We start from the raw sequence: 41,828 nt of genomic DNA on the forward strand, positions 1-41,828 counted from the left end.
AAAGCTTGCAAAGGACGCTCAAGAAAAAGAGATTGATTATCACAATCAGTTGAATGACAACATGGGTCAAGGTGATTTTTATAAAAACCGACCGTCACACGTGACGATCCACGTATTAAATCAAACCGGTTTAAAGAATTTGTACAAGCTCGTTTCACTTTCGCACATGCATTACTTCCACCGCACTCCGAGAATTCCCCGTTCTAAATTAAAGCAACACCGAGAGGATTATTTATCGGTTCTGGATGTGAGAAAGGCGAAGTGTTTGAGACCGCGATGCAAAAGTCACTTGAAGAGGCGGAGAAGGTCGCGCAGTTTTATGATTACATCGAAATCCAACCACCTGCGTTGTACATGCACCTCGTCGAAAAAGAAATCATTCGCACAGAAGCGCAGTTGTATGATGTGTTGCGTAAAGTGCACAGTCTCGGAGAAAAGTTGGATAAGCCGGTCATTGCAACGGGCAACGTTCATTACTTGGAACCGAGAGATTCGGTGTACCGCAAAATTTTAATCGGTTCTCAAGGCGGTGCGAACCCCCTTAACAACCAAACGTTACCGAGAGCGCATTTTAGAACGACGAATGAAATGCTAGAAGAACTTTCGTTTTTAGGTGAAGAAGCTGCGAAGCGAGCCGTCATCGTCGAGCCGAACAACCTCGTTGATCTTGCAGATGATGTTCAGCCAATTCCGAGCGAGCTGTATACACCGACAATTGAAGGTGCCGAAGATGAAATGCGTGACATTACGTACGGCAAGGCGAAAGAAATCTATGGTGAAGAGTTGCCTGAAATTGTTGAAGCGCGACTTAAGAAAGAACTCGATAGCATTATCGGACACGGTTTTGCGGTCATCTATTTAATTTCCCAAAAGCTCGTAAAGCGTTCGCTTGAAGATGGTTACCTTGTAGGTTCAAGGGGTTCAGTCGGATCATCGTTCGTTGCAACGATGTCAGAGATTACAGAAGTGAACCCATTACCGCCGCATTACGTCTGTCCGAAATGTACGCATTCGATCTTCTTTGATGACGGTTCAGTCGCATCTGGGTACGACTTACCGAAAAAAGAGTGTGAGAAATGCGGAGCGAATTACGACCGTGATGGGCAAGATATTCCATTTGAGACGTTCCTCGGATTTAAAGGAGATAAAGTTCCCGATATTGACTTGAACTTCTCAGGAGAGTATCAACCACGGGCACATGCGTATACACGGGACTTGTTCGGTGAAGAAAATGTCTATCGTGCCGGTACAATCGGTACCGTAGCGGAAAAGACCGCTTACGGCTACGTTCGCGGATACCAAAACGATCACGGCCTTTATTATCGTGGTGCAGAAGTTGATCGACTCGTTTCAGGCTGTACAGGAGTTAAGCGAACGACAGGACAGCACCCAGGTGGAATTATCGTCGTTCCTGAAGAATACGATGTGCATGATTTTAGCCCAGTTCAATTCCCTGCAGATGACAAAAATGCGACGTGGAAGACGACGCACTTTGATTTCCATTCCATTCATGATAACTTGTTAAAACTCGATATACTCGGTCACGATGATCCGACCGTTATTCGTATGTTGCAAGACTTAAGCGGGATGGATCCAAAGGACATTCCACTTGATGACAAAGAAGTTATGAAAATCTTTGAAGGCCCAGAAGTGTTAGGCGTTACGAAAGATCAAATTATGTGTAAGACGGGGACGTACGGAATCCCTGAGTTTGGAACACGCTTCGTTCGTCAAATGCTTGAAGAAACAAAGCCGAAGACATTCTCAGAACTACTGCAAATCTCAGGTCTTTCACACGGCGCAGACGTGTGGCTAGGAAATGCTGAAGAGTTAATCCGTGACGGCATTTGTGAGTTAAAAGACGTTATTGGTCTTCGTGATAACATTATGGTAAACCTGATCTACAAAGGGCTTGAGCCCGGTCTTGCCTTTAAGATTACCGAGTTCGTACGTAAAGGAAAAGGGTTGCAAGAAGAGTGGATTGAAGAGATGCGAAAGCATGACGTGCCAGAGTGGTACATTAACTCTTGTTTAAAGATTAAGTACATGTTCCCGAAAGCCCATGCTGCGGCCTACGTACTCATGGCAGTACGTATTGCCTATTTCAAAGTTCATCATCCGATTCTTTTTTTACGCAGCGTATTTCAGCGTACGAGCGAGTGATTTTGAAATTGACACGATGCAAAAAGGCGGAGCTGCAATTCGAGCGCGAATTGAAGAAATTAACGCCAAAGGTTTTGACGCATCGCCTAAAGAGAAAAACTTAGTTACCGTGCTAGAACTTGCCCTTGAAATGTGTGAACGTGGTTTTGAATTTAAAGATGTTGACTTGTATCGCTCTGAAGCGACGGCATTCCTCGTAGAAGACGATGGGTTGATTCCACCGTTTGGCGCACTTGAAGGTGTCGGTGCAAATGCTGCCAAGTCCATTGTTGAAGCACGAGTAGACGGCGAGTTTCTTTCTAAAGAAGATCTTCAACAACGAAGCAAAGCGACCAAAACGGTCATCGAACACCTCGATCAAAGCGGAGCGCTTGAAGGCTTGCCAGATTCTAACCAGCTGTCACTGTTCTAATCCGTAACCCTTAGGCATTTGCAATGTCTGGGAATATGTGCTATCGTTATTATCGGTGACAAACGGATAAGTTTTTATGAAAGAGTGGGGCTTCCCCACTCTTTCTTGTATGTAATAAGTCGATTCCGATAAAGTAATGATTGTCGCAGCAAGGAGGGAAACGATGTCACAAAACATTCAAACCGCCGTTTCAGAAATTACCGAACCGATCCTTCAAGAACTTGGAATGGAACTCGTTGATATCGAGTACAAAAAAAGAAGGTAAAAACTGGTTTTTACGTTTGTTCATCGACCATCCAGACGGAATTGGACTCGATGAATGTAGCCTCGTGAGTGAGCGAGTGAGCGAAGCGTTAGACCGTGAAGATCCAATTGAAGGATTTTATTATTTAGAAGTAAGCTCGCCAGGTGCTGAACGACCGCTCAAAAAAAGACAAAGACTTTGTCGAGGCGGTTGGCAAAAACGTTTACGTAAAAACGTATGAGCAACTGGACGGTCAAAAGGAATTCGAAGGCAATTTGACAAGCTATGAAAATGAAACATTAACAATTGCGATTCGTGTGAAGGCACAAGCGAAAACGATCACGATTCCACGAGAAAAAATTGCTACTGCAAGGCTATCTGTACTCTAAGCCGTAGTACTACTTGAAGGGGGATATGTACCGTTATGAACAGCGACTTTCTAGATGCTTTAACGACGCTAGAAGAAGATAAAGGCATCGAAAAGGAAATCGTGTTAGAAGCGATAGAAGCAGCACTTATTTCTGCATATAAACGTAATTTTAGCCAAGCTCCAAATGTCCGTGTTGACATTAACCGAGACAATGGTGAGATTAAAGTTTTTGCAAGAAAGCAAGTCGTTGAAGAAGTGTTTGATCCAAGACTTGAAATTTCAATTGAGTCAGCAAAGGAAATTCGTGTTTCCTACGATTTAGATGACATCGTTGAAATTGAAGTAACACCGAAGGACTTCGGTCGTATTGCGGCCCAAACCGCAAAACAAGTCGTCACACAACGTGTGCGTGAAGCAGAGAGAAGCATCATCTATTCTGATTTCATTGACCGTGAAGAAGATATTATGACAGGGATTGTTCAACGCCAAGACCACCGTTTTATTTACGTTGACCTTGGGAAAGTTGAAGCGATCTTGCCTCAAAATGAGCAAATGCCAAATGAGGAATACAAACACAACGACCGAATTAAGTCGTATATTACGAAAGTAGAAAAAAACGACTAAAGGTCCACAAATTATGATTTCAAGAACACATCCAGGTCTTCTAAAGCGTTTGTTTGAATTAGAAGTTCCAGAGATTTATGATGGAACTGTAGAGATTCGTTCCGTCGCTCGTGAAGCAGGAGATCGTTCTAAGATTTCAGTGTTTGCACAAGACCCAGAAGTTGATCCTGTCGGTTCGTGTGTCGGCCCAAGAGGTGGACGTGTTCAGACGATCGTAAACGAACTTAAAGGCGAGAAGATCGATATCGTTGAATACTCAGAGAGCCCGGTTAATTACGTAGGTAACGCATTAAGTCCATCAAAAGTGCTTGATGTTCAAGTGAATGAAGAGGAAAAAAAGCACACTCGTCATCGTGCCAGACTACCAACTTTCACTTGCGATCGGTAAGCGTGGACAAAACGCACGTCTAGCAGCGAAGCTAACAGGCTGGAAAATTGACATTAAGTCTCAATCAGAAGCAGAAGAACTTGGTATTTACGATCCGAGTACGGCTCGTGTTCCTGGAGAGTCTGTGGATGAAGAGTCTGAAGTCGTCGGTCACGTTGAGGAGCAAGAAGAAGAATGAAGCAACGCAAAGTCCCGATGCGCAAATGCATCGTCTCCAATGAGATGAAGCCAAAGATAGAATTAACACGCATCGTGCGTGACAGTGACGGTCACGTTTCTGTTGACCTTACGGGCAAAAAAAATGGTCGAGGTGCTTATATTACGAATGACCATGAAAGTTTTAAGAAGTTAAAAGATAAGGATTTATTATCTCGTCATTTAAAAGTGAAGATCACAACAGAAGATTACGAGCGATTAATTGAAGAAAGTGGAGGGAACGATTCATGACCGATGAAGCTTTTTATCGCTTTTTAGGGTTGTGTATGCGTGCTGGTAAACTTGTCAGTGGGGAAGATACCGTTCTTCGACTCGTTCGTGATCGCAAAGTCGATTTAGTACTCATCTCAAACGATGCGTCTAACAATACAGAGAAATTGTTTCATGCGAAGTGTCAATCATACAACACACCGATTAAAACAGCAGGAACAAGAGAACATCTAGGTAGAGCAATCGGAAAGCAGGAGAGGGTTGTACTTGGCATAACAGACAAAGGGTTCGCCAAAAAAACTGACATCGATGATCGATGATTAGAAGCTGGAGGTTATGTCTATGCCGAAAATGCGAGTATATGAATACGCTAAAACCGTTAATAAGTCCAGTAAAGATATTGTCAACGCCTTAAAGGCCAAAAATATAGAAGTTAACAACCATATGTCCGTGATTGATGATCATGCCATCAAACAGCTAGAGAGTGAATCAGCGGAGAGTAAGGATGGGAGTATGCAGAAAAAAAGATAATCAGCAAGGGCAATCTGCCAATGCAAAGAAACCAGCGAAGAAAGTGGATAACTCTACGAGAAATCGTAAGCAATCACCACAACAAAACCAACGTCCACCACATTTAAGAGGTAACCGTGGACCAGGTAGACGTGGAAAGAGCAAGAAGAATCGTCCGAAAGAAATGGCTAAGACGCCAGACAAAATCAAGATTTCAGGTAGTTTATCTGTTGCTGAACTCGCTGAAAAGCTAAGAAAAGAATCAGCGGAAATCATTAAGAAGCTTATGGGTATGGGCGTAATGGCGACAAAGAACGAAGAGCTTGACGTCACGACAATCCAACTCCTTTGTGAAGACTTCGGTGTTGAAGTTGAAGAAGAAGAAATCGTCGATGTCCTTGATATGGATCTGTACGAAGAAGAAGACGCACCAGCTGACTTAGGCGTTCGTCCTCCAGTCGTAACAATTATGGGACACGTTGACCACGGTAAAACGACGCTTCTTGATGCGATTCGTAAAACGAAAGTAACGGACACTGAAGCAGGTGGAATTACGCAGCACATCGGTGCATACCAAGTTGAAGACAACGGCAAGAAAGTAACGTTCCTCGATACACCTGGTCACGCCGCATTTACGACGATGCGTGCGCGTGGTGCACAAGTAACTGACATTACGATTCTCGTTGTTGCAGCAGATGATGGTGTTATGCCACAAACGGTTGAAGCACTTAACCACGCTAAAGCAGCGGAAGTGCCAATTATCGTAGCGGTTAACAAAATGGATAAAGAAAACGCCAATCCTGATCGCGTTATGCAAGAGTTAACAGAGCATCAGCTCGTTCCTGAAGCATGGGGTGGAGAAACGATTTTCGTTAACGTTTCTGCCGTTAAAGGCGAAGGCATTGACGAATTGTTGAGATGATTCTACTCGTTTCTGAAGTAGAGGAATTTAAAGCCAACCCTGATAAGCGTGCGCAAGGTACAGTCGTTGAGGCTGAACTTGACAAAGGACGTGGACCGGTTGCTACGTTGCTCGTTCAAAACGGTACGATGAACGTCGGTGACCCGATCGTTGTCGGTAACACATTCGGTCGAATTCGTGCGATGGTCAACGACTTAGGACGTCGCGTGAAAACTGCTGGCCCTTCTACACCAGTAGAAATTACAGGACTAAGTGATGTGCCTCAAGCAGGAGATCAATTCCTCGTCTTTGAAGATGAGAAAAAAAGCTCGCCAAGTCGGTGAAGGCCGTCAAGCAAGAGCAAAAGAAGCTGAACGTAAACAGTCTTCTAAAGTTAGCCTTGATGATCTGTTTAATCAGATCCAAGAAGGGGAACTTAAAGAAATCAACGTCATCATTAAAGCCGACGTTCAAGGTTCTGCTGAAGCAGTTAAAGGCTCATTAGAGAAGATTGACGTTGAAGGTGTGAAAGTAAACATCATTCATACAGCAGTTGGTGCAATTTCAGAGTCTGACGTTATTTTAGCATCGGCTTCAAACGCAATTATCGTCGGATTTAACGTTCGCCCAGATGTGAACGCGAAACGTACAGCTGATTCTGAGAAAGTAGACGTTCGTCTTCACCGTGTGATTTATGACGCAATCGAAGAGATTGAGTCAGCGATGAAGGGAATGCTTGATCCAGAGTTCGAAGAAAAAGTACTCGGGCAAGTGGAAGTTCGTCAAACGTTTAAAGTATCGAAAATCGGTACAATTGCCGGAAGTTACGTTCTCGAAGGAAAAATCACTCGTGATAGTAGCGTTCGTGTAATTCGTGACGGTGTGATCGTTTACGACGGTAAAGTTGATGTATTAAAACGTTTCAAAGATGATGTTAAAGAAGTTGCAACAAACTACGAATGTGGGGTTACACTTGAGAACTTTAACGATGTCAAAGAAGGCGACATCATTGAGCCTTACAAGATGGTTGAAGTTCCAAGAACGTGATAGGCGTCATTCATCTTGAATGCTCGTTGCCAGACTCACATTCTCTAAAAGAGAAACGATCGGTGTTACAAAGCATTCTTACGCGAGCAAGAAAGCGCAATTTGTCTGTATCCGAAATGGATAAACAAGATGCATGGCAACGTACGGTGTTGTCTGCAGCTTGTGTGAGCAATGATAAAACCGTCATTGAGAAAGAATTGCGTTTGCTAGAAAACATGATTGAGATGCACGAAGATATTGAGTGCATCTCAATATCGTTTGAATGGTTATAACACCTAATCGAATAACGATTGAGGTGGAAGTATGAGTCAAATGCGTGCACAACGTGTCGGTGAACAAATGAAAAAAGAGTTAAGCGACATCTTAATGCGAGGCGTCAAAGACCCACGCGTACAATTTGTTACCGTAACAGGTGTAGACGTAACGGGTGACTTACAACAAGCAACCGTTTATGTCACCGTATTAGGTTCAGATGAAGAGAAAAGCCAGGCGCTAGCCGCATTGAAAAAGGCGAAAGGGTTTGTTCGTTCTGAAATTGGCAAGCGAATTCAGCTACGTAAAACGCCTGAGCTTGACTTTGAATTTGATGAGTCGATTGCCTACGGTAATCGCATTGAAGAGCTATTGAAAGATATAGATAAAGGGGATTAGTACGCCTATGCAAAGCGGAATATTACCTTTGTACAAGCCAGCAGGCCATACGTCACACGATATGGTCGTTAAAGCTCGGAAATGGCTACAAACAAAAGAAGTCGGTCACACAGGAACGCTTGATCCTGCTGTGACTGGCGTTTTGCTTCTATGCATTGGAAGAGCGACAAAGCTCGTTCCAATGTTAATGGAGCGCCCGAAAGCTTATGAAGGTATTGTGTCACTCGGAGCAACAACGACGACTGAAGATGCTGAAGGCGAGATTCTTGACAAGGTCGAGCTTCACGACACGCCAACAGAAGAAGCCGTCGATCACGTTTTGAAGCAATTCAACGGCGAGATTACACAAATTCCTCCGATGTATTCGGCTGTAAAAGTAAAAGGAAAGCGCTTATACGAATACGCACGAGAAGGTATTGAAGTTGAAAGGCCGAAACGTCAAGTGACGATTTACGATGCAAAGCGTACGGGAGAGATTAGCCTAAACGGAACATCTGCACACTTTCCAATCTCTGTAATGTGTTCAAAAGGTACGTACATACGAACGTTTGCAGTTGATGTCGGGCAGGCGCTTGGGTTTCCGGCACACTTGCATTCTTTAACACGGACGATGAGCGCCGGAGTTAAAGACTCTCAATGTGTAACGGCGGAGCAAATGGAGGCAGCTTCTCTTGAAGAGCGGATGTCTTATCTTCTACCCATCAGTGAAACGCTTCAACATCTTCCACATATGGAATTAAGTGACACGCTGTTTAACTTGGTGAAAAACGGTGCGGTGCTTGATGAATCGGATGTATCGGTTCCGTTTGAGCAAAAGCTTGTGTTTACGTACCAAGGCACACTCGTTGCGATCTACGAGCATCATCCGAACAAACCTTCGAAGATGAAACCAAATGTAATGTTACGAAGACCTTCTTAAAAAGAAAGAGTGACGCGTATGCAAATCCATTACCTAACAAAAGGGCGAAGTGAAGAAGAACGTAACGACAACCCTGCGGTTAGCGTTGCGCTTGGATATTTTGATGGTGTTCATCAAGGGCATCAACGAGTCATTCAAGAAGCGAAAACAAAAGCAAAAGAACGAGGCGTCGAAAGTGCGGTGCTTACGTTTCACCCTCACCCAAAAACGGTACTCGGAAACAACCCTGTCGATGTATACGATGAGATTACCCCGCTTGAACAGAAGATCAAAGCGATCGATCAGTCGGTGTTGATCATGTGTTTGTTGTCACGTTTGACCGAGAACTTTCGAGTTTAACTCCTCAACAATTTGTCGATACTTATCTTATTCCAATTCATGCTGTGCACGTTGTCGCGGGTTTTGATTATTCCTATGGCAAGTTCGGCAAAGGTTCTATGGAAACAATGCCAGAGCATAGCAAAGGACGCTTTACGACGTCTGTCGTAGAGAAATGGGAACAAGAAGGTGAGAAAGTAAGTTCGACTCGCATTCGTCAAGCGATTAAAGACGGTCAGATGAGGCTTGCACAATCGTTACTCACGAGACCGTATCAAATCGATGGGAAAGTTATACGCGGAGACCAACGTGGACGCGAACTCGGCTTTCCAACTGCGAATCTCTCATTAGACGTACCGTTCATTACGCCAAGTACTGGTGTTTACGTTGTAGATGCGGTCGTTAAAGGTCGTGTGTACCCTGCGTTATGCAATGTCGGCTACCTACCAACGTTCTTTGATGATCGTACAGAAGTGAGTATTGAAGTGTACTTGCTCGACTTTGACGGAGATCTGTATGAGGAGACGATGATCGTCCAATTTTATGAGAAGCTTCGAGATGACGTGAAGTTCTCATCAGCGGATGCACTCGTTGCCCAAATGAAAGATGATGAAAAAAAAGCGTTAGAATACTTTAAAATCAGCTGAATCTCTTGCATTTTTGTTTGAAAACAGGTATTCTATCACATGTAGTCTGTCACTTAGATGAGACGACACACCTTATTCTTGGCAAGTACGCTCCACCGGCGATTTGCGAGGACTAAGGATATAGAAGAAAAGGAGGTGGAAAGGATGGCACTAAGTCTAGAGCGTAAACAACAAATCGTTGAGGAGTTCAAAACTCACGATACGGACACTGGTTCACCAGAAGTTCAAATCGCTATCCTAACTGAGCAAATTAACGAGTTAAACGATCACTTACGTACACACAAGAAAGATCACCACTCACGTCGTGGTCTCTTGAAGATGGTTGGTAAGCGTCGTAACTTACTCACGTATTTGCGTAACAAAGATGTCACGCGTTACCGTGAGATCATTCAAAAGCTAGGATTACGTCGTTAACGAGAAAAGCGGGGATATTTCCCGCTTTTTTTAAAATCTATAAGATATGTAACTAAATTCGTTTTAAAGGAGGGAACCGTTTTTTATGACAGGTGAACCCCAAACATTTTCACTCACCGTCGGTGGGCGTGAAATGTCATTTGAGATTGGTAAATTTGCAAAGCAAGCAAGTGGAGCAGTGCTCGTACGTTATGGTGATAGCGCCGTTTTAACAGCAGCAACAGGCTCTAAAGAACCAAAAGACCTTCCATTTTTCCCACTAACGGTTAATTATGAAGAGCGTTTGTACGCAGCAGGTAAGATCCCAGGAGGTTTCATTAAGCGTGAAGGCCGCCCATCTGAACATGCGGTGCTTACAAGTCGTTTGATTGACCGTCCAATTCGTCCTCTATTCCCAGATGGATTCCGTAATGATGTACAAGTTATTAACACCGTAATGAGTGCAGACCCAGATGCGTCATCTGAGATGGCTGCTATGATTGGTTCTTCACTTGCACTAGGAATTTCAGACATTCCGTTTGCAGGTCCAATTGCAGGTGTACAGATTGGATTAATTGATGGTGAATTTGTCGTCAATCCAACACATGAACAGTCGAAAGAAAGCATTATGGATTTAACGGTTGCAGGTACGAAGGAAGCATCAACATGGTTGAAGCCGGAGCAGACGAAGTGTCAGAAGAGAAAATGCTAGAAGCAATTCTTTTCGGTCACGAAGAAATCAAAGCGATTATCGCTGTCCAAGAAGACATCATTGCCCAAGTCGGCAAAGAGAAAATGGACGTCGTTTTAGCAACGGTTAACCAAGATATTGAAGCACAAGTTCGTGCACTATCTGAAGGTAAACTTAAAGATGCTGTACTTGTTAAAGAGAAGCATGAACGAGAAGCAGCTCTTAAAGTCGTTGAAGCAGACATTCTTGAGCAATATGAAGATGAAGAGTTGCACGGAGATGTAAAAGAAATTTTACATAAGCTAACGAAAGAAGAATTCAGAAGGCTGATCACGAAAGAAAAGATTCGTCCAGACGGTCGTGGCCCTGAAGAAATTCGTCCGCTAGCTTCAGAAGTACAACTTCTTCCGAGAACGCACGGTTCAGGTCTTTTTACTCGTGGACAAACACAAGCGATGAGCGTTTGTACGCTCGGTGCATTAGGTGAAGTTCAAATTATTGATGGATTGGGACAAGAAGAATCGAAACGTTTCATGCATCATTACAACTTCCCGCAATTTAGTGTCGGAGAAACTGGACCAATTCGTGCACCTGGTCGTCGTGAAATTGGACACGGAGCACTTGGAGAACGTGCATTAGAACGCGTGATTCCAGATGAGCAATCGTTCCCGTACACAATTCGCCTCGTATCTGAAGTGTTAGAGTCAAACGGTTCAACGTCTCAAGCAAGTATTTGTGCAAGTACACTTGCGATGATGGATGCCGGTGTACCGATTAAAGCTCCAGTTGCAGGGATTGCAATGGGCCTTGTCAAAGAAGATGACTATGTAACCGTGCTCACTGACATTCAAGGAATGGAAGATGCACTTGGGGACATGGACTTTAAAGTTGCCGGTACAGGTGAAGGAATTACCGCTCTTCAGATGGACATGAAGATTTCAGGTATTAACCGCGACATTCTTGTTGAAGCATTAGAGCAAGCAAGAAAAGCAAGGTTACACATCTTAAACAGCATGCTTGATGTCATCCAGACATCTCGTCCTGAGCTATCTGCTTATGCGCCGAAGATTATGACGATGTCAATTAAGCCAGACAAGATTCGTGATGTGATTGGACCGAGTGGTAAAGTGATTAATCAAATCATCGAAGACACTGGTGTTAAGATTGACATTGAACAAGACGGTACAGTGTACATTTCTTCTACAGATGCTACTGAAAACGAAGCTGCGAAGCGTCTTATTGAAGACATCGTTCGTGAAGTTGAAGTTGGAGAAATTTACAACGGTAAAGTTAAACGCATCGAGAAATTTGGCGCGTTTGTTGAGCTATTCAAAGGCAAAGATGGTCTCGTTCACATTTCACAGCTTGCAAAAGAGCGTGTAAATAAAGTCGAAGACATCGTCAAAATTGGGGATCGACTTGAAGTGAAAGTTACGGAAATTGATAACCAAGGCCGTGTGAACCTTTCTCATAAAGTTCTTCTGAAAGATGAAGAAAAAGAAGAAACAAAAGAGAAGCCGGTTGAAAATAAAAGCGAATAACTGAAAAACTTGGTCCACTACCAAGTTTTTTTTATTTTCCTTGCGCGAATGAGCGCATACATAAGAACGATTAATTCCAGTCATTCTCGAAGCCCTTGTGCATAAAATAAGGACAAGGGAGGAATGCACGGATGAAACGTATACGATTTATTCAATTTATCGTCGGAATAACGGTCATATTTATAGGCTTTACCGCATTTCAAATTCCTCATTTTACCGATGAAACGGTAGACACGTGGAATGAAGAAGTGGAAACGATGACAACGACAGAAACGAATGAAGAGATCATAGAAAAGATTAAACAAGCAAAAGCAGAATTCGATGAATTGCCAATTGATGCGGTAATTGATCCGGTCTGGAAAGGCATACCAGGTTATAACGGTCGAGTGGTGGACGTTGAAGCATCGCTCAAAAACATGGAAGATGAAGAACGCTACATTGAAGAGTTACTTGTATTCGATGAGGTAGCCCCGGAAATTGGTATGGCTGATCTTGATGTGACACCATTTTACAAAGCACATCCGAACAAGCCTCAAGTTGCCTTTTTAATTAATGTGGCGTGGGGAAATGAGCATCTTCCAGAAATCATAAACAAGTTAAACGAACACGACGTAAAAGCAACGTTTTTCCTTGATGGATCGTGGACGAAAAGTCAGCCGCGGCTAGCACGTATGATTCAAGAAGAAGGTCATGAGATCGGGAATCACGCGTACAATCATCCAGACATGGCAACGTTATCTGAAGAAGAAATCAAAGATCAGTTAGAGCGAACGAACAACATCATTAAAGCGACATTGGACGTTACCCCAACGTGGTTTACCCCTCCGTCTGGAAGTTTTAATGATAAAGTTGTCGAAATTGCTAGTGATATGGGAATGTATACCGTATTATGGACAGTAGACACCATTGATTGGCAAAATCCATCAACCGATACGATGGTGGAGCGAGTCGTAACGAACATCCATCCAGGTGCAACGGTGCTCATGCACCCGACAAAACCGACTGCTGAGGGAATTGACGAGATGATCGTTCAAATTCGCGAACAAGGATTAGAGATTGCACCGGTTTCCTCCGTCATGAGCGAGCAAAGAGCAACAGGACCACAGATTGAAAGTGTTGAGGAGGGAGAGCATTGGTTCAATGCAAAACATTACCGAACGGCGTTCGAATCGTAACAGAGGAAATGGCACACGTCCATTCAACTTCAATCGGTATATGGATAAATGCCGGTTCTAGAAATGAGACAGCAAAGGAAAACGGAATCGCCCATTTCATTGAGCATATGCTCTTTAAAGGGACAGACACGATGAATGCACAAGACATCGCCGTTCGTTTTGATCGATTCGGTGGGCATGTGAATGCGTTTACATCGAAAGAGTATACGTGCTTTTATACGAAAGTATTAGAGCGTCATGCTGAAGAAGCGGTGCGCCTTTTAACCGACATGTTTTTTTCGCTCGGCATTTTTAGAAGAAGAGATTGAGCGAGAACGCCAAGTCATTATTGAAGAGATTCGCATGGTTGAAGATACCGCTGATGATGTTGTCCATGACCTTCTAGACGTTGCAGCATTTGGTGATCATTCAATCGGACGACCGATTCTCGGTACTGAAGCTTCCATCAACTCATTTACGAGGGAAGACTTACTCAATTTTATGGAGCGGGAATATCGACCAGAGAACATCGTCATTTCAATCGCCGGTAGAATCAATGAGCAGCTATTAGCGGTCATTGAAGAAGCCTTTACTCACCATAAGAGAGGTGAGCGTAAGACGTGCGACTCTGCGCCGACTTTGATTCAACCTAAACACCTTATTCGCAAAAAAGCTGTTGAGCAAGCGCATTTATGCTTAGGGTTCCAAGGGGTTCCTCTAGTGGAAGACAACATTTATGCAAGTGTACTTTACAACCATTTGCTCGGCGGTGGTATGAGTAGCCGACTGTTTCAAGAAATCCGTGAGCAAAAAGCGCTCGCCTATTCCGTTTATTCGTATCATACGTCATACCAAGACACGGGTCTTCTAACTGTGTATGCGGGAACAGCAACTCATCGTTTAGACGAATCTTATCATGCTATTATAGATACCGTTAAAAAAATTCGCTGTGACCGATGAGATTACTGCAACCGATGTAGAAGATGCAAAAGCACACGTATTAGGAAGTACGGTCTTAAGTCTTGAAAGCCCGAGCAGTCGTATGAATCGAAATGGTCGCAATGAGCTTGCGATTGGTAGTCACCAAACGCTTGATGAATTGTCGGACCGGATTGAAAGTGTAACACACGATCAGGTGAAATTATTTGCGGAGTCGGTGTACAACAGTCCGATTGCCCTTTCTCTTATTAGTCAAGAAGGAAAAGCACCGAGTTAACGTTCTGAACGCCTCCTCTTTTTCATAACCTATATGGAAGAGGAGGCGTTCTTGTGAGACTTAGTGAAATGAGTGCAAAGGAAATCGTTGACTATGAACAAGGTGAACGTCTCGGTGTCCCGGGACGCCTAGATGCGAGGATTGATGAGACGACAGGTGAAATTCACGCGTTTTTGTTTCCGACAAATCGCTGGACACCATTTCGACGATCTGAAGACATGCTAGAAATCCACTGGCGGCACATCCATACGATCGGAGAAGACATGATTATCGTCGATCGATCTAAATAAACCATAAGCTGCTTGGGCGAAAACGCCCAAGCAGCTTTTTTGTGGGGACAGTCCCCCGGCATAGTAACGTATTACCGTAATGGGGGACTGTCCCCCACAAGAGTGCAGTATTAACGCGTCAGGGGACAGTCCCCAGTCATTTCGTAACTATGGTCACCGATTTGTCTGGACGCTCATAATCTAAACATGTGTGGAATTAGTAAAGGGGGGAAGGTGTTCATGCTGCATGTTGCCATACTCGGTGGAGATCGTCGTTTTCTCGCGTTAATTGAGACGCTTTCTGCCTATGTTGATACGTTGTATACAGTTGGGTTTGATGAATCAGCTGACAATGTAAACGTCGTACGAAGCAGCTTGGAAAACATCCCTTTTGAACAATTGTCTGCGGTCATTGTTCCGGTTCAAGGAATAGGAGACGACGGTTCAATTGATGTTTTAAATGGTCAAAGCGAACAATTATCAACGGCTCATGTTGAACGTACAAATAAAGATTGCATCTGGATTACTGGTGTTCGAACGGATTTTTTTACAAAAGATTAAAGATCGAAAAGTGATGAGCTTTCTCGATCGCGAAGACGTCGCGATATTAAACTCCATTCCTACCGCTGAAGGTTGTCTTCAATTAGCGATTGAAAAGACAGATCACACCATTCACGGATCACAAGTCTGTGTATTTGGCTACGGAAGATGTGGGCAAACGATTGCAGACGTTTTTAAAGGTGTTGGCGCGAACGTGACCGTTACGACAATGGTTGAGAAAGAAGAGGCTCGAGCGGCTCAAAGGGGCTTTCAAACGTTATTGTTTGCTGAATTTGAACAATCACTAGATTCGTTTGATATTGTCATTAATACGATTCCGGCGCATGTGTTTACACCTAACGTATTGCAACAATTAAAGCCATCAGCGTTTTTACTAGATATTAGTAGCAAGCCAGGAGCGTTTTTAAAAGAAGATGTAACCTCCTTGTCCAATATCGTTATGAACGTACCGGGTTTACCAGGGAGAGTTGCCCCACGAACAGCAGGAGAAATTCTCGGTGAAGCGACGAGGAAGATCTTAGAAAAGGAGTTTCGGCATGGATCTTAATGGGAAAAGAATAGGGTTCGGTTTAACAGGTTCTCACTGTACGTTAGAAGAGGTTATTCCGCTAATTAATACACTGAGATCTAAAGGTGCAGAAGTTGTACCATTTGTAAGCTGGACGGTGCAATCGACAGATACGAAGTTCGGTAAGTCCGCGCATTGGATTTCAGAGATTGAGAAGGCAGCAGACCATGAAGTCATTAATTCAATTGTGAAAGCAGAGCCATACGGCCCAAGAACACCACTTGATTGTATGCTCATTTCACCGATGACGGGTAACAGCTTAAGCAAGTTTGCAAATGCGTTAACAGATTCTCCGGTCTTAATGGCTGCAAAAGCAACGCTTCGCAACGGTTCACCCGTTGTTGCGGCGATTTCCACGAACGATGCACTCGGTCTTAATGCGAAGAATTTAGCGACACTTCTAACGATGAAGCAAGTCTTTCTCGTGCCATTTGGTCAAGACGATCCGGTCAAGAAGCCTACCTCACTTGTTGCGAGAATGGAAGCAATCCCGTCAACAATTGAAGAAGCATTAGAAGGTCGTCAATACCAACCGCTCTTAATCGATAAATATAACGATTGACGTGTAATGGCTGTTGATTAATTTACTAGACTCTTATATCGTAAATAGTAGCATGTGACATTGCGAATCAATGCACATTGTTGAATGCCTTGAGGAGGAACTAAACAAATGACAGAACACACAGGTTATAACGTAGCCGTTGTCGGCGCCACAGGTGCAGTCGGACAACAAATGCTAAAAACACTCGAAGAAAAAGACTTCCCGGTTCGCTCTCTTAAATTATTATCATCACCTCGCTCCGCTGGAAAAGAGATTGTATTTAAAGGCAAGACGTATACGGTTGAAGAAGCTGCTCCCGAGCAGTTTGAAGGTATGCAAATTGCCCTGTTTTCAGCAGGCGGTTCAATTTCAAAGAAACTGGCTCCAGAAGCTGTCAAGCGTGGCGCCATTGTTATCGATAATACGAGTGCGTTTCGTATGGACGAAAATGTACCACTCGTTGTACCAGAAGTAAATGAAGAAGACTTAAAGGGTCACAACGGAATCATTGCGAACCCGAACTGTTCAACGATTCAAATGGTCGTAGCACTAGAGCCAATTAAGAAAGCGCTCGGTTTGAAGAAAGTGATCGTGTCAACATACCAAGCCGTTTCAGGTGCAGGTCTTGATGCGATTGAAGAAATGAGAGAACAATCGAAGGATGTTCTTGAAGGAAAAGAAATTGATCCTAAAGTGTTGCCAGTGTCTGGTGATAAGAAACACTATCAAATCGCCTTTAACGCGGTCCCACAAATTGATCTTTTTGAAGAGAACGGATATACGTTTGAAGAAATGAAAATGATCAATGAAACGAAGAAAATTATGCATGACGATGCACTAGAAGTAGCTGCTACTTGTGTAAGACTTCCAGTTGAGACAGGTCACTCGGAGTCCGTTTACATCGAGACAGATGGAGAAGGAAAAAGCGTAAAAGAAATCCAAGCGATCCTTTCAGAAGGTGCTGGTATTACGCTTCAAGACGACCCATCCACGCAAACGTATCCGTTAGCGACAACATCTGTAGGATTGCCAGACGTATTTGTCGGACGTATTCGTAAAGACCTCGACAAAAACAATGCGTACCACATGTGGATCGTTTCTGACAATTTGTTAAAAGGAGCTGCGTATAACTCAGTGCAAATTGCAGAAAGCCTGATCAAGTTAGGTATTGTTAAAGAAGGACAATCATCATGACAATCGTCGTTCAAAAGTTTGGCGGAACGAGCGTACAATCGGCTGAGTTGCGAGAAATCGCAGCTCAGCACGTGCGTTCTGCTGTTGAAAGTGGACACAAAGTTGTCGCTGTTGTCTCCGCAATGGGGCGCAGTAACGACCCGTACAGCACAGACACGTTGCTCGGGTTAATCGATGGAAACGATGCGCACGTTCCTAAGCGTGAGCAAGATTTGTTGCAATCGTGTGGAGAGATTATTTCAAGTGTGGTGTTTACGAACCTTCTTATCGGTCAAGGTTTGAAAGCGAGTGCGCTTACAGGCAAGCAGGCAGGGTTTGTAACGAACGACACGTTTGGAAATGCGCGTATTACAGAAATGAAAACCGATGCGATTCTTGAACGGTTCAAAGAAAGTGACGTTTTAGTTGTCGCTGGTTTTCAAGGTGAGTCAACGAAGGGCGAGTTAACGACGCTTGGACGTGGCGGAAGTGATACGTCAGCGACAGCACTCGGTGCCGCTTTAAACGCGAAGTATGTCGATATTTTCACCGATGTGGATGGCATTATGACGGCTGATCCTCGCATCGTAAATGATGCGAAGCCATTAAAGACGCTCACGTATTCTGAAGTGAGCAACATGGCATATCAAGGGGCTAAAGTGATTCATCCAAGAGCGGTCGAGATTGCGATGTACGCAAAGATTCCACTTCGCATTCGCTCGTTGCAGTCTGACTCAACGGGAACACTCATTACGATGTCTAGAGATCAACTTCCTGGTAGCGACGTGGAAGAACGGCTCGTTACAGGCATTACGTATGTCAAAGATATTTCGCAAGTAACCGTTCAAAAAGCTGAAGATGACCACGCAGCAGCATCTTTAATCTTTACGAAGCTTGCTGCTGAGGGGATTAGCGTAGACTTTATTAACATTAGTCGTTATGAGGTCGTCTTTACCGTGCCTATGCATAAAGAACAGCATGTGCAAGAAGCGGTAAAAACGCTCGGTTATAAAGCAAATCTTTTGCCACGATGTGCGAAAGTAAGTGCCGTTGGTGCTGGGATGACTGGCGTTCCAGGGGTCGTCTCAAAGATTACGACCGCACTACATCAAGAAGAGATTGAAATTCTACAAGCGACCGATTCACATACGACGATTTGGGTGCTCGTACGTGAAGATGAAATGGACTTAGCAGTAAACGCATTGCATCATATGTTCAGACTTGCAGAAGAACAGAACTCGTAATAAACATCTACAAAGTCCTAATGATCGAAGGTCATTAGGCTTTTCTGTGCCTATATTTGCCTTGTTCTGACTTGTTTTATCCCGACGTATTGAGTTATACTACTAGCAGTTCATTCGTTCGGTTAAGGTGCATAAGCATGTAGCATGTTTTTGCGATTATAGACGGACAGGTCGCTTAGACGGAAAAGCGACAACAACTAGAATAGATGAAGTAGGAGGAACACATGTCTAAGCAAGAAGAGACACAAAGTCGAGTACGTGTGTTTGCCCTGGGCGGACTCGGGGAAACGGGCAAGAACATGTACGTTGTAGAAGTTGATGAAGAAATGATTGTACTAGATGCAGGTCAAATGATTCCGCAAGATGATATGCTCGGAATCGATGTCGTAATTCCTGATATTTCTTATTTGGTACAACATAAAGACCGAGTAAAAGCCATCGTGTTATCACACGGACACGAAGATCACACAGGTGCGCTTGCCTACATTATTGATAAACTGCAAGTCCCTGTATACGGTTCAAAGTTAACAATCGGACTTATTGAAGATGATCTTAAAGCGAAAAACCCATCCGATAAAACGAAGCTAAAGGTCGTTTCACCGGGCGGCAACATGAAAGCAGGGAAAATTCGCGTTGAGTTTTTCCGAGTGAACCACAGCATTCCTGATTGTTTAGGGATTGCCATTCAGACTCCGCAAGGGTATGTCGTGTACACGGGTGACTTTAAGATTGACCAAACCCCACCAGACCGCAAATTCTCAGATATTGGTCGCATGACCGATTACGGTAAAAAAAGGCGTACTCGTATTGCTTTCAGATAGTACGAATGCTGAAGTGCCGGGTACAACACCGTCTGAGAAAGACACAGAAGCAGGAATTAAGAGCGTGTTCCGTGAAGCAGAAGGACGCGTCATTGTTAGTACGTATTCTTCAAATGTGTATCGTATTCAGCAAGTCATCGATGCGGCAAATGAAACAAAGCGTAAGCTTGCGATCGTTGGAGATTCAATGATGAAGGTCATTGATATTTCGAAACGCTTAAACTATTTACGTGTGCCTAAAAACCTCGTCATTTCTGTAGATGAGCTTAGTCAATACAATACCGATGAGGTTGCGGTACTTTGTACCGGAAGTTTAGGTGAGCCCGTATCTGCACTTCACAGAATGGCTAAGGGTAGCGATCGTCAACTTTCGATTTTGCCGAAAGATACGGTGATTATTTCTGCAAGCCCATCACCGAGCAATGAGAAGTCGGTTGGACGTGTCGTTGATCAGTTGTACAAACTAGGTGCAGAAGTTGTTACGAAGTACCCACAAGTAAACGTTTCTGGTCACGCGAGCCAAGAAGAACTCATGTTCATGCTTAACCTCATGAAACCGAGACACTTCATGCCAATTCAAGGTGAGTTCCGCATGCAATTTGCCCACGCGCAACTTGCACAGACGACAGGTGTTCATCGCGATCGTATTCATATCGTGGATAATGGTGACGTGCTTATGTTCGAAGACAAAAAAGCAATCAAAGCGTCAAAAGTACCTGCTGGGAACGTCTTAATTGATGGACTAGGAATCGGTGACGTTGGAAACATCGTTTTACGTGATCGTCGTTTGCTTTCTAAAGACGGAATTCTCGTCGTCGTTGTGACACTTAACAAGAAGACGAGCGAATTCGTTTCAGGACCAGACATTATTTCTCGTGGGTTCGTCTACGTGAGAGAGTCTGAAGAACTGCTTGAAGAAGCAAAACAAAAAGTCTCCGACACGTTAAAAACATGTATGAGTGACAACGTAAACGAATGGTCTTCACTTAAAAGCAACGTGCGTGACGTATTAAGTCGTTTCCTTTATGACAAAACGAAACGCCGTCCGATGATTTTACCTATTATTATGGAAGTGTAATAACGAACACCTGCTGATCTTTCAGCGGGTGTTTTTTTTGGTGTATAAACCGTTCGATGAGATCAATACTAAGTGGGAAAAGGAGGTTTTTTTATGCCTGAAGAACAACCTGCGCCCGATAAAGGGAAAAAGTCGGATAACGTTGTCGACAAAATCCAAGCGTTTGGCCAAACGAGCGTGCCGACCGCAGAACAATCCGACATTCATTGCATCACGATCATCGGACAAATTGAAGGTCATATGCAACTCCCCCCACAAAATAAAACGACAAAGTACGAGCACATCTTGCCTCAACTCGTCGCTACGGAACAAAACCCTAAAATTAAAGGATTATTGCTCGTCTTAAACACCGTCGGTGGTGACGTGGAAGCAGGACTTGCGATTGCAGAAATGGTTGCAAGCATGAGCAAGCCGACCGTAACAATTGTTCTTGGTGGCGGTCATTCAATTGGTGTACCCGTCGCGGTTGCAGCAGATTACGCATTTATTGCAGAAACTGCAACGATGACGATTCACCCTGTGCGTTTGAATGGACTAGTCATCGGTGTGCCACAAACGTTTGAATACCTTGAGAAAATGCAAGAGCGTGTCATTCAATTTGTGACGGGGCACTCCAACATAAAAAATGATTTGTTCAAAGAATTAATGTTCGACAAAGGAAATTTAACGAGGGATATTGGGACGAATGTTGTCGGCCAAGATGCGGTTAGATACGGATTGATTGATGAGGTAGGCGGGCTAGGACCTGCAATTCAGAAATTACGACAATTAATCGATGAAGGCGAGGCGCCTTTGCAATGATTTTATATACCCCACTCGCTTATGAAGAAATTTTTCCGAATGAAGAAGGAACTGAATCATGTTACGTAGAAACTGAAACAGGTGTCGTTATGCTTGAGAAAAACATTGAAGGTGAATGGGTGGTCGGGAAATTGATCAGTCCGAACCCGAGTGATTATTTAGACCCAAAATACGAACCGGGTACACTTTGGAACAGCTAAGATGAACAACGATATGTTGCTCATCTTTTTTTATGATCGCAAGCGATGTAAGACGTTTGTAAGCTTTGAAAGAAGCGGTTTATGTTATAATAAACCAGCAATGCCATCTCTGACCATGTTTGATTTTTGTTAGGGGGAGGAGTGCAGTGGGGAAGAAAAAGAAGAAAAAGAAAAAGCAACAAGATTGGACGACGCAATTGAAGTTTGAGTTGAGCGGAATTGCGATTGTCATGCTCGCGCTCATTGCGACGTTTAATTTTGGTTCAGTAGGTACGATTCTCATTCAGTTGTTTCGGTTTTTTTGCAGGGGAATGGTATCACTTTATCACCTTCTTGTTGTATTTGTTTGCGCTCACGTTAATTTTTAAACGAGTGTTACCTAAAGTATGGACAAAGCGACTTACAGGTCTCTATTTAGCGATGTTTACGGTCCTTTTATATACACATTTAAGTTTGTTTGAGAACTTACAAAGTGTTGGTCCTTTTTCAAACGGTTCCGTGTTAATCAACACGTTAGAACTTTATCGCATGGATTTGCTCGGACAAGCGGATGATCTCGGTGGAGGTATGCTCGGTGCACTTGGGTATGCGACGGGGACGTTTTTGTTTGATGTTGAAGGAACGTTTGCAGTTGGAATTATTTTATTTGTCGTTTCGTTTATTTTACTTAGTGGCAAGTCGATTCGCGATGTGTACGACTATGCTTCCTCTAAAGTGCGATACGGAGCAGGAGTCGTTTGGAACTTTACAAAAGGTATTCAGACGAAAGTGAAAACGAACCAAACCGCAACGTCGAATCAACAACAGCCAGCAGCGAAGACAAAGCCAGTTGCAGAGAACAAAGGCGAACCATCAGTCAAAGAGCAAAAGCAAGCAACCACAGATCATGAGCGTCCTGTGATCCATAACTTCCAAGAGAATACGTATGCGAAGGAAGAAGCGAAACCTAGAAGAGCGTCAGAGAAAAAAAAGACGACCAAGACGATGAAATGGCACCGCTCGTTACGACCGAACGCTCAAATGAAGATTATCAGCTTCCAGCGATCGATTTGTTACAATCACCGGTACAAAATCATCAAACGAGTGATCGTAATCAAGTGTCTACGAACGCGAAGAAACTTGAAGATACGTTAAAGAGCTTTGGTGTACAAGCTCAAGTAAATGAAGTTCATTTAGGACCTGCTGTAACCAAATACGAAGTACAACCTGCGGTTGGCGTAAAAGTCAGTAAGATTGTCAGTTTAACCGATGACATTGCCTTGGCACTTGCTGCCAAAGACATTCGAATTGAAGCGCCAATACCAGGGAAATCTGCCGTCGGAATTGAAGTACCAAACCAAGATGTTGCGATGGTAACCTTGCGTGAAGTAATCGAAGGCTCAAAAAGCGACAGTGTCTTATCTGTCGGACTTGGTCGCGACATTTCAGGTGAGCCGATGATGGCAGAATTGAACAAAATGCCGCACCTTCTCGTTGCAGGTGCAACAGGAAGCGGGAAAAGTGTCTGCATTAACGGCATTGTTACGAGTATATTAATGCGAGCAAAGCCTCACGAAGTGAAGCTCATGATGATTGACCCGAAAATGGTTGAACTGAATGTGTACAACGGCATTCCGCATCTATTAACCCCGGTCGTAACCGAACCGAAAAAAGCCGCCCAAGCGCTCAAAAAGGTCGTCTCTGAAATGGAGCGTCGTTACGATTTGTTCTCTCATAGCGGTAGCCGGAACATTGAAGTATAATGCGATGGTCCGGAAGCACAATGAGAAAGACGAAGAAGAGGAAAAGCCTCTTTTACCTTATATCGTCGTGATTGTCGATGAGCTTGCTGACTTAATGATGGTCGCTTCAAGCGATGTGGAAGACGCGATTACGCGCCTAGCGCAAATGGCTCGTGCTGCAGGCATTCATATGATTATTGCAACGCAGCGTCCTTCTGTTGATGTCATCACGGGTGTCATTAAAGCGAACATCCCATCACGTATTGCGTTTGGTGTCTCGAGTTCGACCGATTCAAGAACGATTCTTGATTCGTCAGGTGCGGAGAAGTTACTCGGCCGTGGCGATATGTTGTTTTTACCAGTAGGTGCTAACAAGTCAACGAGAATACAAGGCGCGTTTATTTCAGATGATGAAGTAGAAGAGATCGTTAACTTTGTCATTGATCAGCAAAAAGCACAATACGAAGAAGAAATGACGCCAGACGATGTCGTTGAGACGCACGAAGAACCAACCGATGAACTGTTTTACGATGCAGTCGACCTCGTGATGCAAATGAACACTGCATCGGTCTCAATGCTACAACGTAGATTTAGAATTGGGTATACGAGAGCAGCACGACTCGTTGATGAAATGGAAGCACAAGGAATTGTCGGACCTTATGAAGGTAAGAAACCGCGAGAAGTATTAAAGCGAATGGATTCAGAAGACATGACAGATGCGAAGTAAATAGAAAAAGGTGATGTACATGGCAGAAGTAGAAACATTTCAAATCGGTAGCATGAATGTTCATTTTCAACCGAGTAAGAAATACAAAACAACGACGTTTGTCTTGCAAATTAAAGCGCCATTAGCAAAAGGTTCAGCTGCTTCTCGTGCACTTCTTATGCAAGTGTTACAAGCTGGAACGAATAACTTTCCGTCAAGACGTGCGATTCGTAAACACTTAGACTCGTTGTACGGTGCATCATTTGGCGGTGATGTCAGTAAAAAAAAGGTGAGCAGCACTTTCTGACGTTTTTCATGGAAGTGCCTCACGAGAAGTTTTTACAACAAGAAGACGAACCACTCGTGAAAAAGGCGCTCTCGTTTTTAACGTCAGCGCTCTTAGAGCCAGTGCGTGAAAACGGAACGTTTAAAGAAAGCATCGTTCACGAAGAAAAGCAAGCACTCAAAAGTAAAATCAAAAATATCGCAGACGATAAAGTGCGCTATGCGAACGGTCGCCTTATTGAAGAAATGTGTAAAGACGAAACGTATGGCATTCACCCTTATGGTTCGTACGATGAAGTCGAAGCACTCACTACACAAGACTTAGAACAAGCGTATGAATCACTGCTTGAAAACGATCAATTTGATTTATTTATTACGGGTCCAGGGAAAGTGGACGAATTAACGCCAGTGTTAAATGAGAGAAAAGCATCGTTTAAAAGTCGAGCAGTTGAAACGAGCACAAAGGTGAACGGTTCTACGAATAACGGTCGTGAAGTCATTGAGCATCAAGACTTGCAACAAGCAAAACTTCACTTAGGTTTTCGTGTACCGTATACGGCAAGTGATGAGGAGTATGCAACTGTTCTTGTTGCGAACGGGATCTTCGGTGCGTTTCCACACTCAAAGCTATTCGTAAACGTGCGAGAAAAGGAAAGCTTGGCGTATTATGCGGCGTCTCGGTATGAACCGTATAAAGGCTTAATTTTTGCAATGGCTGGAATCGGTTTTGAACAGTTTGAAAAAGCAACAAAGATTATGACCGAACAGCTCGATGCCCTTAAAGCGGGTGATTTCACCGAAGATGAACTAACGACAACCAAGCTAATGATTAAAAATCAAATTCTAGAACAAGTCGATACTGCCCGGGGCAATATTGATTTAATGTATCAAAATGTCCTCACAGGTCGCGAACGCTCTGTTGAAGAGCGAGTGAATGAAATTGATGCAGTTACGCGTGAAGACGTTGAACGCGTTTCAAAAGCGATTGAATTAGATACAGTGTACTTGTTAACGGGTAAGGAGGAGCGTGCATAATGGAAAAACTACATTACGAACAGCTCGGCGAAACATTATATAAAGAGACGCTCGACAATGGCCTAAAGGTCTATATCTTGCCGCGTCAAGAAAACAACAAAACATTTTCCATCTTCACGACGAATTACGGCTCGATTGATGATCAATTTACGCCAATGAATGAAGATGAAGTCGTAAAAGTTCCCGATGGGATCGCTCATTTTCTTGAGCACAAGTTGTTTGAAGACGAAGAAGGAGATGTGTTCGATACGTTTTCCCGTCGCGGGGCGCAGACGAATGCGTTTACGAGTTTTACGAGAACGGCGTATTTGTTCTCAAGCACGAGTGGCGTCAAAGACAACGTAAAAACACTCATTGATTTCGTGCAAAAGCCGTATTTCACTAAGGAATCTGTCGCGAAAGAGCAGGGCATTATCGAACAAGAAATCCGTATGTATGAAGACGACGCAGACTGGCGCTTGTTTTTCGGATTGATTGCGGCTCTTTATGAAAAAAGCACTGTACGCGTAGATATTGCCGGTACGGTCTCATCCATTCAAGACATTACAAAAGATATGTTGTATCAATGTTATGAGACGTTTTACCACCCATCGAACATGGTTCTCTTTATCGTCGGTCCTGTTGATCCAGACGAAATGCTAACGCTCGTAAAAGAAAATCAAGCCGGAAAAACGTTCAAAGAGCAAGGGGAGATTACACGCATTTATGGTGATGAGCCCGAAACGAGCTACAAAAAAGAAGATACACTTCACATGAACGTGCAAACGCCAAAAGTGTTGCTCGGATTTAAAGAAGCCAATGACGATTACCCACTTGAAGGGTTAAGCTATGAGCTCGCGATGCAAATGCTTTTAGACATCATGTTCGGACCGAGCTCAGAGGCGTACGAAGAAATGTATCGTGAAGGTATTATCGATAGTTCATTTTCAACAGACTTTACGATGGAGCGCTCGTTTGGGTTCTCAGCAATCGGTGGCGACACGAAAGATCCAGATGCTCTCGTAAAGAAAGTGCGTGAGACGATCCGCTCTTACAAACAAAAAGCATTAAGTGAAGAGGAAATGGCGATTACGAAAAAGCGTAAAATCGGTTCTTTCCTTAAACAATTAAACAGCTCGGAATTTATCGCAACGCAGTTTACTCGCTACGAAATGAATAACGATGATTTGTTTGAAGTCGTTCCGAAACTTGAGGCGTTAACACTTGATGATCTTGAGAAGGTTCTTCAGCGTCACTTCGTGGATGACCATAGTTCAATCATGAAGGTATTGCCAAAGTGAAACAGAGCGTTTTAATTACTGGAGCGAGTGGCGGAATCGGTCAAGCGATCGCTACATCCCTTTCGAATGCAGGGACACATTTGTTCCTGCATTATTTTAAAGGAAAAGAACGTGCTGAAAAGCTAAAACAAATCTGTAAAGCGAACGGTAGCGAAGTGACGTTGATTCAAGGTGATTTAACGTCGTCGCAGAGTACGTCGGCTTTTATTAATGAACTTGAAGTGCCGATCGACGCTTTTATTCACGCAAGTGGTCACGATTTATATGGCTTGTATACCGATTATACGGATGAAGAACGGGATGCCCTTATGCACCATCACGTCTATTCGGCGATGGCGATTGCAAAACGAGTGTTACCAACGATGATTCAAAAGAAATCAGGTCGAATTATTCTGATCTCCTCGATTTGGGGTGAAGTTGGGGCGTCAATGGAAGTGCTGTATTCGACGGCAAAAGGAGCTCAGCTGGCGTTTGTTAAAGCGTTAGCAAAGGAAGTCGCCATCTCAGGGATTACTGTCAATGCCGTCTCACCTGGGGTCGTTGAAACGAACATGATGGCTTCGTTTTCAGTAGATGAGAAAGAAGAACTCACTTCACGAATTCCAGCAGGAGTGTTCGGGACGCCAGAACAGATCGCTTCGGCATGCTCGTACTTACTTACAGAAGAAGCGGCATACGTGAATGGTCACGTGTTCTCCATCAATGGAGGCTTTAACGGGTAGGCATGTATAATTTTCTCGCTTTGATTCACACTACACGTGTAGTGACTTATGAATGGAGGAGGAAGATCATGTCTGTTCTTGAGAATTGGGACCACTGGAAATCGTTTTTAGGCGAACGCCTAGAATCTGCACAACACGATGGCTTAAACGAAAATGTCGTTTCTGACGTTGCATTTGAAGTTGGCGATTATTTAGCGAATCAAGTAGAACCACAAAACGAACAAGAACGAGTGCTAGCGGATATGTGGAAAGTCGCAGACGAGTCTGAACAACATGCGATTGCGAACATGATGGTCAAACTCGTACAAAAACATTAAACGTTAGGCGCACCGATCCCAACATTGGTCGGTGCGTTTTTTTTGTTTGTAGACAAAATACTATTCAAATGGTTGAAAATAACGTAAAATGACAGATGTATACTTAACCAATATATGTATATAGTTAGAGGAGGCCACTATTTATGGCGGAAAAGAAAGAATGGTATTTCGAATATCAAATTCATCAAAACCGACCCGGTCTTCTTGGGGATATCTCCTCTCTACTCGGTATGTTATCGATCAATATCGTAACGATTAACGGTGTTGAGAACAACCGACGAGGAATGCTCATTCGCTCTGCAAATGATGATAACATCGCGCGCTTGCGTGACATATTAGAAACGATGCAAATTATTACGTTAATGAAGATTCGACAACCGCGCTTACGAGACCGTTTGGCGGTGATGCACGGTCGTTATATTGAACGCGATGCGGATGATAAGAAAACGTATCGATTCGTTCGTGATGAACTCGGCTTGCTCGTTGATTTTATGGCTGAATTGTTTAAAGAAGAACGTCATTATCTCGTTGGAATTCGTGGGATGCCACGAGTTGGAAAAACCGAATCAATCGTTGCAGCAAGTGTTTGCGCGAACAAACATTGGTCGTTTATTTCATCGACTTTACTTAGACAAACCGTTCGTTCGAAGCTTGCGGATGATGAACGAGGTGAAAATCTCGTCTACATCATTGATGGGATTGTCACGACGATGAGAGCAAACGAACAGCATCGCAATTTAGTGAATGAAATCATGCAATTGCCAGCTGTAAAAGTTGTTGAGCATCCAGACATATTTGTTCGTGAAACTGCGTATACGTTACAAGATTTCGATTGTATTATTGAACTTAGGAATAATGATAAAGAGAAGATCACATATGAAATGGTAGAGTCAGGTTTCTCCTCTTTTGATATTAGCTAGGTAGAAGGTGGTAAGATGACAGAATTAGGTCAGTTTTTGCAGTCAAAGCGAGAAGAGTTTGGCTGGGATTTAGAAGAAGTTCAAAAGCGTACGAAAATTCAGAAGCGTTACTTGTTAGCCATTGAGTCTGGCGACTATGGAGATTTGCCCGGTGCTTTTTATGCCCGAGCCTTCATTAAAAGCTACTCAGAAGCACTCGGTCTTGAACCAGATGAAGTGTTCCAGCAATTTGAATCGGATTTACCGAAGCCAAAACAAGAAGCTGTTGATCTACCTTCACGGGTTGAACAGCAAAAGACACGAACGAAAGAACGGAAGAAGAAAAGCAATTACATGCCCGCTATTTTTATCGGATTGTTCTTGATTGCCATTGTGGCAGGGATTTGGGCGATTATGGCGTTTCCATCTGGAACAGATGAAGCGGCTCCTGAAGAAGAAGAGTCGATGAATATCGTCGGAACGACACCTGATGAGGAAGAAGACGACGAAGTGGGCGATGATGAAGGCGAAGAAGACACATCTTCAACAGAAGGCACGACTGAAGATGACGATGAAGCTCAAAACGAAGACGAAGACGAGCATCAACGGACGAGACGTTGACGTTTGCAGAGACGAACAACAACGAGTCATTGTTTACGGTAACTGGTGATTCATTCGCAATTGATCTTGAATTTGATGGTGAGAGTTACATTCAAATTCTAGACGAGCGTAACGGAACGGTCATTGGCATGGACGGCGTTTTCTCAAGTGATGAATCATTTGAAGTTGACGATCAAGATTCCATTACGATGAACGTCGGGAATACGTATGGTGTAACGATTACGGTCAATGGCGAAGAATTGGAATATCCAGTGGACACGCATCATCACTTTATTACATTAGAGTTAGAAGAATAATGAGTACGGTCTGCTACTTGACGGTAGCAGACTTTATGTTTTTCTTTTCAATCGACTTACATTTCGGTAGACTATAAAGACGCCTGTTTTCGATTAACTTGCTTTTCTGTTAAACTATAAGCGTGTTTGCAAAAGGAGGATCGGTTTTGAACTTACCGAATCAGATTACGCTCGCACGAATCGCATTTATTCCTATTTTTATGTTTGTCTTTTTATATCCATTTGATTGGGGAACGGTTTCTGTTTTTGATTCCGAAATTCCAGTTAATCATCTCGTAGCGGCATTGATTTATGCCATTGCGGCGCTTACCGATTGGGTAGATGGATACATAGCTAGAAGCCGAAACCTAATTAGTAACTTCGGCAAATTTCTAGACCCTTTAGCGGATAAATTACTCGTCACTGCAGCTTTACTCTCGCTCATTGAGCTTGATATGCTACCTGCGTGGATGGCGGTTGTTATTTTAACTCGCGAATTTGCGGTAACAGGCATGCGCCTCGTTGCAGCTGCAGATGGGACCGTGATTGCGGCGAGTCCACTTGGGAAATGGAAAACAGTTTTTCAAATGGTTGCGATTTTCTTTCTTATGGTTCATAACGTACCGTTTGAAGGGATGGGATTCCCACTCGCAGATCTATTGATGTGGATTGCCGTCATTTTGACGATTGTTTCTGGAATCGATTATTTCTGGAAGAACAAACACATTTTTAAAGATGCCTAATTGAAGGAGGCATGCTGAATGAATGCTGAAATTATTGCAGTTGGAACGGAACTATTACTCGGTCAAATTGCGAACACAAACGGTCAGCACATCTCTAGCCGACTTGCAAATCACGGAGTAAATGTATACAAACATACGGTCGTCGGTGACAATAAAAAAACGAATACAACAAGCGATTATCGAAGCAAGAAAACACCACGATCTGATTATTTTTACCGGAGGTCTCGGGCCGACGGAAGATGATTTAACGCGTGAAGCATTATCAGAATTAATTCAAGTTCCCCTCATCTATGATGAGGCGGCACTTGAACATGTGGAGCAGTTTTTCACATCAAGTGGAAGAACTGTAAGTGAAGCCAACAAAAAACAAGCGCTCACGTTTGAAGGTGCAGACGTGTTTCACAATCACGCTGGACTTGCATGTGGTTCGGCATTGGAGCACGAAGGAGTTCTTTATTGTTTACTACCAGGTCCTCCAAGGGAAATGCGGACGATGGTAGAGCGAGAATTGGAACCGTATTTAGCAACGATGAATACGTCGGGTAATTTCTTTGAGTCACGAGTGCTTCGTTTTTATGGAATTGGGGAATCCAGTTTAGAGGCTAAACTGAAAGACATGATCTCTGCACAAACGAACCCAACGATTGCACCGCTCGCAGGGGAAGATGAGGTCACACTCCGACTTACGGTGACCGAAACGAATACAGCGCGAGCAAAAGCGTTACTAGATGAAACGGAACGAGAAATTTATGCTCGAGTGGGCAAATATTTATACGGTTTTGACAACGACAGTCTTTATTCAAAAGCATTAGAAGAACTCGCTCGCACGAAGAGTACGATTGCGACTGCAGAAAGCATTACAGGTGGCGGCTTGGCCTCAAGTTTGACGTCAATCAAAGGTGCGTCACAAGTCGTTGTCGGTGGTTTTGTTACGTATAGCAACGATGCGAAAGTATCGCAGTTAGGCGTTCGTCAAGAAACGATTGACGCATATGGTGCTGTGAGTGAACAATGTGCAAAAGAAATGGCAGAAGGCGTACGCGACCGGTGCGGTTCAACGATGGGCATTGCATTAACCGGTGTTGCAGGACCTGATGAGCTCGAAGGGCATCCTGTCGGAACGTTGTTCATCGGTGTTGCAGATGGAAACGAGACTGCAGTCTTTAAGCGAGTCTTAAGTGGAACGAGAGAAACAATCCGTAGGCGGGCAGTGAAAGAAGCGTGTCACGTACTACTGTTACAAAAGAAAAAAAGGTGATTAATAGATGAATGTATTCGACCATGAAGCAATTAAACCTCAACTAAAAAAAGCAATCAAAGACATGGGCTTTGAAGAGCCGTCACCAATTCAAGAAAAAGCGATTCCGATCGTTCTAGAAGGAAACGACGTTGTCGGTCAAGCTCAAACAGGAACAGGGAAAACAGCCGCTTTCGGAATTCCGCTTCTCAACAAAATCCAAGCGAATTCTGACGTTCAAGCGATCGTCTTAACACCAACACGAGAACTTGCGATTCAAGTTGCTGGAGAGCTTCAAAAGCTTTCTGCACATATGAAGCTTACGACGTTGCCGATTTATGGTGGTCAATCGATTGGTCATCAAATCAAAGCGTTAAAACGAGGGGTACAAGTCGTTATTGGAACACCTGGGCGGATTCAAGACCACTTGCGTCGAAAAACGTTAAAGCTTGATCAAGTGGAGACGTTTGTTTTAGATGAAGCCGATGAAATGCTTGATATGGGCTTTATCGAAGACATTGAATCAATCTTAAAGCAGACGAACAAAGACCGTCAGACGCTTCTCTTCTCAGCGACGATGCCAGGACCAATTCGTAAGTTGTCTCGTCGTTATATGAATGAGCCAAAAACCGTTTCAATTTCTAAAAGTGAAGTGACTGCACCGAGCATCGAGCAGTTGTACTTTAAAGTACTTGAACGAAACAAGTTAGAATCTCTGTGCCGGATTATTGATCGTTATAGCCCTGAACTTGCAATTATTTTCTCTCGGACGAAAAAGGGTGTAGCGGAACTAACGGAGTCGCTTCAAGCGAGAGGTTATTTCGCAGATGGACTTCACGGTGATTTAACACAATCCCAACGGGATGCAGTTATGCGTAAGTTCCGTGACAGTTCCATTGAATTCTTAATCGCAACAGACGTTGCTGCAAGGGGAATTGACGTTGATAACGTCAGTCACGTTATCAACTACGATATTCCACAAGACCCAGAATCCTACGTACACCGTATTGGACGTACAGGACGTGCTGGAAAGACAGGGCAAGCGCTAACGCTCGTCACACCGCGTGAAATGAAGCACCTTCGTTCAATTGAACAAGAAATTAAGATGCAAATTCCAACGCGTGAGATTCCGACGATTGAAGAAGTCGTTGAGAAACAACAAGACGCATGGAAAACACAAATTACGAATGTCATTTCGGCGAAAGACGACGTATCGATCTTTGATGACCTAACCGATGAACTGTTGCAAGAGTTCAATGAGCGAGACATCATTCAAGCGCTTCTCTCAATGAATTATCAAACGGAGAACAACTTGTCTGAAGAAGGCTATAGCTTTGGCGACACAGGTGCTGCTAAAGGCATGGTGCGTTTCTTCATTAACGTCGGACGAAACGTTAACATGACGCCGAAGATCTTAATTGAAGAAGTAGCAAATGCTGTTGGCATTCCAGGTAAATCAATCGGACGCATTGATATTTTCGAAAACTTTACGTTCATTGAAGTGCCAGAAGCCGTAGCGCCATTTGTGTACGAAGGATTACGCCACTCACGCTTAAACGGTGCAAGAGTGAACTTAGAACCAGCAAAACCTCGTCCGAAACGAGAGAACAGAAAGCCTAACCCATCAAAAGCGTAAATCGAAAAGAGCCGTAACGTGATGTTTACGGCTTTTTCTTGTGGGATGAAAAAAAATCGAATAAATGTTCGTATTTTTGCTTGGCAAACGAAAAAAAAGTTCGTTATGATGTGAGCAGAGGGAAATTAATAGAGAATTGATGATAAAGTCGACGTGATTTTTTTAGATATAAAGGAGACGAATAGAATGAATGATCGTAAAGCCGCGCTGGATCAAGCGCTTCGAAACATTGAGAAACAATTTGGTAAAGGTTCAATTATGAAGCTTGGTGAAGAGTCTGAGCGCCGAGTTTCCACGATTTCAAGTGGTGCACTTGCGTTAGATATCGCACTTGGAGTAGGCGGGTATCCTCGTGGCCGAATCGTTGAAGTGTATGGACCAGAATCTTCAGGTAAGACGACAGTTGCCCTTCATGCGATTGCAGAAGTACAACGTAACGGTGGCCAAGCTGCATTTATTGATGCAGAGCATGCCCTTGACCCTGTTTATGCGCGGAACCTTGGGTGAATACGGATGAACTCCTTCTTTCTCAGCCAGATACAGGAGAGCAAGGATTAGAGATTGCTGAAGCGTTAATTCGAAGCGGTGCGATTGACATCTTAATCATTGACTCTGTTGCTGCACTTACACCGAAAGCTGAGATCGAAGGTGACATGGGGGATACGCACGTCGGTTTGCAAGCGCGTCTCATGTCGCAAGCACTTCGTAAGTTGTCAGGTGCGATTAGTAAATCGAATGCGATTGCGGTCTTCATTAACCAGATCCGTGAGAAAGTCGGAGTGATGTTCGGAAATCCTGAGACGACACCAGGTGGACGTGCACTTAAGTTCTATTCTTCTGTTCGACTTGAAGTACGTCGTGCTGAAGCATTGAAACAAGGCAATGACATCGTCGGGAATAAGACACGTCTTAAAGTCGTGAAGAACAAAGTGGCGCCACCGTTCCGTCAAGCGGAAGTGGACATTATGTACGGAGAGGGAATCTCTAGAGAAGGTTCATTGCTTGATATTGCGACTGACATTGAAATTGTCGACAAGAGCGGTGCTTGGTATGCGTACGAAGGTGAGCGACTCGGTCAAGGTCGTGAGAACGCCAAGCAATACTTGAAAGAGAATGAAGACGTAGCTTCTGAGATTGAGCTTAAGATTCGCGATCATTTCGAGCTGAACGGTTCGAAAGAAAAAGAAGTAGAAGGCGACAAAGAAGAAGAGATGGCGTTGAACTTAGAACAAGAGTAAACGTTCGAGGAGCAAGGGGTAGCTACCCCTTGCTTTTCTTTTTAATAGCAAGGGTTTTAACGGTTTTTAGAGCAAAGGTTTGTTGACATTTGTAAGAATTGAAGTATACAATTAAATGGAATGAATAAAGTGCTTGTCGCCGCCGTACATTATAGGTTTGATTTATTGACAGATTATCCAAGCGGCATATAGTTCTTCATTCTTTCATAAACTTGAACAAGTTTTGTTCATATATGATCCATTCATAGCACAAATGATGATGAATGATGGAAGCAGATGGAAACATTTGGTACGACAATGAGATGAAACCCAAATGTAAGACCAACACCGATCTAGCTGCTCTCTCCGTTTTTCGTCGGCAAGCCCGCAAGAATTGAAACAACTTTATAGCAAAGGAGGTGTATCCTTGATGGGTAACGATCCAGTATTTGTGATCATCTCCATTTTGCTGATAGTTGTCGGTGGGTTCATCGGTTATATCATCCGTAAGAAGATTGCCGAGCAAAGATCTCTAGTGCCGAACAAGCTGCTAAGAAGATGATAGAAGAAGCGGAGCGCGACTCTGAAGCTAGCAAGAAGGAATCGATCCTCGAAGCGAAAGACGAAGCTTACCGCATTCGATCCGAAGCCGAAAACGATATTCGCGAACGGAGAAACGAAATTCAAAAGCAAGAAAGTCGTCTTCTTCAAAAAGAAGAAACGCTCGACCGTAAGAGCGAATCTCTCGATAAGAAAGAAGAGACACTTGAAAAACGAGAAGAGTTTCTCGCTGAAAAGCAACGTGAAACCGAAGCGATGAACAGTAAAATGGAAGATTTGATTGCAAAACAACAAGAGGAGCTTGAACGTGTGTCAGGCATGTCGAGAGATGAAGCAAGACAAATCATCAAAAACGACCTTGAGAAAGAACTTGAACACGATTCAGCCGTTATGATCAAGTCGAACACCGAACGAATAAAAGAAGAATCGAACAAGAAAGCGAAAGAAATCCTTTCACTTGCATTGCAGCGTTTTGCTGCAGATCATGTCGCAGAAACGACTGTTTCTGTCGTGAACTTACCAAACGATGAGATGAAAGGTCGAATTATCGGACGCGAAGGTCGAAATATCCGCGCGCTCGAGACGTTGACAGGCATTGATCTCATCATTGATGATACACCTGAAGCCGTCATACTTTCTGGTTTTGATCCAATTCGCCGTGAAATTGCACGCACGTCTCTTGAGAGACTCGTGCAAGATGGGCGTATTCATCCGGCACGAATTGAAGAAACCGTTGACAAAGCAAGACGTGAAGTCGATGAACGGATTCGCGAGTATGGTGAACAAGCCACATTTGAAATGGGCATTCACAACTTGCATCCTGATTTGATTAAGATTCTCGGAAGACTTCGATTTAGAACAAGTTATGGTCAAAACGTGTTGAAACACTCGTTAGAAGTCGCGCACTTAACAGGGCTCATGGCAGCAGAACTCGGAGAAGATGTAACGCTTGCGAAGCGTGCCGGTTTACTCCATGATATTGGAAAAGCGATTGACCACGAAATTGAAGGAAGCCATGTTGAAATTGGTGTTGAATTAACGAAGAAATATAATGAACATGCGGTAGTGGTGAACAGTGTAGCTTCTCACCACGGAGATACAGAAGCGACGTCGGTCATTGCAACTCTCGTGGCAGCAGCAGATGCGTTATCAGCTGCTCGACCAGGTGCAAGACGTGAAACGCTTGAAACGTATATACGCCGACTCGAAAAGCTTGAGGAGATTGCAGAATCATTTGATGGTGTTGAAAAGACGTATGCCATACAGGCGGGTCGCGAAGTCCGCATTATGGTGAAGCCGGATCTCGTAGACGATGTGCTCGCTCATCGTCTCGCTCGTGACATTACGAAACGAGTTGAAAACGAATTAGACTACCCGGGTCATATCCGAATTACTGTAATTCGGGAGACACGGGCGGTGGATTACGCAAAGTAAAGCAGCACATTATGTGCTGCTTTACTTTTTTCTGAAAAAACATGCTGTACACTAGGCGTTTTAACACGTTTTTAAGCGGGTATAGTGTATCATCGCATGAAAAAAGGTGAGGTAACCGTGCGAATTTTATTTGTTGGTGACGTTTTTGGTCGCCTGGTAGAACGATGGTCTCGGAATACGTTCCGAAACTAAGAAAAAAGTACAAGCCCCAAATGACTATCATTAATGGTGAGAATGCTGCTAGTGGTAAAGGAATTACGGAGAAGATTTATAAAGGATTTCTAGAAGCGGGAGCTCAAGTTGTTACACTTGGAAACCATGCTTGGGCACGGCGAGAGATTTTTACGTTTATTGATGATGCAAAGAAACTTGTTCGTCCGCTCAATTACCCAGAAGGCACTCCAGGTCAGGGAGTCGTCTCTGTTAATATTAACGGTCAAGAAGTTGTTGTCATTAATGCAATGGGGCGCACATTCCTTATGGATATTGACGATCCTTTCCGAGCGGTAAAGAAAGAAGTAGAACTTGCAAAGAAACGCACACCTTTCGTTTTTGTTGATTTTCACGCTGAAGTTACGAGTGAAAAGCAAGCGATGGGTTGGTATTTAGATGGAATGGCAAGTGCAGTAATTGGAACGCACACGCACGTTCAGACCGCTGACGAACGAATTCTCCCAGGTGGGACCGCGTATCTTAGCGATGTAGGAATGACCGGTCCATATGACGGCATTCTAGGTGTAGACCGTGAACTCATCTTAGACAAGTTTTTGACCGCGCTTCCTACTCGTTTTGAAGTCGCTGATGGGAGAACGCAGTTAAGTGCTGTCATCATTGATCTTGATGATACAACAGGAAAAGCGAAATCAATTAAACGCATATTGATCAATGACGATCACCCTTTTTATGAATAACTGAATTTTTTAGGTTCAAGGCATAGGAAGGCAACTGCTGCAATATAGTGGGATAACGGTGCCATTTAAAACCGATAGGAGGACAATTTCATGGAAGTATTAAAAGTATCAGCTAAATCTGTTCCGAATTCAGTAGCCGGTGCCCTAGCAGGAGTCATTCGTGAAAGGGGTGCAGCCGAGATCCAAGCCATTGGTGCAGGAGCGCTTAATCAATCCGTTAAAGCAATAGCCATTGCAAGAGGATTTGTCGCACCAAGCGGGATTGATCTTATCTGCATTCCAGCCTTTACCGACATCGAGATTGATGGTGAAGAACGGACCGCCATTAAGCTTATTATTGAACCTAGATAATAAGAGTTGCAAAAAGCTTGGTGTTGTCACAACATCAAGCTTTTTGTTTTGCAAATGAACAACTGTAACAAATAAAGGAGAAGTTATCTGTGAATCAATTAGAAACAACCATTAATCGCATTGATAAAAAAAGGATACAAAGCTTATAAAGACTTGTTAGGTAGCCACAAATACCACAACTTTACATTGCACATTGATCACGTTCAAGCAGACCCCTATGCAAGCCCGTCACGCATTCGCGTGCGTGTGCCTCTCAATAGATTAAAAGTAGACGAAACACAGTACTGTGATGAGCGCTATGTAGCGTTCACAGATTATCTCGCAAGAAGCGTTGATCGTGCCTTAAAGAAAAATGGCGTGCAAAAAGACGTGCAGATTGACCGTCCGAGTCAGCAGATTCTCGATCGTACAGCCGTGACAATCGATCAAACGAGTGTAGACGTAAGACTCTCACTGCATTTACCAGCGAGAGGGCGGACGATTTTAGGGAATGAAGCGAAGAAACGTCTTCTTAAGCAGTTGCCACAAGTCGTTGAAGACGGGCTATACAAGCTTGATGTAACCGCTCTACAAACGCATCTTGAACTGTACGATGATCAAACGTATCTACGTCAATTCCTTCGAGATGAAAACGCGGTTGCTTTTATCGCAAACGGCTCAGTACTGCCAAGAGAAAGTGGCGTGAGCGACCGTCCGAATACGTCTGACGACGTAAAGCGATTTAAGAGCCAACGAGTGATGAAGTAACCGTTACGCTCCCACATCACGGGAAGCTTAGCGGCATGCTCATTAAACGAGGGGTAACGGTAATTGTCGGTGGCGGTTACCACGGCAAAAGCACGTTATTAAAAGCGATTGAGATGGGCGTCTACCACCATATTAAAGGCGATGGACGAGAGTTCGTAATTACCGACGACTTGGCGAGTAAAATCCGCGCAGAAGATGGAAGAAAAGTGACGAACGTCGACATTCGTCCATTCATTAATCAATTGCCGAACAAAAAGAGCACCGAACATTTTTCTACGGAAAACGCAAGTGGCTCTACGTCGCAGGCGACGAACATCATCGAAGCAATGGAAGCAGGTGCGAATACATTGCTCATCGATGAAGATACGAGTGCAACGAATTTCATGATTCGTGACTTACGGATGCAACAACTCGTCGCAAAAGAAAAAGAACCGATTACGCCGTTTATCGATCGCGTACGTGACTTGTTTGAAACGAACGGAATATCAACTGTTGTCGTTGTCGGAGGAAGTGGCGATTATTTAGAAGTCGCTGACAACGTCATCATGCTCGATGAGTACGAAGTGAAAAACGTTACCGAGCGTGCCAAAGAAATCGTCAACAACGAACAGAGCGAGCGGAAGCGGACAACTGCGAACACGCTCGGGCAAATGAACGCATCAAGAATGATTGACTCCCGTTCTTTTGATGCAAGACGAGGCAAGCGTGAAAAGGTGCAGGCAAAAGGGCTTCATACGATTATTTACGGCAAAGAAGACATCGACTTAGCCAGTGTCGAACAACTGATTGACCCGTCACAGACACGAGCGATTGCCCAGACACTTCAGTATTTAGCAACAAACTATGTAAACGACCAACGAACGCTCTCTGAGCTTCTAGATTTATATGAAAAAGACACCGAGAATCACTTAGATGCATTATCAACGTATCCGGGAAAACATCCTGGTGATTTTGCAAAACCGAGACGACTTGAAGTGGCTGCTGCCATCAATCGTTTGCGTTCATTAAAGGTGAAACGTTAAAGCTCTTCAATTTGAAGAGCTTTTTCGTTTCAAAACGGTGACGATGGTTGTTTTATGACGCCTAAGCTTTATAATTTAGTCTTGTATGCACTGTAACATGGACGTAAGGGTAAGAAAGAAAGGGGATGGCTATGAGCGAGCAAAACCGCCGTCACAATGAGACCCATAAAAACGCTAACGATAAAGGGAATTCTCTAGATCATAAAGATTTTGGAAAATACTTCGATTTCTCAAACGCAACATTCGAGAAAAACGATGAAGGTAAAGATGTGATGAGATCGGTGGTCGAAACATCATCGTTAACGACCCGCCGAACTACCGTAAAGGTCAACGTCGTAAGCGCAAAGACGTGGAGTTTCATTATGATTTTAGTGTGCCTGAACAAATGAAACAAATCGGCATTGGCAAACGTTATCTCATTCGTACATATGGCTGTCAAATGAATGTTCACGATACAGAGAATATGGCAGGTATTTTAGAAGAGCTCGGCTTTACGAGCACGGACGATACGAATGAAGCAGATGTGATTTTACTCAACACTTGTGCCATCCGTGAAAATGCCGAAAACAAAGTGTTCGGTGAGATTGGTCACTTAAAGAGTCTGAAAGTTGAGCGGCCAGAAGTCGTCGTTGGAATTTGTGGTTGTATGAGCCAAGAAGAAAGCGTCGTCAATAAGATTATGCAAAAACATAATCACGTCGACTTAATTTTTGGTACACATAACATTCACCGACTACCAGAACTTCTTCACGATGCGATTCTCGGTAAAGAAATGGTCATTGAAGTCTGGTCAAAAGAAGGCGACGTTGTAGAGAACATGCCACGTAAACGCGCCGGCAAGACGCAAGCTTGGGTAAACATCATGTACGGCTGTGACAAGTTTTGTACGTATTGCATCGTACCGTACACACGAGGAAAAGAGCGTAGCCGTAAACCAGAAGACATTATTGCGGAAGTGCGAGAGCTCGCCCGCACTGGCTACAAAGAAATTACACTCCTCGGTCAAAACGTAAATGCTTACGGAAAAGACTTAGAAGAGCCAAGCAGTTTAGGGAAGTTAATGGATGCGATTCGCAAAGTTGACATTCCACGCGTTCGTTTTACGACGAGCCACCCTCGTGACTTTGATGATGAATTGATTCAAGTACTTGCCAAAGGCGACAACTTACTTGAACACATTCACCTTCCAGTTCAACACGGAAACAACGACATTCTCAAGTTAATGGGTCGTAAGTATACGCGCGAGCAATACGTTGATCTTGCCCGCCGTATTAAAGAGGCGATGCCTCATGCGACGTTTACAACAGATTTGATCGTCGGATTCCCGAACGAGACAGAAGAGCAATTCCAAGATATGCTAAGCTTAGTTGAAGAAATGAAATACGACAGCGCATTCACGTACATCTATTCACCACGTGAAGGCACGCCTGCTGCTCGTATGGAAGACAACGTGGCGATGGACGTAAAGAAAGACCGTCTCCACCGCTTAAATGAAGTCGTAAACCGCCTATCTGCAGAAAGCAACGAGCGCATGCAAGACCAAGTCGTTGAAGTGCTCATCGAAGGCGAAAGCAAAAAAAGATCCAGAAGTCCTCTCAGGTCGAACACGAACGAACAAACGAGTCAACGTGCGCGCACCAAAAGAGAAAATCGGACAACTCATCTACGCAAAAATCACTGAAGTAAAAACGTGGTCGTTAGATGGAGAACTAGTAGAATACAGCGAGGTGCAGAACGCATGACAGAACCAAAGTACAATAAAGAAGACATTATGGCAAAAGCCCAAGAACTAGCACAAAAGATTACTGAAACAGAAGAAGTAGACTTTTTCATCCGTGCAGAAAAGCAAATTAACGAAAACGAAAAAGTCCAAAGCATGATCGAAGAAGTGAAAGCAAAGCAAAAAGAACTCGTCAATTTGCAACACTACAAAAAAAAGTGAAGCGATGAAAAAGACTCAACGCGAAATCAACCGCCTTCACAAAGAAATCGACGAGATTCCAATCGTACAAGAATTCAAACGCAGCCAAACCGAAGTAAACGAGGTACTCCAACTCGTTTCATCAACAATTTCAAACGACGTGACTTCGCACATCGAAAAAGCAAATAAATAGTAAGCGGAAAACAGACCTGATTTCTTCAGGTTTGTTTTTTGTGTGTAGGCGTAGGTGTAGCAAGAGAAGGCGTAGGTGTAGCAAGAGAAGGCGTAGGTGTAGCAAGAGGAAGCGTTAGTGTAG

Annotated in this window: 32 protein-coding genes and 14 pseudogenes; all 46 read left to right on the forward strand. The window is 43.7% G+C overall.

From position 1 onward, the window contains the following. Positions 1-2,575 (forward strand): annotated as a pseudogene (locus JCM19055_RS20580) (PolC-type DNA polymerase III); the annotation flags it as partial. 163 nt (positions 2,576-2,738) lie between these two features. Continuing rightward, positions 2,739-3,208: pseudogene (rimP, locus tag JCM19055_RS20585) on the forward strand (ribosome maturation factor RimP). Positions 3,209-3,243: 35 nt separating this feature from the next. Further along, a pseudogene (nusA, locus tag JCM19055_RS20590) lies at positions 3,244-4,379 on the forward strand (transcription termination factor NusA). Continuing rightward, a complete protein-coding gene (gene rnpM / locus JCM19055_RS20595; RefSeq protein WP_042361120.1) occupies positions 4,376-4,648 on the forward strand; it encodes an RNase P modulator RnpM in 273 nt (90 codons plus the stop codon). Before nusA ends, rnpM begins: the two are co-directional and overlap by 4 nt. Continuing rightward, the gene (locus JCM19055_RS20600) at positions 4,645-4,947 is read left to right on the forward strand and encodes a ribosomal L7Ae/L30e/S12e/Gadd45 family protein (RefSeq protein WP_042361121.1); all 303 of its coding nucleotides are present in this window, start codon (positions 4,645-4,647) and stop codon (positions 4,945-4,947) included. The genes rnpM and JCM19055_RS20600 overlap by 4 nt, the downstream gene beginning before the upstream one ends. A gap of 22 nt (positions 4,948-4,969) precedes the next feature. Beyond that, positions 4,970-7,085: pseudogene (infB, locus tag JCM19055_RS20610) on the forward strand (translation initiation factor IF-2). After that, positions 7,082-7,357, forward strand: coding sequence for a DUF503 domain-containing protein (locus tag JCM19055_RS20615; RefSeq protein WP_042361125.1), 276 nt, complete (start codon positions 7,082-7,084; stop codon positions 7,355-7,357). Before infB ends, JCM19055_RS20615 begins: the two are co-directional and overlap by 4 nt. A gap of 31 nt (positions 7,358-7,388) precedes the next feature. Further along, the gene (gene rbfA / locus JCM19055_RS20620; protein ID WP_042361126.1) at positions 7,389-7,736 is read left to right on the forward strand and encodes a 30S ribosome-binding factor RbfA; all 348 of its coding nucleotides are present in this window, start codon (positions 7,389-7,391) and stop codon (positions 7,734-7,736) included. A 7-nt stretch (positions 7,737-7,743) separates the two neighbouring features. Further along, a complete protein-coding gene (truB, locus tag JCM19055_RS20625) occupies positions 7,744-8,655 on the forward strand; it encodes a tRNA pseudouridine(55) synthase TruB (RefSeq protein WP_042361127.1) in 912 nt (303 codons plus the stop codon). A gap of 18 nt (positions 8,656-8,673) precedes the next feature. After that, positions 8,674-9,620 (forward strand): annotated as a pseudogene (gene ribF / locus JCM19055_RS20630) (riboflavin biosynthesis protein RibF). 144 nt (positions 9,621-9,764) lie between these two features. Continuing rightward, positions 9,765-10,034: a 30S ribosomal protein S15 gene (rpsO, locus tag JCM19055_RS20635; protein WP_042361128.1), complete on the forward strand. Its 270-nt coding sequence runs from the start codon at positions 9,765-9,767 to the stop codon at positions 10,032-10,034. An 85-nt stretch (positions 10,035-10,119) separates the two neighbouring features. Next, positions 10,120-12,245, forward strand: a pseudogene (locus tag JCM19055_RS20640) (polyribonucleotide nucleotidyltransferase). Between the two features lie 131 nt (positions 12,246-12,376). Beyond that, positions 12,377-13,420 carry a polysaccharide deacetylase family protein gene (locus JCM19055_RS20645; protein ID WP_052366619.1) on the forward strand — a complete coding sequence of 348 codons (1,044 nt, stop codon included), beginning with the start codon at positions 12,377-12,379 and terminating at the stop codon, positions 13,418-13,420. Beyond that, the gene (locus tag JCM19055_RS30650; RefSeq protein ID WP_265182426.1) at positions 13,378-13,728 is read left to right on the forward strand and encodes a pitrilysin family protein; all 351 of its coding nucleotides are present in this window, start codon (positions 13,378-13,380) and stop codon (positions 13,726-13,728) included. Before JCM19055_RS20645 ends, JCM19055_RS30650 begins: the two co-directional genes overlap by 43 nt. Positions 13,729-13,747: 19 nt before the next feature. Beyond that, on the forward strand, positions 13,748-14,359 hold the full coding sequence (locus JCM19055_RS30655) for a pitrilysin family protein (protein ID WP_265182428.1): 612 nt from the start codon (positions 13,748-13,750) through the stop codon (positions 14,357-14,359). After that, a complete protein-coding gene (locus JCM19055_RS30660) occupies positions 14,349-14,615 on the forward strand; it encodes a hypothetical protein (protein WP_265182427.1) in 267 nt (88 codons plus the stop codon). Before JCM19055_RS30655 ends, JCM19055_RS30660 begins: the two co-directional genes overlap by 11 nt. 53 nt (positions 14,616-14,668) lie before the next feature. After that, the gene (locus JCM19055_RS20655; protein ID WP_042361129.1) at positions 14,669-14,905 is read left to right on the forward strand and encodes a YlmC/YmxH family sporulation protein; all 237 of its coding nucleotides are present in this window, start codon (positions 14,669-14,671) and stop codon (positions 14,903-14,905) included. 219 nt (positions 14,906-15,124) lie between these two features. Next, positions 15,125-15,445: a dipicolinate synthase subunit DpsA gene (locus JCM19055_RS20660; RefSeq protein ID WP_042361130.1), complete on the forward strand. Its 321-nt coding sequence runs from the start codon at positions 15,125-15,127 to the stop codon at positions 15,443-15,445. After that, a complete protein-coding gene (locus tag JCM19055_RS20665; protein ID WP_052366620.1) occupies positions 15,414-15,992 on the forward strand; it encodes an NAD(P)-dependent oxidoreductase in 579 nt (192 codons plus the stop codon). Before JCM19055_RS20660 ends, JCM19055_RS20665 begins: the two co-directional genes overlap by 32 nt. Next, on the forward strand, positions 15,982-16,575 hold the full coding sequence (locus JCM19055_RS20670) for a dipicolinate synthase subunit B (protein ID WP_042361131.1): 594 nt from the start codon (positions 15,982-15,984) through the stop codon (positions 16,573-16,575). The genes JCM19055_RS20665 and JCM19055_RS20670 overlap by 11 nt, the downstream gene beginning before the upstream one ends. A 108-nt stretch (positions 16,576-16,683) precedes the next feature. Beyond that, positions 16,684-17,748: an aspartate-semialdehyde dehydrogenase gene (gene asd, locus JCM19055_RS20675; RefSeq protein ID WP_042361132.1), complete on the forward strand. Its 1,065-nt coding sequence runs from the start codon at positions 16,684-16,686 to the stop codon at positions 17,746-17,748. Further along, positions 17,745-18,971, forward strand: a complete 1,227-nt coding sequence (dapG, locus tag JCM19055_RS20680; RefSeq protein WP_042361133.1) for an aspartate kinase — start codon at positions 17,745-17,747, stop codon at positions 18,969-18,971. The genes asd and dapG overlap by 4 nt, the downstream gene beginning before the upstream one ends. A gap of 224 nt (positions 18,972-19,195) precedes the next feature. Beyond that, positions 19,196-20,870 (forward strand): annotated as a pseudogene (locus JCM19055_RS20685) (ribonuclease J). A gap of 93 nt (positions 20,871-20,963) precedes the next feature. Beyond that, positions 20,964-21,671: a ClpP family protease gene (locus JCM19055_RS20690; protein WP_042361134.1), complete on the forward strand. Its 708-nt coding sequence runs from the start codon at positions 20,964-20,966 to the stop codon at positions 21,669-21,671. Further along, complete coding sequence (locus JCM19055_RS20695; RefSeq protein WP_042361136.1) at positions 21,668-21,871, forward strand: YlzJ-like family protein; 204 nt, start codon at positions 21,668-21,670, stop codon at positions 21,869-21,871. The genes JCM19055_RS20690 and JCM19055_RS20695 overlap by 4 nt, the downstream gene beginning before the upstream one ends. Before the next feature lie 146 nt (positions 21,872-22,017). Then, positions 22,018-24,319 (forward strand): annotated as a pseudogene (locus JCM19055_RS20700) (DNA translocase FtsK). Positions 24,320-24,338: 19 nt separating this feature from the next. Further along, a complete protein-coding gene (locus JCM19055_RS24875; protein WP_052366621.1) occupies positions 24,339-24,605 on the forward strand; it encodes a hypothetical protein in 267 nt (88 codons plus the stop codon). Between the two features lie 8 nt (positions 24,606-24,613). Beyond that, positions 24,614-25,618, forward strand: coding sequence for an EF-P 5-aminopentanol modification-associated protein YfmF (yfmF, locus tag JCM19055_RS20705; protein ID WP_052366622.1), 1,005 nt, complete (start codon positions 24,614-24,616; stop codon positions 25,616-25,618). Further along, positions 25,618-26,898 (forward strand): EF-P 5-aminopentanol modification-associated protein YfmH, encoded by a 1,281-nt coding sequence (yfmH, locus tag JCM19055_RS20710; protein WP_042361137.1) that lies wholly within the window; start codon positions 25,618-25,620, stop codon positions 26,896-26,898. Before yfmF ends, yfmH begins: the two co-directional genes overlap by 1 nt. After that, positions 26,895-27,620: an elongation factor P 5-aminopentanone reductase gene (ymfI, locus tag JCM19055_RS20715; protein WP_042361138.1), complete on the forward strand. Its 726-nt coding sequence runs from the start codon at positions 26,895-26,897 to the stop codon at positions 27,618-27,620. Before yfmH ends, ymfI begins: the two co-directional genes overlap by 4 nt. A gap of 68 nt (positions 27,621-27,688) precedes the next feature. After that, positions 27,689-27,937 (forward strand): DUF3243 domain-containing protein, encoded by a 249-nt coding sequence (locus JCM19055_RS20720; RefSeq protein ID WP_042361140.1) that lies wholly within the window; start codon positions 27,689-27,691, stop codon positions 27,935-27,937. A 143-nt stretch (positions 27,938-28,080) separates the two neighbouring features. Next, a complete protein-coding gene (locus tag JCM19055_RS20725) occupies positions 28,081-28,857 on the forward strand; it encodes a DUF3388 domain-containing protein (protein ID WP_042361141.1) in 777 nt (258 codons plus the stop codon). A gap of 15 nt (positions 28,858-28,872) precedes the next feature. Continuing rightward, positions 28,873-29,457, forward strand: a complete 585-nt coding sequence (locus JCM19055_RS20730; RefSeq protein ID WP_052366623.1) for a RodZ family helix-turn-helix domain-containing protein — start codon at positions 28,873-28,875, stop codon at positions 29,455-29,457. Beyond that, positions 29,454-29,753 (forward strand): DUF4115 domain-containing protein, encoded by a 300-nt coding sequence (locus tag JCM19055_RS20735; RefSeq protein ID WP_042361142.1) that lies wholly within the window; start codon positions 29,454-29,456, stop codon positions 29,751-29,753. The genes JCM19055_RS20730 and JCM19055_RS20735 overlap by 4 nt, the downstream gene beginning before the upstream one ends. A 146-nt stretch (positions 29,754-29,899) precedes the next feature. Next, entirely contained in the window at positions 29,900-30,475 is a 576-nt protein-coding gene (pgsA, locus tag JCM19055_RS20740; RefSeq protein WP_042361143.1) for a CDP-diacylglycerol--glycerol-3-phosphate 3-phosphatidyltransferase, read from the forward strand. Between the two features lie 18 nt (positions 30,476-30,493). Next, a pseudogene (locus JCM19055_RS20745) lies at positions 30,494-31,733 on the forward strand (competence/damage-inducible protein A). Between the two features lie 7 nt (positions 31,734-31,740). Then, positions 31,741-33,348 (forward strand): DEAD/DEAH box helicase, encoded by a 1,608-nt coding sequence (locus tag JCM19055_RS20750; RefSeq protein WP_042361145.1) that lies wholly within the window; start codon positions 31,741-31,743, stop codon positions 33,346-33,348. Between the two features lie 186 nt (positions 33,349-33,534). Beyond that, positions 33,535-34,586: pseudogene (recA, locus tag JCM19055_RS20755) on the forward strand (recombinase RecA). 409 nt (positions 34,587-34,995) lie between these two features. After that, positions 34,996-36,560: pseudogene (gene rny, locus JCM19055_RS20760) on the forward strand (ribonuclease Y). A 117-nt stretch (positions 36,561-36,677) separates the two neighbouring features. Beyond that, a pseudogene (locus JCM19055_RS20765) lies at positions 36,678-37,471 on the forward strand (TIGR00282 family metallophosphoesterase). Positions 37,472-37,561: 90 nt separating this feature from the next. Next, positions 37,562-37,822, forward strand: coding sequence for a stage V sporulation protein S (locus JCM19055_RS20770; RefSeq protein WP_042361146.1), 261 nt, complete (start codon positions 37,562-37,564; stop codon positions 37,820-37,822). A 153-nt stretch (positions 37,823-37,975) separates the two neighbouring features. After that, positions 37,976-39,162, forward strand: a pseudogene (locus tag JCM19055_RS20775) (P-loop domain-containing protein); the annotation flags it as partial. 72 nt (positions 39,163-39,234) lie between these two features. Beyond that, positions 39,235-39,591 carry a hypothetical protein gene (locus JCM19055_RS32410; RefSeq protein ID WP_370543254.1) on the forward strand — a complete coding sequence of 119 codons (357 nt, stop codon included), beginning with the start codon at positions 39,235-39,237 and terminating at the stop codon, positions 39,589-39,591. A gap of 131 nt (positions 39,592-39,722) precedes the next feature. After that, a pseudogene (gene miaB, locus JCM19055_RS20785) lies at positions 39,723-41,333 on the forward strand (tRNA (N6-isopentenyl adenosine(37)-C2)-methylthiotransferase MiaB). Next, the gene (locus JCM19055_RS32415; protein WP_370543252.1) at positions 41,330-41,533 is read left to right on the forward strand and encodes a YlbF family regulator; all 204 of its coding nucleotides are present in this window, start codon (positions 41,330-41,332) and stop codon (positions 41,531-41,533) included. The pseudogene miaB and the gene JCM19055_RS32415 overlap by 4 nt, the downstream one beginning before the upstream one ends. 4 nt (positions 41,534-41,537) lie before the next feature. Beyond that, entirely contained in the window at positions 41,538-41,705 is a 168-nt protein-coding gene (locus JCM19055_RS32420; protein ID WP_370543253.1) for a YlbF family regulator, read from the forward strand. The last annotated feature ends 123 nt before the right edge of the window (positions 41,706-41,828 follow it).

This window comes from Geomicrobium sp. JCM 19055, from assembly GCF_000698185.1.
Taxonomy (GTDB): Bacteria; Bacillota; Bacilli; order Bacillales; family Marinococcaceae; genus Geomicrobium_A; species Geomicrobium_A sediminis.

Coding starts and splice junctions, on each gene's coding strand:
- rnpM (WP_042361120.1), top strand. CDS start 4,376: ATGAAGCAACGCAAAGTCCCGATGCGCAAATGCATCGTCTCCAATGAG.
- JCM19055_RS20600 (WP_042361121.1), top strand. CDS start 4,645: ATGACCGATGAAGCTTTTTATCGCTTTTTAGGGTTGTGTATGCGTGCT.
- rbfA (WP_042361126.1), top strand. CDS start 7,389: ATGAGTCAAATGCGTGCACAACGTGTCGGTGAACAAATGAAAAAAGAG.
- truB (WP_042361127.1), top strand. CDS start 7,744: ATGCAAAGCGGAATATTACCTTTGTACAAGCCAGCAGGCCATACGTCA.
- rpsO (WP_042361128.1), top strand. CDS start 9,765: ATGGCACTAAGTCTAGAGCGTAAACAACAAATCGTTGAGGAGTTCAAA.
- JCM19055_RS20645 (WP_052366619.1), top strand. CDS start 12,377: ATGAAACGTATACGATTTATTCAATTTATCGTCGGAATAACGGTCATA.
- JCM19055_RS20660 (WP_042361130.1), top strand. CDS start 15,125: ATGCTGCATGTTGCCATACTCGGTGGAGATCGTCGTTTTCTCGCGTTA.
- JCM19055_RS20670 (WP_042361131.1), top strand. CDS start 15,982: ATGGATCTTAATGGGAAAAGAATAGGGTTCGGTTTAACAGGTTCTCAC.
- asd (WP_042361132.1), top strand. CDS start 16,684: ATGACAGAACACACAGGTTATAACGTAGCCGTTGTCGGCGCCACAGGT.
- dapG (WP_042361133.1), top strand. CDS start 17,745: ATGACAATCGTCGTTCAAAAGTTTGGCGGAACGAGCGTACAATCGGCT.
- JCM19055_RS20690 (WP_042361134.1), top strand. CDS start 20,964: ATGCCTGAAGAACAACCTGCGCCCGATAAAGGGAAAAAGTCGGATAAC.
- JCM19055_RS20695 (WP_042361136.1), top strand. CDS start 21,668: ATGATTTTATATACCCCACTCGCTTATGAAGAAATTTTTCCGAATGAA.
- JCM19055_RS24875 (WP_052366621.1), top strand. CDS start 24,339: ATGGCAGAAGTAGAAACATTTCAAATCGGTAGCATGAATGTTCATTTT.
- yfmF (WP_052366622.1), top strand. CDS start 24,614: ATGGAAGTGCCTCACGAGAAGTTTTTACAACAAGAAGACGAACCACTC.
- yfmH (WP_042361137.1), top strand. CDS start 25,618: ATGGAAAAACTACATTACGAACAGCTCGGCGAAACATTATATAAAGAG.
- JCM19055_RS20720 (WP_042361140.1), top strand. CDS start 27,689: ATGTCTGTTCTTGAGAATTGGGACCACTGGAAATCGTTTTTAGGCGAA.
- JCM19055_RS20725 (WP_042361141.1), top strand. CDS start 28,081: ATGGCGGAAAAGAAAGAATGGTATTTCGAATATCAAATTCATCAAAAC.
- JCM19055_RS20730 (WP_052366623.1), top strand. CDS start 28,873: ATGACAGAATTAGGTCAGTTTTTGCAGTCAAAGCGAGAAGAGTTTGGC.
- JCM19055_RS20750 (WP_042361145.1), top strand. CDS start 31,741: ATGAATGTATTCGACCATGAAGCAATTAAACCTCAACTAAAAAAAGCA.
- JCM19055_RS20770 (WP_042361146.1), top strand. CDS start 37,562: ATGGAAGTATTAAAAGTATCAGCTAAATCTGTTCCGAATTCAGTAGCC.
- JCM19055_RS32410 (WP_370543254.1), top strand. CDS start 39,235: ATGATTGACTCCCGTTCTTTTGATGCAAGACGAGGCAAGCGTGAAAAG.
- JCM19055_RS32415 (WP_370543252.1), top strand. CDS start 41,330: ATGACAGAACCAAAGTACAATAAAGAAGACATTATGGCAAAAGCCCAA.
- JCM19055_RS32420 (WP_370543253.1), top strand. CDS start 41,538: ATGAAAAAGACTCAACGCGAAATCAACCGCCTTCACAAAGAAATCGAC.